A 55,610-nucleotide genomic window follows, 5' to 3' on the forward strand; every position below is an offset into this window, starting at 1 on the left:
GGTGGCTGATCGTGCCGGCGTCGTGTGCCCTTGCCATCGCGGTCTGCGCATCAAGCACGCCACGCAGGGTGCTCTGCACGGCCTGCATCGCCTGTGCCAGGCGACCGATCTCGTCGCGGCTGCGCACCTGCACCACGTGGTCGAGGTCACCGGCGGCAACCGCACGCGCGGCCGCTTCCACCGCCAGCACCGGCTGCACCACGGCGCGCCGCAGCCACCAGCCAAGGGCGATCAGCAGCAGCACGGCGGCGCCGATGGTCAGCGCGGCGCACACCACCAGCACCTGTCGGGAATCCTGCGAACGCGCGGTCACTGCAGCCTCGGCTACCTCGGTGGCACGCATGCTCAGGGCATCCAGCGCACTGGCCACCGGACGGTCCTTGCCGCGCACCAGGGAATCGCCGACCGCCGGGTCGTAGCTGGCGTCAGCGAAGGCCTGCAGTGCGGCGTGGTAGTCCTGCTGCAACTGTGCGTGCAGGCCGGAAAACGCCTGCGCCAGTTCGCGCGTGCGCGCATCGGGGCTGGCGGCCAGGCCCGTGGCCAGTTCGGCAACGACGCGGCCTTCGTTGTCGAAGGCCTGCAGGTGATGCTGGCGCAGCGCGTCATCGTGGCCGCGCAGCAGCAGGTTCTTCCACTCCTGTACCTGTCCGCGGAATTCGCGTTGCAGGCGCTCGGCATCGCGGCTGTGTGCAACCTCCGGCGGTACGTCGGTGGACAGCTTCAACCAGGCCGACGCCAGGCCCGCCAAGGCGCATACCAGGACAACAGCCAGACCAACAGAAACGGCACCGAGCAGCTTCGACTGCAGCCGCGGCGCATGGGAAGAGGCTTTCATGGGACGAGATCTCGGAAGGGGTGCGATGCGGTATCGACCGTCCTTGAGCGCTCTGAAGTGCGATGTCTGTCACATTACCGTTCTGTTTAGTGATGTGAAGGTTATGTTTACTTGGACAAATGTGTCCATTTGGAACAAAAGCAGACCCTCGACAGGTGGTTTAAATGTAACTATTGTTGTTACATGAAATCCGCGAATCCGCTTTCCGACGCGCTGCACGTGATGGCCCATCTGGTCGGCCAGCACGGGCCGCGAACCTCCGAACAGCTGGCGACCTGCCTGCCGACCCATCCGGTGGTGATCCGCCGCCTGCTGGCGCAGATGCACAAGGCCGGCCTGGTACGCAGCACGCGCGGCCACGGTGGCGGCAGCCAGCTCGCCCGCGATGCGGCGACGATCACCCTGTACGACGTCTACCAGGCCATCGGCGCGCCGCCGATGGTCCAGGTCGGTACCCGCGAAGGCAGGGGCGGCTGCCCGATCCAGCAGCTGGTCAACCAGGCCCTGCTGGAGAGTGCCCGCGAAGCGCAGCGCCTGCTCGAGCAGCGGCTGCAGGCAACCACCCTCGACCAGCTTGGCGCCGACTTCGCCCGCCATCTTGCCCATCACCGTTCCCTGGAAGGTCACCATGAATCCTGATGTCCTCATCGTCGGCGGCAGCTACGCCGGCATCGCCGCCGCACTGATCCTGGCGCGTGCGCGCCGGCCGGTCACGATCATCGATGCGGGTTCGCCGCGAAACCGTTTCGCCAGCCATTCGCACGGCGTGCTGGGCCTGGACGGCATCAGTGGCGCCGAGTTGTTGAAGAACGCGCGCCAGCAACTGCTGGACTACCCGAGCGTGCGTTGGCTGAATGCCGAAGCGGTGCAGGCCACGCTCCGCACCGAAGGTGTGGAGGTGCGTACGGCCGACGGCCAGGTACTGACCGCGCGCAAGCTGCTGCTGGCCACCGGTATCGCCGACCAGCTGCCCGATCTGCCCGGCCTGGCCGAGCGCTGGGGCAGCACCGTGCTGCACTGCCCGTACTGCCATGGTTATGAAGTGGGTGGCGGTTCGATCGGCCTGCTCGGCGGCCATCCGATGTCGGCCGGCAAGGCGCCGCTGTTCGCCGACTGGGGCAACGTCACCTTCTTCAGCCAGGGCCTGCCGATCAGCGAGGAGGAGCTGGCCGCCATGCAGCAGCGCGGCGTGCAGGTGGAAACCACGCCGGTGGTAGGTGTGCACGGCGAGCAGCCGACGTGGCTGGAAGTGGAACTTGCCGACGGTCGCCGAGTCGCCCAGCGTGCGCTGTTCGTGCCGGCCATGCAGCAGATGGCCACGCCGCTGGTACAGCAGCTGGGCTGCGCGCTGGTGGAGAGTCCGCTGGGCGTGCTGGCCGAGGTGGACATGATGAAACAGACCTCGGTGCCGAACGTGTACGCCGCCGGTGATGCGACCACGGTCGGCAACATCACGTTGGCCATGGCCGAAGGCGTGCGCGCGGGCATCGGCATGCACCATGCGCTGGTGGCCGAGGACAGCCTGCCGCGCTGAGGCAAAGCATCCACGCATGGCGCGGATCCGTTGAAGGGTGCCGACGTTGGCCGGCACCCTCCGCCTTCAACCTTCCACGCTGGCCGCGTCCAGCTGCGCCACATCCTGCACGCTCAACGCCACGTTCGCCGCCGCCAGCAGGTCGTGCAGCTGCTCCACGCTGGTGGCACTGACGATTGGTGCGGTGATCGACGGCCGTGCGATCTGCCACGCCAGCGCGATCTGCGCGGCAGTGGCGTTGTGCTTGCTGGCCACGTCATCCAGTGCTTGCAGAATGCGCAGGCCGCGCGGGTTCAGGTAACGCTTGACCACGGTGGCGCCGCGCGCGGAACTCTTGCCGGCATCGTCCGGCGTGCGGTACTTGCCACTGAGGAAGCCGCTGGCCAGTGCGTAGTAGTTGATCACGCCGATCTGCTCGCGCTGCACCAGCGGTTCCAGTTCCTTCTCGTAGCCGGCGCGGTCGTACAGGTTGTACTCCGGCTGCAGGGTTTCATAGCGCGGCAGCCCGTAGTCGGTGGAGACCTTCAAGGCATCGGCAAGACGCGTGGCGCTGTAGTTGGACGCGCCAATCGCGCGCACCTTGCCCGCCTCGATCAGGCGACCGAACGCGGCCAGGGTCGCTTCCAGCGGCGTGGATTCATCGTCCTCGTGAGCCTGGTACAGATCGATCACCTCGGTCTGCAGGCGACGCAGCGAATCCTCCACCGCCGCATTGATGTTGTCCGGGGTGAGGCCGGGGCGCTCGGCCCATTTGGCTACCTTGGTCGCCAGCACCACCTTGTCGCGCTTGCCGCTGCGCGCGAACCACTTGCCCAGCAGTGTCTCCGACTCGCCACCCTGGTTGCCCGGCACCCACGCCGAGTACACGTCGGCGGTGTCGACCAGGTTGAAGCCGGCATCGACGAAGGCATCCAGCAGGGCGAAGCTGGCCTTCTCATCGGCGCTCCAGCCGAACACGTTGCCACCGAAGGCGAGCGGAGCTACATGCAGGCCTGAACGGCCCAGTTCGCGGTTTGCCGTCATGGGCACGGACTCCTTGGGGGAAGTCCTTCAGGATAGAACGCGATGTGTGACCGCGCTGCGGCGCTGACCACAAAACTGTGTTCCGCACCGCGCACGCGGCTAACGTTTTGTGAACACCTGCGGCGCGGCGGCTGCTAGTCTCGCCGCATCTTCCGCTGGAGTCGCCCCGATGATTGCTGCCTCATCCCTGCGTGGTTGCCGCCTGCTGCTTGCTTCGGCCCTGCTGGTTGCCGTTCCCGCATTCGCCGCGCCGGCCACGGTCGCACCGGCAAAGATCCAGGTGTCGCCCGCGATCGATGCCGCGGTGAAGGCCTCGACCCGCGACCCCGCCAACGTCAAGCGCGACGGTTTCCGTCATCCTGCGCAGACCTTGGGCTTCTTTGGCGTCGCGCCGGAAAAGACCGTCATCGAGATCACCCCGGGCAATGGCTGGTACTCGGAGATCCTGGCGCCGCTGCTGCGCGACAAGGGTCATTACATCGCTGCGGTGGTCGATCCGCAGGCCGTGGCTGAAGGTCGTGGCCGCGACTATCAGCAGCGCAGCCGCCACAGCCTGGAAAAGAAGTACGCCGCCGCACCGGCACAGTTCGACAAAACCACCGTGGTTGCCTACGACCCGGCCAAGCCGGTGTTCGGTGCAGCCAACTCGGCCGATGTGGTGCTGACCTTCCGCAACGTGCACAACTGGCGGAAAGCCGGCCAGGCGCAGGGCATGTTCCAGGGCTTCTTCAACGTGCTCAAGCCGGGCGGCGTGCTCGGCGTGGTCGAGCACCGCGCCAAGGCCGACGTGGCCGACGCTGACGACACCGGTTATGTGGGCCAGCAGCAGGTGATCGCGATGGCCGAGGCCGCCGGTTTCAAGCTGGACGCGCGCACCGAGGTCAATGCCAACCCGCGCGATACCAAGGACCATCCGAATGGCGTGTGGACCCTGCCGCCGACCAACCAGCATGACAAGGCGGATGACGCCAAGTACCAGGCCATCGGTGAAAGCGACCGCATGACCCTGCGTTTCGTGAAGCCGTGACCCGGTAGCGCCGGGCCATGCCCGGCGAGCACGCGGCGTGGCATGGGACAATGCCCTGCCCGCCGCCTGCCGTCCCCGCGATGCTGATTGCCTTCAACAAGCCGTTCAACGTGCTCTGCCAGTTCACCGACCGCAGCGTGCCGCCGCGGCCGACATTGGCAGGCTTCGGTTTGCCGCCGCGCGTCTACGCTGCCGGCCGCCTCGACCATGACAGTGAAGGCCTGCTGCTGCTGACCGACAACGGAACGCTGGCGCACAAGTTGACCGACCCGAAGCACAAGGCGGACAAGCTCTACTGGGTGCAGGTGGAAGGCACGCCCAGCGATGGGCAGCTGCAGCAGCTGCGCGATGGCGTGGTGCTCAATGACGGGCCGACGCTGCCGGCGAAAATCGAGCGCCTCGATCCTGCGCCTGGACTGTGGCCGCGCGATCCCCCGGTGCGCTTCCGCAAGACGGTGCCCGACAGCTGGCTGGCGATCACGATCCGCGAGGGGCGTAACCGCCAGGTGCGGCGGATGACCGCTGCGGTGAACCTGCCGACGCTGCGGCTGGTACGCGCTGCAATGGGGCCATACCGGCTGGATGACCTGCAGCCCGGGCAGTGGCGGCAGATCGGCTGAAAAAAAGGCCGGAGGCCTTGCGGCGTCCGACCCTCGTGCAGCGTCATGGGGTCAGAGCCCTTCCTGCGGAAGGGATCCGACCCCGGTCAATCAGGCGTCGCTGCCGATATCGCTGTGCTCGTCGACCACGGTGTCGTTGCGGCGATCGCGCGCATTGATGCGCTGGGCCTGGCCGTTGACCACATGGCCATTGGCGGCCTTCTTCTTCTGCTGCTTGCGGTACAGCGCATAGCCCAGCAGGCCTACGCCCACGGCAGCTGCCGCGATGGTCACCGCCGGATTGCGGCGGGCGAACTTGGTGGCGACCTTGCCGCCAGTCTTCACCGCGCCAAGGGCGGCACCGGTCTTGATCCAGTCGCTGGCCTGCGGGCCGAGGTGACGCAGGCTGCCGCCCGCGCTCTTCAGGCCATCGCCTGCGGTATGGGCCAGGTCGAGGGCGCGCTCCAGGGCGCGGTCGGTGATTACGGTCAGCTTGCTCATGCGGGGGTGTCCTTGCCTCGGGTCGAAGTCCAGTGTCGCCTGTTGCCCGTAAACGGTATGTCAGTCAGGCGGGCGCGTGGTGTGACTCTACCGCAGCCATTCAGGAACGGGCGGGGTGTCGGCGCGCATCACGTCCCGCGCGGCTTGGCCCGGTGGGTCGCCGTAGCCGTCCAAGGGTCGTCCGGCCACGGGTGGCGCGGGTAACGGCCCTTCATCTCCTTCTTCACCTCGGCGTAGGTGTTCTCCCAGAAATTGCGCAGATCCTGGGTGACCTGCAACGGCCGGCCACCCGGCGACAGCAGGTGCAGGGTCAGCGGCACCCGGCCATCGGCGATGCGTGGCGTATCGGCCAGGCCGAACAACTCCTGCAGCTTCACCGCCAGCACCGGCGGCAGCGGCTCGCCGCTTTCGCCGTCCAGCGCGTAGCTGATCGGCCGCTCCAGCCCCGACGGCACGGTGATCCGGGTGGGCGCGTGGCGCTCGACCAGCTGCCGTTGCGACCATTCCAGTGGCGACTTCAGCGCTTCGCCGAAACTGGCCTCGTCCAGTGCATCCAGCCGTGTCCTGCCCGCGAACGCCGGCTGCAGCCACTGCGCACGGTTGGCCAGCAATGCGGCGTCACTGCAGTCGGGCAGGCCCAGCTCGGGCATCCAGCGCCGCAGCGATTCCACCCGTGCCTGCCACTGGCGCAGACCGTCGGTCCATGGCAATGCCTGCAGGCCGAGCTCGGCAACGGCGTCGGTGAGTGCCTGCGCCGCCAGCTGCGGATCAACCCGGCCAGCCGAACGGCTGTCCATCACGATGCGGTCGAAGCGTGTTTCGCGCAGCGCGACCAGGGCGCGGCGGGTGTCATCCCAGCGCACCGCGTCTTCGGTCACGAAGCGCTCGGGCCAGTGCCTGCGCAGAAAGCCTTCATCCACCGGTGCGGCGCGCAGCAGCAGCGCGTCGCGCGCCTCGAAGCGCAGTTCGCTGGCCACCAGCCACGGTTCGCCCCGCAGGTCGCTCAGTTCATGCAGGCGGGCGCTGCGACCGTTGGCCAGCAGGTAACGCAGCGGGTCGTTCGGATGCTGGAAGGCAATGCGGTCGGGGAAGGCATAGGCCAGCAGGTCGCCCAGTTCGTGGGCCTCGATGCTGGCGGGCGGTGTAGCGTCACAACGCAGGCGACGGCGCCACTGTTTGGCAGCGGCATCGATGGCGGCCAGGCCACTGCGATTGGCATCGGCCGGCGCACGGCCGTTGCGGAAGGCCGCCAGTGCGCGCCAGCGTGCGGCCAGTGCATCACCGCCCTGGCGCAATGGGTCACGAGCTTCCAGCAATGCCGCCAGATCGGCGGCCAACGCCTGCGCGCGGGCATCAGCTGCGGCCAGCAGCATCGCGGCCATCCGCGGATGGGTGCCCAGCGCCAGCACGCGACGGCCAAGTGCAGTGATCGCGCCGCTGCTCGACAACGCGCCCAGGCGCTGCAGCAGTTCGCGTGCGGCGGCCATCGGCCCGGTCGGTGGCGGGTCGAGGAAGCGCAGGTCGCTGCTGCCCCAGGCGGCCAGTTCCAGCGCAAGGCCGGCCAGTTCAACCTGGTCGATCTCGGCGCGACGCTGCGGTTCCAGCCGCTGCGACTGCGGCCACAGCCGCCAGGCCACGCCCTCGGCCACGCGCCCGGCACGGCCGGCACGCTGGTCGGCCGAGGCCTGCGCAATGGCGACCACGTCCAAGCGGGTGAATCCACTGTTGGGGTCGTAGCGGGGCTCGCGCGCCTGGCCGCTGTCGATCACCACGCGCACGCCGGGCAGGGTCACCGAGGATTCGGCGACGTTGGTGGCCAGCACCACGCGGCGGCGGCCGTCGCTGGCGGCCTGCAGCACGCGTGCCTGCTGTTCCACCGGCAGTTCACCGTGCAGGGCCAGGACGTCCACCGCAGCGCCAGCAAGGCTGTCCTGCAGGCCTGCCTGCACGCGTGCTATCTCACGTTGGCCGGGCAGGAATACCAGCAGGTCACCGGGGTGCTCGGCCAGCGCCTGCTGCGCCGCGCGTCGCACCTGCAGTTCCAGCGCCTCGTCACGCCGGGCAGGGAAGTGGCTGATCGCCACCGGATAGCTGCGGCCTTCGCTGCTCAGTCGTGGTGCATCGAGGAAGCGCGCCAGGCGTTCGCCATCGAGCGTCGCCGACATCACCAGCAACCGCAGGTCATCGCGCAGCTGCGACTGCACGTCCAGCGCCAGCGCCAGGCCCAGGTCGCCACTGAGGTGGCGCTCGTGGAATTCATCGAACAGGATCGCACCCACGGTTTCCAGCATTGGATCGTCCTGCAGCATCCGGGTCAGGATGCCCTCGGTGACGACCTCGATGCGCGTGCGCGCCGATACCTTGTTCTCGAAGCGGATGCGGTAGCCGACGATGCCGCCGACCTCCTCACCGAGCTGGCGCGCCATGAACATCGCGGCACTGCGCGCGGCCACCCGGCGTGGTTCCAGCAGGATGATCCTGCGACCCTCCAGCCACGGCGCATCGAGCAGCGCCAACGGCACCTGGGTGGTCTTGCCCGCGCCAGGCGGGGCTTCCAGCACCAGCCGCGGGTGCACGGCCAGGTGCTGCTGGATCTGCGGCAGCAGCGGAGAGATGGGGAATTGCGGGGCGTTCATCTGCAAAGGATAAGGGGCCATGGAGGGCACGGGTACAATGCGCGGGTTTTCCTGCCTCTGCTGCCCCCATGCATCTGATCGATATCGGCGCCAACCTGACCCACGACTCCTTCGACCGCGACCGCGACGCCGTGCTGGACCGCGCACGCCAGGCCGGTGTGGTGCAGATGATCATCACCGGTGCCAGCCGCGAGCATTCGCCGCTGGCCCTGCAGCTGGCGCAGCAGCACCCGGGCTTCCTGTACGCCACCGCCGGCGTGCACCCGCACCACGCGGTGGAGTACACCGACGAGTGCGATGCGGAGATGCGCGCGCTGCACGCCCATGCCGAAGTGGTGGCGGTGGGTGAGTGCGGGCTGGATTATTTCCGCGATTTCTCGCCGCGCCCGGCGCAGCATCGCGCGTTCGAGCGCCAGCTGCAGCTGGCTGCAGACAATGGCAAGCCGCTGTTCCTGCACCAGCGCGACGCGCATGCCGATTTCATGGCGCAGATGAAGAATTTCGAAGGCCGCATCGGTCCGGCCGTGGTGCACTGCTTCACCGGCGAGCGCCAGGAGCTGTTCGATTATCTCGACCAGGACTGGTACATCGGCATCACCGGCTGGCTGTGCGACGAGCGCCGTGGCGGTCACCTGCGCGAGCTGGTGAAGAACATTCCGGCCAGCCGGTTGATGATCGAGACCGACGCACCGTACCTGCTGCCGCGCACCTTGAAGCCGATGCCGAAGGACCGCCGCAACGAACCGGTGTTCCTGTCGCACATCGTGGAAGAGCTGGCGCGGGACCGTGGCGAGGATGTGCAGACCACGGCCGCAAACGCCACGGCTGCCACGCGTGCGTTCTTCCGGTTGCCGGACGCCGCCTGATCGGCAAACGGTAGTGCCGGCCGCTGGCCGGCAACCTCACGATCTTCGCAGGGATGCCGCAGTTGCCGGCCAGCGGCCGGCACTACCCGTCAGCCGGGAGCGCCCGGATCCGGTAGCGCCGGCCATGCCCGGCGAGCGAGGCGGCAATATCCGTCAGCGGGGAGCGTCCGGATCCGGTAGCGCCGGGCCATGCCCGGCGAGCGAAGCGGCAAGATCCGTCAGTCCTTCGCGATAGGTCGGAAAGCGCGGCGTCCAGTCCAGCGCTTGGCGCGTGCCCCGGCTGTCGATGCGCTTGCTGCTCTGGTAGAAGCGCCGCAATGTCGCGCTCACTGATGGATCGTCCCAGGCCACCGCGGGCGGCAAGGTAAATCCCCCCAGCTGCGCGGCGAAGGCCAGTACATCCTGCGGCGGTGCCGGTTGGTCATCGCTCGGCAGATACAGCGCACTGGCCGTGGGGCGTTGCATCGCGGCGATCACCACCGCAGCCAGGTCGTCCACGTGCAGGCGATTGAACACCAGCCCTGGCCGCACCACGTGCCGCGCGCGGCCCTGCGCCAGCTGCAGCAGCGCGTTGCGCCCGGGTCCGTAGAGGCCCGGCAGGCGGAACATCGCCGAGGCGATACCGCGCGCATCCGCCAGCGCACGCCATTGCGTTTCGGCGAGGCGACGCTGCATGCCTGCCGGCCCGGTGGCATCGGCCACGCTGTGCTCATTGATCCAGCCACCGTCGCGGTCGCCGTAGACCGAGGTCGACGACAGGTAACCGAGCCAACGCAGTGAACTGCTGTCGCGCAACGCGGCATGCAGCAGGCGCAGCGCCGGGTCGCCCTCGGCATCGGGAGGGACGCTGCACAGCACCGCGTCGGCATGGGCAATCGCAGCGAGCAGGCTCGGGGCAAGCGCGGCGTCAGCACGCAGCTGATGACGCAGCGGGCCATCGTCAGGTGCCGACGCCGGATCGCGCACCGTGCCTTCCACGTGTACGCCCTGGGCCTGAAGGCGCGCGGCCAACACGCGGCCACTCCAGCCCATGCCGAGGATCAGTACGCGCTTCGGCAATGGGCCAGGCATGTTCATCGGATCACACCGCGCGCTGGGCCTGGTAGGCCTGCAGGCTGCTGTAGGCGACCTGCAGCAGCAACGCTTCCTGGCCCGCGGCGCGCGCACGCGCCAGCATGTCGCCGACGATCTGGGCCGCTTCCACCTGCTGGCCTGCCTCCAGGTCGCGCAGCATCGACGCCTTCAACGCCGAACCGGCCTGGGTCAGGGTGCCACGCGCGGTGTCCTGCGCCGCCTGCGGCACCGGCTCACCCGCTGCTTCGGCCACCGCCAGGCATTCGTCATAGAGCCCACGCACGATGGCGTCGCCGTCATCGGTGGCCACGATCGTGCCGATGTCCGCACGCAGCAGGCAGGTGGCCGCCGCCAGCGCGGTCAGGAACGTGTACTTGATCCACTGTTCCTGGCCGATGTGCTCACTGGCCAGATGATCGAGATTGGCCTGCGCACACGCTGCTGCGAACGCCTGCACGCGCGCGGAGATCGCACCGCCATCGCGTTCGCCGAAGGTCAGCTTGGCCGGCTTGCCCAGGTGCAGCACGGCGCCATCAGGCGCCTTGGTCGCACTGATGAAGCACAGACCGCCGAGCACGGCGTCGCGGCCGAAGCGCGCGTCGAGCGCGTTGTAGTGATGCAGGCCGTTGAGGATCGGCAGCACGGTGGTACCCGCGCCCACCGCCGGGGCGATGGCATCGATCGAGCTGTCCAGATCGTAGGCCTTGCAGCTGAGGATCACCAGATCGAACGGCTTGTCCGCAGCCAGCGCAGGCAGGGCATCTGCGGTGACGTGCTGCACCGGGAACGTGGCATCGCCCACCGGGCTGCGCAGCACCAGGCCATCACGATCCAGCTGCGCGGCGCGCGCGGGGCGCACTAGGAAGGTCACGTCCACGCCAGCCTGGGCCAGGCGACCACCGAAGTAACCGCCGGTACCGCCGGCGCCGAGGATCAGGATACGCATTGCACGCTCACTGCAGTTGGGGGATTCACTGCAGCGATTGTGCCGGAGTTTGCGGCCAACGGCTGAGCCCCTCGTGGTGGTTTGAAGCGCAAGCTGTGTTTGGGTCGGGCGGGGTGGGCTCACGGGGGGCGCCGCAAGTACGTCCGTGTAGGCTTGGCCGCGCCATCCATGGCGCGGACACCCCCGCGAGCCCACCCCGCCCGACCCCTGACGGTTTCCGTGTGCGTCCACCACGGAAAACAAAGAAGAAAATCAAAAGCAACAGCGGGTCGCTTCGCTCGTTCCTCGCGATCATCTTTCCGATGGATCCATATCCATCAGCTCACAAACGAAAAGAGCCGAGCAGATGCTCGGCTCCATCGCGAATGTTTCATCCACGCATGGCGTGGATCTACTGTGTCGACCAGGGTCGACACCCACCAACAGCGGCACGGACGCCGTTCCGACAGCAGCGGAAAACTGTCGAAGGCGGGGTGGTGTCGGGTTGCGGGGTGTCCGCGCCATGGATGGCGCGGCCAAGCCTACAAGGACGTACTTGCGGCGTCCCCGCAACCCGACACCATCCCGCCATCCCACGGATATCTCGCTTTTGACGTTGACGTTGACGTTGCTGTTGCTGTTGCTGTTGCTGTTGCTGTTGCCGGCCAGCGGCCGGCACTACCACTGCGGGTGCAGGGCCGCAGGCCCTGCAGAACAGCCTCAGCTGCGCATGCCCACGCCACGGCGCAACAACCACAGCGCCAGCGCCGTCAGCACCACCACGAAACCGATCATCAGCGCATACGCCACCACCACCGGCACATCGCTGCTGCCCAGCAGGCCATAGCGGAACGCGTTGACCATGTAGAAGATCGGGTTCGCGTGCGTGGCCGCCTCCGCCCATGGCGGCAGCAGCTCCACCGAATAGAACACGCCGCCCAGGTAGGTCAGCGGAGTCAGGATGAAGGTCGGCACGATCGCCACGTCATCGAACTTCTTCGCATACACCGCGTTGATGAAGCCGGCCAGCGAGAAGATCGTCGCGCCCAGGATCACCGTGGTCAGCGTCACCAGCGGATGCGGGATGCGCACCGGAGTGAAGAACATCGCGATGATCAGCACGATCACGCCCACCATCAGGCCACGCAGCACCGCACCGGCCACGTAGCCCCACAGGATCACCCAGTTCGGCATCGGGCTGACCAGCAGCTCTTCCACGTGGCGGCCGAACTTGGCGCCGAAGAACGAGGAGCTGATGTTGCCGTAGCTGTTCTGGATCACGCTCATCATCACCAGGCCCGGCACGATGAACTGCATGTAGGTGTAGCCGCCCATGTCGCCCACGCGCGAACCGATCAGGCCGCCGAAGATCAGGAAGTACAGGGTCATGGTGATCGCCGGCGGTACCAGGGTCTGGCCCCAGATGCGCATGATGCGGGCGACTTCGCGGCGCACGATGGTCATCAGTGCGATGCGGTTGCGCTGGCCGTCGGTCAGGACCGGGGTCGGGGTGCTGCTCATGCGGACGTCTCCTGGTTGCCGGTGAGGCGCACGAACAGTTCCTCCAGGCGGTTGCTCTTGGTACGCATCGAGCGCACGCGGATGCCCGCCGCGTTCAGTGCCTCGAACACGCGGTTGAGGTCCATCGCACGTGGCATGTCGATGTCCAGCGTATGGCCGTCGGTGGCGGTCAGGGTTGCCCCCTCGATCACCGGCAACTGGGCGGGCAGGGTGCCGTCGATGTCCAGCAGGAAGCCTTCCACGTCAAGCTTGGCCAGCAGTTCGCGCATCGGGCCCTGGGTGACGATCTGGCCGTGGTCGATGATGGCCAGGTTGCGGCACAGGTGCTCGGCCTCTTCCAGGTAGTGGGTGGTGAGGATGATCGTGGTGCCGGCGGCGTTGATCTCCTTCAGCACCCGCCACATGTCGCGGCGGATCTCGATGTCCACGCCAGCGGTCGGTTCGTCCAGGATCAGCAGGCGCGGCCGGGTCATCATCGCGCGGGCGATCATCAGCCGGCGCTTCATGCCGCCGGACAGGGTGCGGCTCATCACCTGCGCCTTCTCCCACAGGTGGGCGCGCTTCAGCTCGACTTCGGCCATCTGCTCGGCTTCGGCGCGCGGCACGCCGTAGAAGCCGGCGTAGTTCACCAGGATGTCGAAGGGCTTTTCAAACAGGTTGAAGTTGATCTCCTGCGGCACCAGCCCGATCAGGCGCATGGTGGCGCTGCGGTTGCGCACCAGGTCGCTGCCGAACACTTCCACCTGGCCCTCGCTGAGGTTGACCAGGGAACTGATGATGCCGATCAGGGTGGACTTGCCGGCACCGTTCGGGCCCAGCAGGGCGAAGAAGTCGCCCGGGGCCACTTCCAGCGAGACCCCTTTCAGGGCCTGGGTGCCGTTGTCATAGGTTTTACGCAGGTCGCGCACGCGCAGGGCGGGCGCCGTATCGTTCAGGGAAGCCAAGCTCGAAGCCTTCGCGCCCATGGGCTGGCGCTGGAGAGGGGCGGGGAAGGTCTATTATAGAAGACCCCGAGGGCTTGCCCCGGCTACACACTGTCCCGAAAAGTCGTGCCTGTCCAATTCCCCATCAAACTGGTCGACCGCCGCATGCTGGCGCCCTCCATCGGCCATTACCAGTTCGTGCGTGACGACGGCCAGCCGCTGGATTTCCAGCCCGGCCAGTTCATCCAGGTCCATTTCAGCTACGCCGATGGCACCGAAACCAAGCGCAGCTATTCGCTGGCGACCATCCACGACCACGCGCTGGGGCCAGGCGAGGCGGTGGATATCGCGGTCAGCTTCGTACCCGGTGGCGCCGCCACGGCGCTGTTCGAGGCGCTGGACATCGGCGGCCAGGTCAGCGCGTCCGGTCCCTACGGTCGGTTCTGCCTGAACCCCGGCGACCACAACGGCCGCTACCTGCTGATCGCCACCGGTACCGGCGTCACCCCGTACCGCTCGATGCTGCCGTTGCTGGCAACGGCGATGGCCGAGCGTGGCGTGCAGGTGGTCCTGCTGCAGGGCGCCCGCAGCCCGGGGGAACTGCTGTACAGCGAAGACTTCTACAGCTTCGCCGAAAAGTACCCGAACTTCCGTTATGTGCCTTGCCTGTCACGGGAACTGCCGGCCGAGCCGCACCCGGACGTACACCATGGCTATGTGCAGCAGGCGCTGGCGGCGTTCACGCCGGACCCGGCCACCGACATCGCCTACCTGTGCGGCAACCCGGACATGGTCGACGCCTGCGCCGAAGCGCTGAAGGCGGCGGGCCTGGGTAATCCGCAGATCCGCCGCGAGAAATACGTCAGCAGCAAGTAGTGCCGGCCGCTGGCCGGCAACCCCGCACACCGGAGGCGGCATCACGCCGCCCCCGGGACCATGCCTTAGTACGGCACCCACGCATCGCGCCAGGCCGAACCCACGCCCGGCCGGTAGGCCTCGGCGTTGACGTTGCACCACGCGCCTTCCGGGAACGGGCGGCAGGCGTACAGCTTGCCGTCGGTGCCCTTCACCACGGTCTCGCCGGGCTTGTAGCTGCCAAGTCCGGCCGGGTACACGAAGTCGTAGTCGCCACCCGGCGGTGGATCCACAGGATCGACCGGATCCGGAACGCGCGTGTCGAGCTGGAACCGATGACCCGGCTTCAGATAGACGCGGTTCTCGGTGGCCGAGGCGATCGGCCTGATCACACCATTGTCCATCACACCAACGCGCGCCTGCTGTGCACTGGCGTTGACCGCATGGGCCAGAGCCAGCGGCCACTGGTTCGCCGCAGTCTGGCCGGCGGCCAGGGTGATCTCCGGGCGCTCCAGATCGTTGCCTTGGGCGTTGAACACGCGCAGGGTCAGGGTGGTGCCCACTTCCAGCGCGCCGCGGGCGGTGACCGGACCGGCATCCTGCCATTGCGCTGGCGGCTCGACGCCGCCGCCTCCCTCGAAACGCACGTCCATGCAGGTATAGAAGGCCTCGGCCGAATCCGAGCGCTGCCAGGTGTTGTAGATCAGGTGCTGGCCGCTGCGCTGGGGCAGTGGGCAGTCCAGCTTGTAGACACCGCCCGCGGACAACGGGACGTCGCCCAGCGTGCAGAACTCCTGCAGGTCGGCCCAGCGCAGCGGGCTGCCCGGCTGCCAGCCATCGCGGGTGACGTAGAACTTCCATTCGCGGGTGGCATGCGGGGCAGAAGCAAGAAATTCAAAGGTGTAACGGCCGTTGCCATCGGCGCGGATCGGCGTGGTCGACCAATCGGACCGGTCCAGATCCAGGCCGCGGTACTTGCTGTTGCCACCGCTGCACAGCTCGCCGTCGGGAACGACTGCCTGGTGGTTGCCATTGGCATTGGCCTGGTTGATGCCGGCCCAGTCGTAGAAGGGCTGTGCGCCGCCGATGTCCTTGGCCGCAGCACAGGCGGGGTTGGTCGGCTGCTCTGGATTGCCCTGGTAGCAGGCGTACACCCGGCTGGTGGGTTTGGACATGGTGCCGTGTGCCAGCGCGCTGGCAGAGGCGCCCAGGCTGGCGATGGCAGCCACCGCGAGAGCAAGTCGATTGAGCGGTTGCATGATGGGGTCCTGTGGACGGTGGAAGGTCCAGCGAGTCTCCACACGATGCACAGCGCCAACCATTCAACGATTCCGAAAAGCTGCAGGCTGCGACGGGATGTGCAGTGCCTGCGCGAACGGGTTAACACTTCAAGCCGGACCCGCAGGCCTGCCTCTGCCCCATTGCAGAAGCGGGGCGGCACACGCGCGCCGCCCCCGCTCAGTCACTCAGTCACTCAGTACGGCACCCAGGCATCGCGCCAGGCCGAACCCACACCCGGCCGGTACGCCTCGGCATTGACGTTGCACCACGCGCCTTCCGGGAACGGGCGGCAGGCGTACAGCTTGCCGTCGCTGCTCTTCACCACGGTCTGCCCGGGCACGTAGCTGCCGATACCGGCCGGATACACATGGTCGAAATCACCGCCGGGTGACGGTGTACCCGGATCTGGCACCTTGGTGTCCAGCTGGAAGCGATTGCCATCCTTCAGGTACACGCGGTTGTCGGTGGCCGAGGCGGTGGGCGTGATCGCGCCGTTGCTGAGTACGCCGACGCGCGCATGCTGGGCACTGGCGTTGACCTTGCGCGCAAGCGCCAACGGCCACTGCGCCGGCGTGTTCTGGCCTGCGGCCAAGGTGGCTTCCACGCGTTCCACGTCGTTGCCGTTGGCATTGAACACACGCAGCGCCAGGGTGGTGCCCACCGGCAGCTCGGTACGTGCAGTCACCGGCCCGGCATCCTGCCACTGCGGCACCGGCGTGGTACCGCCGCCGCCTTCAAAGCGCACGTCCATGCAGGTATAGAACGCTTCGGTGGAATCGGCGCGCTGCCAGGTGTTGTAGATCACATGCTGGCCGCTGCGCTGCGGCAGCGTGCACTGCAGCTTGTAGGTGCCATCGGCCGACAGCGGCGTGTTGCCCAGCGAGCAGAATTCCTGCAGGTCGGCCCAGCGCAGCGGGCTGCCCGGTTGCCAGCCGGCGCGGGTGACGAAGAACTTCCAGTCGCGCGTAGCGTGCGGGGCGGTCGCCTTGAACACGAAGGTGAACCTGCCGTTCGCATCGGGCTGGATCGGTGTGGTCTGCCAGTCGCTGCGCTCCAGGTCCAGGCCGCGGAAGGTCGGGTTGTTGCCGCTGCACAGCTTGCCGTCGGGCACCACGGCCTGGTGGTTGCCGTTGGCGTTGGCCTGGTTGATGCCGTTCCAGTCGTAGAACGCCTGCGAGCCGGCCACTGCCTTGGCGGCCGCGCAGGCCGGGTTGGTGGGGTTCTCCGGGTTGCCCTGGAAGCAGGCATAGACGCGGCTGACCGGGGTGATCATCGTGCCGTGTGCAGCGGCGTTGCCGGCAACGCCAACACCGGCGCCAACGAAGACGGTGGCCAACAGCAATGGGGTGTATCGCAGAGACATGGCGCATCCTTGTGGTCGTCGAAGGGAGCGGTGACCGCAGCACCCACGCCGTATCGCGCGACGGACGATGAGCGGTACCGCCGCGAGTATCGAGCTGCAACACGCAGTGGGAAACCACGTCAATGCCGATCCGTGACTACGTGTGTGAAGCCCTTCCCGCAGGCTTCACGCCACACTGAACGAACACGCTGGCGGTCACGCCTGCGGCGCGGCGACGATCACGTTCCCGTGCAACGTCATTGCCGCGGGGGGGCCGACCCGATCCACCTGGCACGAAAAGCATCCATGTCCTGCGTTGTGCAGCTGCACGAAGGCCACCGTTGTATCGGCGAACAGCCGGTCCAGGTGCGTGGCAACCTCGGTGCCCTGGCAGACCAGGCCGCTCAGCATGAAGTCCGCGCTGTCATAGGCGCGCACCGAGATCAGCCGCCGCTGCACGTAGGCAGGTACCACGCCCGCTGGCAGCACGCAGCGGGTTGCACCGCGCTGCACGAAGATCGGGCCCGAGGCGCGGTATGGCGAATGCGTGGCCAGGTGTGTGTAGGGCAGCAGAAGCAGTTCTGCACCGGCAGGCGCGTCGGTCAGGCTGACCCTGCAGGGGTAGCCGCCGCTGTCGCCGGCGCGCCGGCGCACGATTCCCCGCGCGGCCAGCGCATCGTCGCTGGATTCGAAAAGCGCCTCGAACGGCTGGTGGTCGATGCCACTGAGTTGCCACGGATGCATGGAGTGTCTCCGGGTTCTGCGCGCATTCTGCCGGCGCCACGGGCCGCCTGCTCGCCATTTTCCGCCACCTGATCGCGCTGGCCGATACCGCCCTGTACCGGGCAAAGGCCGAGGGTCGCAATCGCCTGGTGGCCGTGCCGACGCCGGCCCAGGACATCCGCCTGTCGCCGCCAGCGTCCGGCGCGTGTAAGTTGGGTCACATTCGATTGGTCACATCTGCCGCGGCACACCGTCGTGGTGGACAGGAACATCCCCAGGGGAATTACGCACGATGCAAAGACACCATTTCGCGCGGGCCGGGTTGCTGGCCAGCATGCTGATTGCCGGCTGCAGTGCACCGCCGCAGGCAGGGTCCGACGGCGCGGGCGATACACCCAGCCGCCGCTACGGCCAGATCGATTTCCGCCCCTGCACGCTGGCCACCGAAGGCGCCAATGCCAACGTCGAGGCGCAGTGCGCGACGTTCCAGGTGCCCGAAGACCGGAGCAGGCCGGATGGCCGCAGGATCGATCTGCGCGTGGCCTGGCTGGAGTCGGGCAACAGCGGTTCGGGCCTGCCGGACCCGGTGTTCTTCCTGGCCGGCGGGCCTGGCCAGGCGGCCAGCGAGGTGGCCGTCATCGTCGATACGGCACTGCGCCAGGTGCGCAAGCAGCGCGACATTTTCCTGATCGACCAGCGCGGTACCGGCGGCTCCAATCCGCTCAGCTGCCTGGGCGCGGACGGCAAGGAGCTGCCGATGGATGAAGACGCTGCGCCCAGCGAGGCGCTGCTGCGCGAGTACGCGGAGCGCTGCGCTGCGTCGCTGAAGGGCCGTGCCGATCCGCGCTTCTATACCACCGCCGAAGCCATCGCCGATCTGGACGCGGTACGCCAGGCGCTGGGCGCCAACACGCTGAACCTGGTCGGTGGCTCGTACGGCACCCGCGTTGCCCAGCGCTACGCGGCCGCGTACCCGCAGCACACCCGCAGCATCGTGATCGATGGCGTGGTACCGAACGAGCTGGTGGTCGGCGGCGATTTCGCCACGACCTTCGACAACGCGATCACCCTGCAGTCCGAGCAGTGCCGCAAGGATGCTGTCTGCAGCAAGCGCTTCCCGGTCGACACCCGTGCGCAGCTGCGCAGCGTGGTGGAAACCCTGCGCCGCGCGCCGGTCACGGTCGACTACCGCGACCCCGGCACCAACGCACCGCGGCAGGACGTGCTGACCCCGGACAGCGTGGTCGGCCTGGCGTTCGCCTTCTCCTACGTACCGCAGTACTCCTCGCTGTTGCCGCTGGTGCTGGATGAAGCGGCACAGGGTCGCTATGCACCACTGGCGTCGCTGGCGCGCGGTGCGACCCGCAGCATGGATTTCCAGATCAACCGCGGCATGCAGTGGTCGGTGATCTGCAGCGAAGACGCTCCGCGCTACCAGGCGCCGGTCGAAAGCAGCGACAGCCTGGTCGGCCCGGAAGTGGCGCGCGCGTTCTTCGCCGCCTGCCCGGTGTGGCCGCACCAACCGGCTGCGGCGGCTGCGGCAGTGCCGCTGCACAGCGACCTGCCAGTGCTGCTGCTATCCGGCGAACTGGACCCGGTGACGCCGCCGCGTTACGCCGAGCAGGTGCTCAAGGGCCTGCCGAAGGGACGCGCGCTGGTTGCCCGCGGCCAAGGCCACGGCACCCTCACCGCCGGCTGCATGCCACGCCTGCTCGGCCAGTTCATCGACACCACCGATGCCAAGGCGCTGGATGCCAGCTGCCTGGACACGCTGAGCTACGTGCCGGCGTTCACCTCGTTCAACGGATGGGCCCCATGATCGTCGCCGACAACCTGCACAAGGCCTTCAATACCCGCACCGGTCGCATCCAGGCGGTGGCCGATGTCGGCTTCCGCGCCGAGGATGGCCGCATCACCGGCCTGCTCGGGCCGAACGGCGCCGGCAAGACCACCACCATGCGCATGCTGTACACGCTGATGACGCCCGATGAAGGCAGCATCACCGTCGATGGCATCGACGCGGCCCGCGATCCGGTGGAAGTGCGTCGCCACCTCGGCGTGCTGCCGGATGCACGTGGCGTCTACAAGCGGCTGACCGCACGCGAGAACATCGCCTACTTCGGCGAGCTGCATGGCCTGTCGGCGTCGCGCATCCGCGAACGCATCGAGGTGCTGTCGCATGCGCTGGACATGGCCGACATCCTCGATCGGCAGACCGATGGCTTCTCGCAGGGCCAGCGCACCAAGACCGCCATTGCCCGCGCATTGGTGCACGACCCGCGCAACGTGATCCTTGATGAACCCACCAACGGCCTGGACGTGATGACCACCCGCGCGCTGCGCCGCTTCCTGCTGGGCCTGCGCGAGGAAGGGCGCTGCGTGATCCTGTCCAGCCACATCATGCAGGAGGTCGGCGCGCTGTGTGACCACATCGTGATCATCGCCAAGGGTACGGTGATGGCCGCCGGCAGTGCCGATGAACTGCGCGCGCAGTCCGGCGAGCCCAACCTGGAGGATGCGTTCGTGAAACTGATCGGCAGCGAAGAGGGCCTGCACGCATGAGCATGATGTCGACCCTGATGACGGTGATGCGCAAGGAACTGCGCGACCTCTCGCGTGACCGCCGCACACTGCTGCTGACCCTGCTGTTCGGCCCCGTGCTGTACCCGCTGCTGATCCTGGGCATGGGCAAGCTGGCTGAAAGCCGCGTGCGCATCCAGATCGAACAGCCGCTGCAGATCCCGACCATCGGTGCGGAGAATGCGCCGAACCTGGTGCGCTTCCTGGCGGCGCAGGGATTGAACGCCGCGCCGGCACCGAAGGATCTGGCCGAAGCGATCCGCTCGCAGGAGATCGACGTCGCCCTGCGCATCAGCCCTGAGTTCGGCAAGGACTGGGCCGATGGCAAGCCCGCGCTGGTGGAAGTGATCCGTGACAGCACCCGTCGTGCCGCCGAAGTGCCCAGTGCGCGGCTGCAGGCGGCCCTGGCAACCTACAACGGCCAGGTTGGTGCGCTGCGACTGATGGCGCGTGGCGTCGACGCCCAGGTTGCACGACCGCTGGATGTGGCCACCCAGGACATGGCCAGTGCCGAGGCCAAGCGCGGCATGATGCTGTCGATGCTGCTGCCGGTGCTGCTGACGCTGACCTCGTTCATCGGTGGCGCCTACCTGGTGATGGATGCCACCGCCGGCGAGCGCGAACGGCAATCGCTGGAGCCGTTGCTGGCGACCCCGGGGTCGCGCAGTGCCATCGTCAGCGGCAAGATCGCCGCCGCCTGCGTGGTCGGCTTCGCCTCGTTGCTGCTGACCTTGATCGCGTTCAAGGCCAGCGCACAGATCGCGCCCGGCAACGTCGGCCGGCAGCTCAACATGAACATCGGCTCGATGCTGCAGATGCTGCTGGTGATGGTGCCGATGCTGCTGATCGGCACCTCGTTGCTGACCTTCCTCTCGGCCGCGGCCAAGAGCATGAAGGAAGCGCAGAGCCACATGACCTGGCTGGTGCTGCTGCCGATGCTGCCCGGCTACGCGCTGATGGCTTACCCGGTGAAGAGCGAGCTGTGGCAGTACGCGGTGCCGTTCCTGTCGCAGAACCAGATGCTGCTGAAGGTGATCCGCCACGAGGACATCAGCCCGACCATCTGGGCGATCTACCTCGGCGCCAGCCTGGCGCTGGCCGCCGTGCTGTGGTTCGCCGCCGTGCGCCGCTACCACAACGAGCGGCTGGCGATTTCCGGCTGAGTGGAGCCGGTAGCGCCGGGCCATGCCCGGCGGATGTGAAACGAGGCCCGGTCATGCCGGGCCTCGTGCATTTCAGCGCTGTGAAGCGTTTCCGTCTGCATACCGCGCCGGCGTCACTCCCATCTCGCGCTTGAATACCGCGATGAAAGCGCTGGGCGTGTCGTAGCCCAATGACAGCGCCACGGTAGTGACGGATTCACCGGCCAGCAATCGCGGCAGGGCCAGCAGCACGCGCAGGCGCTGCCGCCAGCGGGTCAGGGTCATGTTCGTTTCGGCCTGCCAGCGGCGGGCGAGGCTGCGACTGGACAGGCCGCTGGCGGCTGCCCAGTCCTCGACGGTGCGGGTGTCATGTGGCACACGTGCCAGGGCGGCGGCGATGCGGCGCAGGCGGCGGTCGCTGGGTTGCTGCAGCGCAAGTGGCAACGGCGTGCCTGCAGCGATCTCATCGGCGATCACCCCGGCCAAGCGCTGTTGCCGCGCATCCAACGCCTGCCCGCACCACTGCAGTGCCCGCGGCACCGCCACCTGCAGCAGGTCGCTGGGCTGGAAGATGCGCGGTGCGGGGGGCAGGTCCGCGCAGGCCTCCTTGCTGAAGTACAGGCTCCAGCCATCGAAGCTGCCGATGCTGGAAAGTGCATGCGGGTGCTGCGGCGGAAGCCACGCCACGTGCCCGGCCGGAAGCAGCCAGTGGGTGTCGCCCACCTCGATCCGCAACAGGCCGGTGTGGGCCCCCAGCAGTTGCCCGCGCGCGTGCTGGTGGCGGGCGGTGCGCCGTGAACCCGGCATCGCCAGCTGCGTGCCGAGCAGGGCCGGCCCGCCGCTGGCCTCAGCCAACGCAGGGTCGATCAGTGGTGTCTGGAATGTCTGTTCTGCCATATCCATTGGCAGTTATACGGCAGAACCGCCGGTGGCGAGCGTCGACACTGGGCGTCCACCTCCCAGGAGCACGCCATGCAGCCGCACGACATCCTTCCCGACCACCAGAACGAGGTGCAGGTGAGCGGCCTCACCGTACGCAAGGGCAGCGTCGGCGCCTTTCTCGCCACCGTGCGGGAGTGGCAGGACCCGGCCCGTGATGCCGACCTCCGTGCCGCCGCCGAAGCTGATCTGCGCGGCCTGCTGCCCGGGCTGCACGCGCTGGGCCTGTTCCAGGTGCTGACCGCGCGTGATCCTGCGCTGCAACGGTTGATCGACAGCGCAGCCTGAAACGCACAAGGCCCGGACATGCCGGGCCTTGCTCCAGAACCGCCGGGCGCGGCCCGGCGCTACCGCCTTGGGCATCAGCCGCCCGGTGCGAACACCAGCGTGCGGCGGGTGGTGACCGGGGCCGTGACCGGCTCGAAGCGCCAGCGCTTGACCGCGTTGAGGGCTTCGCGATCAAAGACACGCGATGGCGTGGCGCGCAGTACGCGCGCATTGGTCACCGAGCCGTCGGTGCCGACGGTGATCTCCACCAGGACTTCGCCGGAGGTACCCGAACGCAGTGCTTCGGCCGGGTAACGCGGGGCTGGCGTGCTGACCGGGCGCAGGCTTGGCGCAGCGGCGGTCGCGGCCTGGCGGGCGGCGTTGGCCTGCTGCGCAGCGGCCTGCTGCTGCTTCTGCTCGGCATCGCGACGCGCGGCAGCCTGGCGCTCGGCTTCCTGGCGCTCGCTGTCACGGCGGGCAACGTCCTGCTGCGCAGCAATCTGCTTGGCCGCTTCGGCTTCCTTGGCACGCTGTTCGGTCAGGCGCTGCTGCTCGGCCAGCTGCTTGGTGCGGTCTTCAGCGTCCTTCTTGACCTTCTCGGTCTCGTCTTCGGTGCGCTTGGCGGCAACCTGCACGCCCTTGGTCAGGCCTTCCTTCAGGCGCGGCAGGGCCGGGGCCGAGGCATCGACCTTTTCGATCAGGGCGACCAGCCGCTGCGCTTCAGTGAAATCCTCGCGGCCCAGATGCTGCTCGGCGGCGATCAGGGTGTAGGGCAGAAGATCGGTCAGCGCGCTCTTCACCGAGGCATCGTCCGGCGTCTTGTCGCGCAGTGCCAGGTAGTACTCGATGGCGTTGTCGCCGGCCGGGGCGTACATGCGGTTCTCGCGCAGTGCCTGGCTGGCCGATTCGCGCAGCTGCTCGGTACCCATCGACTGCACCTTGGCGGCCACTGCCGGTGCGGCTGGTGCTGCAGCGGCAGGGGCGGCGGCGCCCTGCGCGGCCGGAGCCGGTGTTTCATCCTTGCCCGAGCAGGCAGCCAGGGCCAAAGCCAGAGCGACCGGCAACCACCGGCGCGCGGCAGCGATCATTGCGACGTGCGACATCCTGCTCCCCTCTAAGAAGACGACGTTACGAAAAACGTAGATACGCATGGCCGGGACGCAAGGTCCGGGCGTGGCGGGGGACGTTTCCCAGCGTCACCGTCGCCTGTAGCGAGGGTGCAATCTAGCATCCCGGCCTCACCTGCGCACAAGGGCAGGCATAGCGGGCCGGTGGCGGCACAGGTACCGCCACCGGGATTGGGATCAATGGACGGCAGACTTGCCGTGGCTCTCAGCCTTGTCGTGGCTGCCGGACATCAGCTTGTCGGTCCACGCGATGCCGATGGCCGACAGGATGAACACGCAGTGGATGATGGTCTGCCAGAGGACGCCGTCGGCCGTCAGCATCGAGCAGCGCGCCACGCCGATGTTGGCGGCAGCCACGCTCATCTGCTCCGGGGTGCACAGAGGGATACCGCCCAGCGCGCCGGTGGCGATGAACGTCTTCAACAGATGGATCGAGGAGATGCCGATGATCGCCATCGCCAGCTTCACCTTCAGCACGCTGGCGTTGACGTGGCTCAGCCATTCCGGCTGGTCCGGGTGGCCTTCCAGGCGCAGGCGCGAGACGAAGGTTTCATAGCCGCCGACGATCACCATCACCAGCAGGTTGGAGATCATCACCACGTCGATCAGGCCCAGCACGATCAGCATGATCTGCTGCTCGCCCATCGACACCGAGTGCGAGATCAGGTGCCACAGTTCCTTGCCGAACAGGAACACATAGACGCACTGGGCAACGATCAAACCCAGGTACAGCGGCAGCTGCAGCCAGCGCGAGGCGAAGATCAGGGTGGACAGCGGGGAGAGCGGCGGACGGTTTGCACTCATGCGGAGGATGCTGCGTTTCGGGGGAGAGGCGAGGTTACCGGCCCGCCATGACGGTGCCAAGCCAACGCACGCACTAGACTTCAGGTTCCTTTCCGTACCCCAGAGCCGCCGCCATGATCGACCTGTATTACTGGCCTACCCCGAACGGCCACAAAGTGACCCTGCTGCTGGAAGAAGCCGGCCTGGAGTACCGCATCCATCCGGTCAACATCGGTTCGGGCGACCAGTTCAAGCCGGAATTCCTGGCCATTTCCCCCAACAACAAGATGCCGGCCATCGTCGACAACGCCCCGGCCGACGGCGGTGCCCCGCAGAGCGTGTTCGAGTCCGGTGCGATCCTGCTGTACCTGGCCGAGAAGACCGGCCGCTTCCTGCCAGCCGACCCACGTGGCCGCGTCACCACCCTGGAATGGCTGTTCTGGCAGATGGCCGGGCTGGGCCCGATGAGCGGGCAGATGGGCCACTTCAATGTATACGCGCCGGAGAAGATCCCGTACGCGATCGAGCGCTACGACAATGAAGTGCGCCGCCTGCACGGGGTGATGGACAAGCGCCTGGCCGAGCACGCCTTCCTGGCCGGCGAGGAGTACACCATCGCCGACATGGCCAGCTACCCGTGGGTTGGCGCCTACGACAAGCTGCCGGCGGACTTCGACGCGTTCCCGAACCTCAAGCGCTGGCACCAGGCCATCGCCGCCCGCCCGGCGACCCAGCGCGCCTATGCGCTGCGCCAGCAGGTCAACCCGGACGCGGGCAAGCCGCTCAGCGACGAAGAGCGCAGGCACCTGTTCGGCAAGCGCTGAGGATTCAGCGCAGGCCGCTGCGCTCGCCGGGCATGGCCCGGCGCTACCCAGCCCGCCAACGGTAGCGCCGGGCCATGCCCGGCGGATGTGCTTTGCTCGGTCCCTGCCATGGGCAGAAGGTCATGCTGTCTTCCAGCACCGGCTTGGTTAGGATGGAGGCTGACCGTCCCGCGCCTGTCGCGGTGGCGGACCTGCCGTTTGCCGGGACCCTCCATGCGCCATCTGTTCGCCTCGCTCGCCCTCATGCTTGCCACCAGTACAGTCGCCCACGCTGAAAAACTCACCCTGGAAGCCATCACCGGTCCGCTGCCGTTGTCCGGCCCGACCCTGATGAAGCCGAAGGTGGCGCCGGATGGTTCGCGCGTGACCTTCCTGCGCGGCAAGGACAGCGACCGCAACCAGCTGGACCTGTGGAGCTATGACATCGGCAGCGGCCAGACCCGCCTGCTGGTGGATTCGAAGGTGGTGCTGCCCGGCACCGAAACCCTCAGCGACGAGGAAAAGGCCCGCCGCGAGCGCCAGCGCATCGCCGCCATGACCGGCATCGTCGACTACCAGTGGTCGCCGGACGCGCAGCGCCTGCTGTTCCCGCTGGGCGGCGAGCTGTACCTGTACGACCTCAAGCAGGAAGGCAAGGCTGCGGTGCGCCAGCTGACCCACGGCGAAGGCTTTGCCACCGACGCCAAGCTGTCGCCCAAGGGCGGCTTCGTCAGCTTCATCCGCGGCCGCAACCTGTGGGTGATCGACCTGGCCAGCGGAAAGCAGATGCAGCTGACCGGTGATGGCAGCACGACCATCGGCAACGGTATCGCCGAATTCGTCGCCGACGAAGAGATGGATCGCCATACCGGTTACTGGTGGGCACCCGACGATTCGGCCATCGCCTACGCCCGCATCGATGAAAGCCCGGTGCCGGTGCAGAAGCGTTACGAGGTCTATGCCGACCGCACCGATGTGATCGAACAGCGCTACCCGGCCGCCGGCGATGCCAACGTGCAGGTGAAGCTGGGCGTGATCTCGCCGGCCGAACATGCGCAGACGCAGTGGATCGACCTTGGCAAGGAACAGGACATCTACCTGGCCCGCGTCGATTGGCGCGATCCGCAGCACCTGAGCTTCCAGCGCCAGTCGCGCGACCAGAAGAAGCTCGACCTGGTGGAAGTCACCCTGGCCTCGAACCAGCAGCGCGTGCTGGCCCACGAGACCAGCCCGACCTGGGTGCCGCTGCACAACAGCCTGCGTTTCCTCGATGACGGCAGCGTGCTGTGGTCGTCCGAGCGCACTGGCTTCCAGCATCTGTACCGCATCGACAGCAAGGGCAAGGCCACCGCGCTGACCCACGGCAACTGGTCGGTGGATGAACTGCTGGCGGTCGATGAAAAGGCCGGCCTGGCGTACTTCCGTGCCGGCATCGAATCGGCGCGCGAAAGCCAGATCTACGCCGTCCCGCTGCAGGGTGGCCAGCCGCAGCGCCTGTCGAAGGCGCCAGGCATGCACAGCGCCAGCTTCGCGCGCAACGCCAGCGTGTACGTGGACAGCTGGTCCAACAACAGCACGCCGCCGCAGATCGAACTGTTCCGCGCCAATGGCGAGAAGATCGCCACCCTGGTCGAGAACGATCTGGCCGATCCCAAGCATCCGTATGCACGCTACCGCGACGCGCAGCGCCCGGTCGAATTCGGCACGCTCACCGCGGCCGACGGCAGGACGCCGCTGAACTACAGCGTGATCAAGCCGGCAGGCTTTGATCCGGCCAAGCGCTATCCGGTGGCGGTGTACGTGTATGGCGGCCCGGCCAGCCAGACCGTCACCGACAGCTGGCCTGGCCGTGGCGACCATCTGTTCAACCAGTACCTGGCCCAGCAGGGCTATGTGGTGTTTTCGCTGGACAACCGCGGTACCCCGCGCCGCGGCCGTGACTTCGGTGGCGCGCTGTATGGCAAGCAGGGCACGGTGGAAGTGGCCGACCAGCTGCGCGGCGTGGCCTGGCTGAAGCAGCAGCCGTGGGTGGACCCGGCGCGCATCGGCGTGCAGGGCTGGTCCAACGGCGGCTACATGACCCTGATGCTGCTGGCCAAGGCGTCGGACAGCTACGCCTGTGGCGTGGCCGGCGCACCGGTCACCGATTGGGGCCTGTACGACAGCCACTACACCGAGCGCTACATGGACCTGCCGTCGCGCAACGACGCCGGTTACCGCGAAGCACGCGTGCTGACCCACATCGAGGGCCTGCGCTCGCCGCTGCTGCTGATCCACGGCATGGCCGACGACAACGTGCTGTTCACCAATTCGACCAGCCTGATGAGCGCGCTGCAGAAGCGCGGCCAGCCGTTTGAACTGATGACCTACCCCGGTGCCAAGCACGGCCTGTCCGGTGCCGACGCACTGCATCGCTACCGCGTTGCCGAAGCTTTCCTGGGGCGTTGCCTGAAACCTTGATCATCATCCGGGAAGGAGCCCGCCCATGACCCTGCCGCCGCCGATTCCTGCGCCCTCCACCCTGGCTTCCGGCTGGTGGTGCCGGCATTGGCGTTGGGCGATGCCGTTGGCGGTGCTGCTGTTCCTGGCCGCACTGGGCGGCGCCATCGCCTGGAGCCTGCTGCGCTGGACCGAGGCCGCGCACGACAGTGCGCCGATGCGCGAGGCCATGCGCCGCGCCGGCTGCAGCGTCGAACTGGTGCAGGTGTTCGGGGAACCGCTGCAGGCCGGCACGCTGCCGCTGGGCAGCATGCAGACCGCCATCAACGGCGAGCGCGACGTTGGCCTGACCGTGGCGCTGGAAGGACCGCATGCGCACGGCCGCCTGTTCGTGAAGGGCACCCGCAGCGACGACGTGTGGGATTACCCGGTGATGTACGTGCTGGCCGAAGACAAGCAGACCTTCGACCTGAGCGCGCTGGATGATGCCGAGGCGGCCGGCGAATGCGAACTGCAGGCCTGTCGCGATCGTGGCGAATGCGCGCTGACGGCAGCGTTGTAGATGGCGTGACCTCCGGCCGATTGTCGCCACCGCCGTGAGCGCGTAGGGTGCGGGCAACCCTGTCCTGGAGTGCTCCATGAAGCCGATCGCGCTTGCCGTCGCCCTGGCCCTGACCGCCGCCCCGCTGCTGTCGGCCCCACCGGCCCTGGCCGCACCGGCCGCCAAGGCCTCCACGCCGGCCAGCCCGGCCTGGGTCGCGCGCAGCAACGCGCTGGCGCAGATCCTGTTGGACGCCCAAGGCCCGTTCCAGCCCGAGGAGACCGGCTTCTTCGGCGTGCCCGGCTATGACGACAAGGTCGCCGACCTCGGCCCGGACAACGACCAGCGCTACCGCGCCGCGATGGCCAAGGCCCGCGACGAACTGAAGGCCAAGCTGGCCAGCGAGAAGGATCCCAACGTCCGCCAGGACCTGGAGATCATGATCGCCGCCGCCAACCAGAGCATCGAAGGCAGCGAGCTCAACCAGAAGTACCTGCTGCCGTGGCGTGATGCGCCGCAGAGCGTGTTCAGCGGCCTCAACCTGCTGCTGTCCGACCAGGTGCCGGCCGAGCGCCGGGCCAAGGCGGTCGATCGCCTCAAGGCGTATGCGGGCCTGCAGCCGGGCGGCACCGCGTTCACCACGCTGGCCCGCCAGCGTTACGAAGAGCGGTTGAAGGACAGCACGCTGCTGCAGCCGACGAAGATCGAAGTGCAGCAGTCGCTGGACAACGTCGAGACCTACATCACCGGCATCGAGTCGTTGCTGAAGAAGTACCAGGTCGCTGGTGCCGACGAGGCGATGAAGGCGCTTGCCGCACAGATGAAGGACTACGCTGCATGGACCCGCAAGGAGGTGCTGCCGAAGGCACGTGCCGATGCGCGCCTGCCGGCTCCGTTGTACGCCTATCAGCTCAAGCAGGTCGGCATTGATATCGACCCGAAGCTGCTGATGCAGCGCGCGCAGCTGGAGTTCATGGAAACCCGCTCGGCGATGCGCCAGCTGGCGCCGCTGGTGGTGAAAGAGAAGGGCCTGAAGGTCAGTGATCCGAGCGACCCGGTGGCGGTGATCCGCGCGCTGAAGGGCGAGAAGATTGCCGATGACCAGCTTGAAGGCCACTACCGCAAGGTGATCGATGCCATCGATCCGTTGATCCGCGAACACCGCATCGTCGACGTGCCGCAGCGCGCGATGCAGATGCGCCTGGGCTCGGCCGCCGAAAGCGCTGCCAGCCCGGCACCGCACTTCCTGCCTGCGCCGCTGGTCAACAACACCGGGCAGCAGGGCACCTTCGTGCTGCCGCTGGGCAACCCGGCTGCCGGTGCGGGTGCGCAGTACGACGACTTCAACTTCGGTTCGGCGGCCTGGACGCTGAGCGCGCATGAAGGCCGCCCGGGCCACGAGCTGCAGTTCACCGCGATGGTCGAGCGTGGCGTGTCGCTGGCGCGCACGATGTTCGCGTTCAATTCGGTGAACGTGGAAGGCTGGGCGCTGTATGCCGAGGCGGAGATGGTGCCGTACGAGCCGCTGCACGGGCAGATGATCGCGCTGCAGTTCCGCCTGCTGCGTGCCGCCCGCGCGATGCTGGACCCGATGCTCAATCTCGGCCTGACCGACCGTGCCAACGGCGAGCGCGTGCTGATCGAGCAGGTGGGTCTGTCCAAGGCGATGGCCACCCAGGAACTGGACCGTTACATGGTGCGCATGCCGGGCCAGGCGGGCAGCTACTTCTACGGCTACACCCGCATCCTCGAACTGCGCATGCAGACCGAGCTGGCACTGGGCGCGAAGTTCGACCGCCTGGCGTTCAACAACTTCCTGCTCGACCAGGGCCTGTTGCCGCCGGACCAGCTGGCCGAAGCCGTGCAGCAGCAGTTCGTCCCGAAATACAGGAAGAACTGACCGGTAGTGCCGGCCGCTGGCCGGCATTGCCTTTGCCTGCGGTTGCCGGCCAGCGGCCGGCACTACCGCCACGTCAGCGCTGCGGGGTGATCGTCTGCGTCGGCAGGCGTGCCGGCGGCGCCGGATCCGGTACCCAGATCGCCACGCCGGCGGCGCGCTTCTGCGTCGTCGGTATGCCGATGCCCACGCCGCCGCCCACGTGCGAACCGTAACTGCCGGCACCCACCGACATGCCGACCGGCGAGCCACTGCTGCCCACGCCCATCAGGATCACGCCGTTGGCACCCAGTGCCGCCGCTTCGCGCTTGAGGCGAGCCACGGCGGCATCGGTCTGGCCCTGCGTGCCGAAGCCCACCGCCGAAGACGATTCCAGCTGGGCGATTTCCTGCGAACCGGCGGGCGGCGTCGAATAGATCTGCACCTGGGACGGATCGATCGGCGCGCGGGCGCGGCCCAGCATGACCTTGGAGGTACTGGCGCAACCGGCAACGGTCAGCAGCATGGCCGCCAAGGCGACCCAACGGATGTTCATGGCGTATACCCCTGTAGGACTGGTTCGGATCATCAGCCGGGCACTCTGAATCGGCGCCAACATCGGGGCTCGACCCATGGCCGCACGCTAGCACGGGGCCGGTGAGGCTGACGGCAACGGCGGTAGGCGGCGCTGCCGGGAACGGCTATGGTTGGCGCATGAACAACCACGGGAGGGCGCTATGGGTGTGATCAGTCTGTTGTGGGGCGTGCTGGCGCTGCTGTGGATGATCCTGGCGTTGATACCGCTGCTGGGCTGGGGCAACTGGTTCCTGATCCCGTTCGCCGCGGTCGGCGCGATCATCGCCGCGCTCGGCATCCTGTTCACCCACCCCAGCAAGCGCGGCCGGGCGTGGACCGGGCTGATCCTGAACGGCATCGTGGTGGTGGTCGGCATCCTCCGCCTGGGGCTGGGCGGCGGCGTGATCTGAGCCGGCCGGGCCGGTGCGACCGGGCGTCGCAGGGACACGGCCGCCGGCCGGGCAGGGAGTAGAATGGGCGGCTGCGCGAGCCCCCCGCGTGCCTGTCGAACCGCGCCCTGCGCGGCTGCTCCCATGATCATTCGTTCCCGTCCCCACGGCTGGCAACTGCTGTACATCCTGCGTGGCTCGATCGTTCCGGCCATCGCGCCGAAGGTGCTGGCCATCCTCGTCCTGTCCATCGCGGTCGCCGCGGTGGTGGAAATGGCGCCGCCGATCGGCATCGAGCGCGTCTCGGTCACCCCGTTCACCCTGCTCGGCCTGGTCCTGTCGATCTTCCTCAGCTTCCGCAACAGCGCCTGCTACGACCGCTGGTGGGAGGGCCGCAAGCTGTGGGGCCAACTGGTGTTTGAATCGCGCTCGCTGGCGCGGCAGGTACAGGTGCTGCTGGCCGATGACGCACCGCGCCGCCAGCGCATCGGCTACCTGACCACCGCCTTCGCCCATGCACTGGCCGCGCGCCTGCGCGCCCGCGACGTCGCGCTGGCGGCGGTGCCATGGCTGGACGAGGAACAGCGCGGGCAGCTCGCCCAGCGCGGGAACGTGCCCGATGCGTTGCTGGCGATGATCGCCGCCGAACTGGCCCAGGCCCGTCGCGCCGGCACGCTCGATTCCATTCTTTATGTCCAGCTGGAAGAGCGCCTGCACGCGATGTCCTCGATCCAGGCTGGCTGCGAACGCATCCTGACCACCCCGCTGCCGTTCGCCTACACCCTGCTGCTGCACCGCTGCGCGTGGATGTTCTGCGTGCTGCTGCCGTTCGGCCTGGCCAGCTCGCTGGGCTGGGCCACGCCGGTGCTGTCGGCGGTGCTGGCCTACGCCTTCTTCGGCCTGGACCAGCTGGGTGAAGAAATGGAAGACCCGTTCGGCCTGGAGCCGAACGACCTGCCGCTGGACGCGCTGGTGCGCACCATCGAGATCGACCAGCTCGACGCCCTCGGCGAACGCCCGTTGCCCGCACCCCTGCTGCCGCAGGGCTACCTGTTGCAATAGCCACTCCCCGGAGCCTGCCATGCCTCATCCCCATTACCGCCCGCGGCGCATGCGCCATGACGAATTCTCGCGCCGCCTGATGCGCGAGAACACGCTGACCACCAACGACCTGATCTATCCGGTGTTCGTGCACGAACCGGCCGGTCGCGTGGCGGTGCCGTCGATGCCGGGCGTGGAGCGGCTGTCGATCGAAGAGCTGCTGAAGGTGGCCGAGGAAGCGCTGGAACTGGGCATCCCGGTGATCGACCTGTTCCCGGTGCTGGATGCCTCGCAGAAGTCGCTGGACGCCTCGGCGGCGTGGGCCGAGGACGGCCTGGCGCAGCGTGCGATCCGCGCGCTGAAGTCGCGCTTCCCGGAGCTGGGGGTGATGACCGACGTGGCCCTGGATCCGTACACCACGCACGGCCAGGACGGCATCATCGATGACAAGGGCTACGTGCTCAACGACATCACCGTCGAAGCGCTGGTCAAGCAGTCGTTGTCGCATGCCGAGGCAGGCGCGGACATCATTTCGCCGTCAGACATGATGGATGGCCGCATCGGTGCGATCCGTCGTGCGTTGGACGCCGACCACCACCTCAACGTGCGCATCATGGCCTACTCGGCCAAGTACGCGTCGGCGTTCTACGGTCCGTTCCGCGATGCGGTGGGCAGTGCGGCAAGCCTCGGCAAGGCCGACAAGAAGACCTACCAGATGGACCCGGCCAATGGTGACGAGGCGATGCGCGAGATCGCCCTGGACCTGGAGGAGGGCGCGGACATGGTGATGGTCAAGCCGGGCATGCCGTACTTGGACCTGGTGCGGCGGGTGAAGGAAACCTTCGGGGTTCCGACCTTCGCTTACCAGGTCAGTGGCGAGTACGCGATGATGAAGGCGGCGTTCGCCAACGGCTGGCTGGACGAGCGCGCCTGCGTGCTGGAATCGCTGCTGGGCTTCAAGCGTGCCGGCGCCGATGGCGTGCTGACCTATTTCGCGCCGCAGGTGGCGCGTTGGCTGCGCGAGCGCTGACAATAGCGCCCACGACGGACGGAGGAACACGCGATGGGACCTGAAATGGGTTGGATGCAATGGTTGATCTGGGGCACCGGTACGCTGGTGTTCGGGGCCATCATCGTCGGCGTGTTCGTTGCTGCCTGGCGCGCCGCGCGGCGCCCGCCGGAGCAGCTCTCCGCTGCGGCCCGGGTTGCCCGCGAGCAGGCCGTGCCGGAAAGCGTGCAGGCCGAACTGGCCGCACTGAACCGGCGCAAGGACAACGGCCAGCTCAGCGAAGCGGAGTACGAACAGCAGCGCGCGAAGGTGCTGTCGCGCTGAGCGCCGTGGCCCGGGACCCGGGCCATCCACGCATGGCGTGGATCTACTGGTAGCCGCCAACCTTGGTTGGCGGTTTTGTTTCTGTGCCGACCAAGGTCGGCACCTACCGGAGCGGGGGGGGGGGCGGTCGGTATCCACCGAACCATCATCCACGCATGGCGTGGATCTACTGCATGCACGCGGGCACTGCCGCCACCTTCGGCACGGCCAGCCGGTATACATCCACGCCACCGGCGCGGGGCGACTTCGCCGCACTGCTGGCCACCATCATTTCGCCCGGCTTGGCGTTGTCGACCATCGGCGCACCGGTCCAGCCGCCGGCCTGGTTGAACGACAGTCCGATCGGCTGCAGCGCAGCGCCCGTCCATGCACAACCGCTGGTCCAGACCTGCGCGGTGTCACCCCTGCCCCGGCTGAAGGCCACCGCGCCAGCGCTGCCCAGCCAGTCGCCATCGGTTTCATCGGCGGGGCTGTTCAATGCCTGCAATGCCGTCGCCGGGCCTCGCACGCCCTGCGCGTCCAACGAGGCCACGAACAGGTCCCAGCCGGCACCACGGCCCTGCTGGCGGGAAAACAGCAGCTGTCGCCCGTCCGCGCTCAATGCCGGCCCGCGCTCTTCATGGCGGCCACCATCGCCTGCCAGCGCTTGCGGCGCCCCCACGCTGCCATCGGCGGCGATCGCCGCCCGGTACAGCCCCGACCGGCCCTCGCGGCCTGCGGCGAACAGCAGCCAGCGGCCATCGCGGCTGAAATACGGATCGCGCACCTCGCCGGACACCGCCAGCGGCAACGCCTGCGCCTGCTGCCAGCGGCCGTCGACCACGCGCGCCTGCCACAGCCCCCAGCCGGCCTCGCCACGGCGGGCGAAGACGATGCGCTGGCCATCGGCGCTGATCGTGGCCCGGCCTTCATCGGCACGGGTGGAGACCACGCCCATGCCTTCGATGCCGTACTCGTTCAACGCCATCGCCACCGGGGCAGAGAGTAGACTGGCGGCGAGCACCAGCAGGGTCGGGGCGATACGCATCATCCAGGTCCATGCACGAAAGAGCACCAGTCTAGCCAGCTTGAGGATTCCATGACCGATCGTTACGCCGTCTTCGGACACCCCGTCGCCCACTCGAAGTCGCCGCAGATCCATGCGGCGTTCGGTCGCCAGGAAGGCATCTCCCTCGACTACCGCAGCATCGATCTCGCCCCGGACGCATTCCTGGTCGGGCTGGAGGCGTTCGCCTCCGAAGGCGGTGTCGGTGCCAACGTCACTTCACCGCACAAGGAAGCGGCGTTCTCGGTGTGCACTACGCTGACCGCACGCGCGCGCCGCGCCGGCTCGGTCAATACCCTGCTGCGCAAGGGCGACCGCTGGCACGGTGACACCACCGATGGCATCGGCCTGGTGCGCGACCTCACCGACCGCCACAGCCTGGACCTGCGCGGCCGCCGCGTGCTGCTGCTGGGTGCCGGTGGTTCGGCGCGCAGCGTCGCTCCGGCGCTGCTGGATGCCGGCATCACCGAACTGGTGGTGGTCAACCGCACGCCGGAACGTGCCGATGAACTGATCGATGCCATGGGCGAGCCGGGCCGCGCGCTCAGCCGCTACTGGGACGATCTGCGCGACCTCGGTGATTTCGAACTGATCCTCAACGCCACCTCGGCCGGCCGCGATCGCGACGCCGAGTTCAAGCTGCCGCTGTCGCTGGTCAATTCGATGACCACGGCCGTCGACCTGAACTACGGCGAGGCCGCCATCGCCTTCCTGGCCTGGGCGCGCGCCGCGCAGTGCCGCAACACGGTCGATGGCCTGGGCATGCTGGTCGAGCAGGCGGCGGAGAGCTTCCTGCAGTGGCATGCCGTACGCCCGCAGACCGACGAGGTCTACCAGCAGCTGCGCGCCGGTGCCGGCGCCTTCGCCGGGCAGGACTGATCGATGGATACCCAGGCTCTGATGGTCTCCCTGCTGACCATGGTCGGCGTGCGCCTGCCGGTGCTGATTGCCCTGTGCGTCGGCCTGGTCTGGGTGATGGGCGCGCCGCGCGATCCGGCACGTACCGGCGCGCTGACCGGCCTGCTGCTGTTGCTGGCGTCCAGCATGGGCAGCCTGCTGGCCAACCTGGTGCCGATGTGGATGGTCAGCAACGGTGACTTCGGCGCGATCTCGCAGCTGAGCACCGTGCTGGGCGTGGTGCACTTCGGCCTGGCGATGCTGGATGCCGTCGGCACGGTCCTGCTGGTCTGGGCACTGGTACGGTTGCTGCGGCAGCGCACCGCTACACCCTGACTCCGATGGCGGCCTTGGCCGCGTCGGTAGCGTTGCGGGGCGCGCATCCAGCCATCGCGCGACGCGGCTGACCCTGTTCAGCGCCTGCGCCTCGGAGCCCGTGGCCGGCCATGCGACAATGGCCGGCCTGACCCCGCTACGGTAGTTCTGGCGTGACCGAAACCGTCGCCGCTCCACGCAAGCTCGATGACACCTTGAAGGACGCGATCCGCAAGGCGTACACGACGCTGCAGGCCAACACCCCCGGCTTCTCCACCCGCCGCTCGCAGAGCCAGATGATCGGCGTGGTGTCGCGTGCGCTGTCCACCAGCGGTGGCGTGGGCGTGGTCGAAGCGCCGACCGGCGTTGGCAAGAGCCTGGGCTACCTGACCGCCGGGGTGCCGATTGCCCTGGCCAGCAAGAAGAAGCTGGTGATCAGCACCGGTACCGTGGCGCTGCAGTCGCAGCTGGTCGAGCGCGATATTCCGAACTTCCTCAAGGCCACCGGCCTGGAGGCGACCGTTGCCCTGGCCAAGGGCCGCACCCGCTACCTGTGCACGCGCAACGCCGCCGAGGCGCACGGCGAGGGCGCGCAGAACGGCATGTTCGAGGACGAGCAGCCGCTGTTCGACCGCCCGCTGGCGCCGATCGAGATGGACATCGCCAAGCGCCTCACCGTGGCCTTCACCAGCGGCAGCTGGGACGGCGACATCGACAACGCACCGGAAACCATCAGTCCTGGCCTGCGCAGCCGCATCACCACCCCGGCCTCAGGCTGCGCGGGGCGACGCTGCGCGTACTCGGCGCAGTGCGCGGTGCTGCGCTCGCGCAACACCGTGCGCGATGCGCAGATCGTGGTCACCAACCACGCGCTGCTGCTGTCGGCGCTGTCCATTGGTGACAGCGACAACGGCCAGCCGATGATCGCCGCGCCGTCGGACATGCTGCTGGTGCTCGACGAAGGCCACCACGTGGGCAACGTGGCCATCGACCAGGGCGCGGCCAGCCTGGCATTGGATGAAATGGCCAAGCGCACCGGCCGCCTGCAGATCCTGATCGCCGGTGCCTACCGCGCGGTCGACAAGGATCGCCTCGGCAACCTTCTGCCGAACGAAGCCATCGACGCGGCCAGCAACGTGGCCAAGGGTCTGCGTGCGTTCCGCGACCACGTCGAGGCGGTATGGATGCCGGCGCCGGCCGACGAGGAGCCGATGTGGCGCGCGGCCAACGGACGCCTGCCCGAGGCCTGGCGCGAGCCGATCGAGGCGCTGGCCGACGATACCCGCAGCCTCTACAACTGGGCGCACGCCGCCACCGCGCAGGTCGCCAAGGGCAAGCCGGACGATCCGGTGCGCGAGCGCCTGCAGCGCAACCTCGGCATGGCGCTGGAGATGATCGAGCAGCAGTACAACCTGTGGCAGGTCTGGCGCCGCGAGGACAAGGAAGGCGCGCCCCCGATGGCACGCTGGGTGACCGCCACCCGCGATGGCGACCTGGTGCTGCATGGCTCGCCGGTGTCGGCCGCGCACGTGCTGCGCAAGCTGTTGTGGGATGAAGTGGATTCGGTGGTGATGACCTCGGCGACGCTGACCGGTGGCGGCGACTTCCAGGCGCTGGCGATCGACAACGGCATCCCCGAAACCGCCGAGATGGTCTCGCTGTCCTCGCCGTTCGACCTGCCCAACCAGGCCGAGCTGATCGTGCCGCCGTTCCCGGTCACGCCCGATGACCGCGAAGGCCATCCGCGCGAAGTGGCGCGCTACATCGGCAAGGAACTGGACTGGACGAAGGGCTCGATGGTGCTGTTCACCTCGCGCTGGAAGATGGAGAAGGTGGCGGGCCTGATGCCGGCCGCCAAGCGCAAGCAGGTGCTGGTGCAGGGCGAGATGTCGAAGACGCGCATGATCGATGAACACCTGCGCCGTGTCGCCGCCGGCGAGGGTTCGGTGCTGTTCGGGCTGAACTCGTTCGGCGAAGGCCTGGATCTTCCCGGTGAGGCCTGCACCACGGTGGTGATCACCCAGGTGCCGTTCGCGGTGCCGACCGATCCGCAGACCGCCACCCTGAGCGAATGGGTGGAAGCGCGTGGGCTCAATGCGTTCAACCTGATCGCGATCCCGCATGCGCTGCGCACGCTGACCCAGTTCGCCGGCCGCCTGATCCGCACCTCCACCGACACCGGGCGGGTGATCATCCTCGACTCGCGCCTGCTGACCCGCCGTTACGGCAAGCGCATCATCGACGCGCTGCCGCCGTTCAAGCGCACCATCGGCTGAGCCCGCACTGGTAGCGCCGGGCCATGCCCGGCGGAGAGCCTCAACCGCCTTCCGGCTTCCGGCAGGCCGGGTTGCCCATCGCATTGTGGTAATCGCGGTCGAAGCAGCGCAGGAAGGCATCGAGCACATCGAGATTCGGCGGCCAAGGGGCATCCACCTGCTGCCCGCCTTTGGTAGTGAAGTGGAAACGACCGCTCTTGATGTTCTCCGCCATCGTGGGTGGCGTCGGTATCGCGACCAGCGCGGCACGTGCCTTTTCCAGTCCGCTGCGATCACGCCGCAGGAACGCGATCGTGCCGTCCACGTAGGCGTTCCAGTAGCCGGGGTCGGTGTCCTTCGGCTTGTAGGTGCGCTGCATCAGCGCAATCGCCTGCGCGGTTTGCCCAAGCTCCGCGCGCAGCTGCCCTTCGTGCCAGACGAGGGTGGTGTTGCCCGTCGCCTTGGGCAATGCCGCATAGGCGGCCAGCAGGTCCGCGGCTTCCTGGGTGCAGCCGCGATCGGCCAGCGGGCGCCAGCCCCCGTCCATGTCCTGGTCGAACATGCCCGGTTCCATCGCCAGCATCGCCGCGCGGTCGTAGCTGCAGTCAGGGGCCTGCGGTGGTTCGGCGCTCGCGCCCATGGCCACGGCCAGTGCGAGGAAAAGTGACGTCATCACAACCTCCGTGTCGGTGATGTTGGGATACCTTAGCGCACTACGAGGGAGGTTGCCGGCCAGCGGCCGGCACTACCGATCTTCAGTCGCCCAGCAGGGCGGTGTTGCGCACGGCGCCCTTGTCGGCGCTGGTGGCCAGCAGGGCATAGGCCTTCAGCGCGCTGGTGACCTTGCGTGGGCGCGGTGCGCGCGGCTTCCAGCCCCGTGCATCGGCGTCGGCGCGGCGCTGGACCAGCGTCGCCTCCTCCACCAGCAGGTCGATGCGCCGCGCCGGGATGTCGATGCGGATGCGGTCACCATCCTCCACCAGTCCGATCACACCGCCGCTGGCCGCTTCCGGCGAAACGTGGCCGATCGACAGGCCCGAGGTGCCACCGGAGAATCGGCCGTCGGTCAGTAGTGCGCACTGCTTGCCCAGGCCTTTCGACTTCAGGTAGCTGGTCGGGTACAGCATCTCCTGCATGCCCGGGCCGCCCTTCGGGCCTTCGTAGCGGATCACCACCACGTCGCCGGGCTTCACTTCATCGGCAAGAATGCCGGCCACGGCGGCGTCCTGGCTTTCGAACACGCGCGCATTGCCTTCGAACACGTGGATCGATTCGTCCACGCCTGCCGTCTTCACCACGCAGCCGTCGACGGCAAGGTTGCCGCGCAGCACGGCCAGCCCGCCTTCCTGCGAATAGGCATGTTCCAGCGCACGGATGCAGCCTTCGGCGCGATCCTGGTCCAGCGACGGCCAGCGCGTGGCCTGGCTGAAGGCCTCCTGGGTGGGAATGCCGGCGGGACCCGCCTTGAAGAAGGTGTGCAGGGTGTCGTTGTCGCTGCGCATCACGTCCCAGCGATCCAGTGCTTCACCGAGCGTGGCGCTGTGCACGGTCGGCACCGAGGTATCCAGCAGGCCGGCGCGATCCAGTTCACCGAGGATGCCGAACACACCACCGGCGCGGTGCACGTCCTCGATGTGGTACTTCGGCGTGTTCGGTGCCACCTTGCACAGCTGCGGCACGCGCCGCGACAGTGCATCGATGTGGGTCAGGTCGAAGTCGACCTCGCCTTCCTGCGCGGCGGCCAGCAGGTGCAGGATGGTATTGGTCGAGCCGCCCATGGCGATGTCCAGGGTCATGGCGTTGGCGAACGCGGCCTGGGTGGCGATGCCGCGCGGCAGCGCACGCGGGTCTTCGCCGCCATACCAGCGGTGGCAGAGTTCGACGATCAAGCGGCCGGCGCGACGGAACAACGCTTCACGGTCGGCATGCGTGGCCAGGGTGGTGCCGTTGCCCGGCAGCGACAGGCCCAGTGCTTCGGTCAGGCAGTTCATCGAGTTGGCGGTGAACATGCCCGAGCAAGAGCCACAGGTGGGGCAGGCGCTGCGCTCGTAGTCGGCGACCTTCTCGTCCGAAGCGCTGTCATCGGCAGCGACGACCATCGCGTCGACCAGGTCCAGCTTGTGCTCGGACAGCTTGGTCTTGCCGGCTTCCATTGGTCCGCCGGAGACGAACACCACCGGGATGTCCAGGCGCAGCGCCGCCATCAGCATGCCGGGGGTGATCTTGTCGCAGTTGCTGATGCACACCAGCGCATCGGCGCAGTGGGCATTGACCATGTATTCGACGGCGTCGGCGATGATCTCGCGGCTGGGCAGCGAGTACAGCATGCCGTCGTGGCCCATGGCGATGCCGTCGTCCACGGCGATGGTGTTGAATTCCTTGGCGACGCCGCCGACCTGTTCGATCTCGCGCGCGACCAGCTGGCCAAGGTCCTTCAGGTGCACGTGGCCGGGCACGAACTGGGTGAAGGAGTTGGCGATGGCGATGATCGGCTTGTGGAAGTCGCCATCCTTCATGCCGGTGGCACGCCACAGGGCGCGGGCACCGGCCATGTTGCGGCCGGCGGTGGAGGTGCGGGAGCGGTATTCGGGCATGGCTGGCGGAACGGGCGGGCCGTACGACGTGGGGGTCGGTTGATCATGGCGGAGTTTTTCGGTTGCTGCTGCAACCACCGGAGGTGGTCCGGCAGGGCTGCGCCCTGCACCTGGCGAATCAACGTCAACGTCAAAATCAAAAGCGGGCTATCCGCGGGATGGCGGGGTGGGTCCGGTGGCGGGGGACGCCGTAAATACGTCCATGTAGGCTCGGTCGCGCCTTGCTCGTGTGCGCTGTCCTGCGCACACGGCAAGACCGGGGTTGGGCGTCCTGCCCAACCCGCTCGAGGCATGCCTCGGGCCCATGGCGCTCACGCCCCCGCCACCGGACCCACCCCGCCTCCGACAGGTGGCCGTGGGCCAGTAGATCCACGCCATGCGTGGATGGATCGAGGGAGAGGACGACGAAAATGAAATTCCGTTCATCTTTCCTACTTTGCCGATTCCGGTTGTTGGCCCGGATTTGGCATGATGGGGCATTGTTCCGACTTGAAGGCATGAGGCCATGAAACGTTCCCGCACCACCGCGCTGCTGCTGATGAGCGCTGCGCCGCTGCTGTTCACTGCCTGCCAGAAGGAAGAGCAGGTGCAGGTGCAGGAAGGCCTGTATACCTCGGTGGAGGCCTGCACCACGGCTACCGCTGATCCTTCGGCGTGCCGCAATGCGTTTGCCGAGGCGCAGAAGAAGTCTGCCGACGCAGCGCCGAAGTACGCGACCAAGGAAGCCTGCGAACAGGATTACAAGCCTGAGCAGTGCGTGCAGCAGCACACCTCGGCCGGCACCTCGTTCATCGGTCCGATGATGATGGGCTTTTTCATGTCGCAGATGCTGAGCAACCGCGGTGGCCTGGCCCCGCAGGCGCCGGCTTCGGCACCGGCCTACCAGGACAAGAGCGCCGGTTGGGCGCGTCCTGCCCCGGGCGGCAGCGGCGGCCTGAACACCGCCAGCGGCATCGGCGCGGGCAAGGCCGGGCTGGCCCCGGTCAGCAGCGAACCGAACCGTGCGGTGACCGCCAGCCGCAGCGGCTTCGGCAGCACCAGTGCGCGCCGCAGCGGCAGCAGCGTCGGCGGCTGATCGACCCATGCAACGTATCCGTATTGCCGAGCGCGCCCAGTGGCGGGCGCGCGCGGAGGAAGCCGGTTTCCGCTTCCACACCATCGACGGCCAGCCGTACTGGGATGAAAGCGCGTATTACGCGTTCACCCTGCGCCAGATCGAGCAGGACATCGAAGACCCCAGCGCCGAACTGCACCAGATGGCGATGGACCTGGTCGGCGATGTCATCGCCAGCGAGCGCCTGATGGACCAGCTGGCGATCCCCGCGCATTACCGCGACTGGATCGCCGACAGCTGGCGCCAGCGCCAGCCGCACCTGTACGGGCGCCTGGACCTGGCCTACGACGGCACCGGCCCGGCCAAGCTGTACGAACTGAACTACGACACGCCGACCTCGCTGTTCGAAGCCAGCTTCTTCCAGTGGCAGTGGCTGGAGGACCAGCGCAACGCCGGCCGCCTGCCGCAGCACGCCGACCAGTTCAACGCGATCCATGAAGCCCTGGTCGAACGCTTCGGTGAACTGGCCACGCAGCTGCCGCCGCCGCTGTATTTCAGTGCGGTGGGCAGCTCGGACGAAGACCGCGGTACGGTCGAGTATCTGCGCGACTGCGCTTCGCAGACGGGCCTGCACGGGCAGGCGATCGCCATCGAGGACATCGGCCTGTCCGAAGACGGGCGCTTCACCGCGCTGGACGATACGGTCATCGGCACGCTGTTCAAGCTGTACCCGCTGGAAGACCTGATGGCCGAGGAATTCGGTCGCGCGCTGCCGGGCTCGGGCGTGCAGCTGCTGGAACCGGCATGGAAGGCGGTGCTGAGCAACAAGGGCATCCTGCCGCTGCTGTGGCAGCGCAATGTCGGCCATCCGAACCTGCTGGAAGCACACTTCGATGACGGCAGCGCGCTGGCCTCGGGCTGGGTGCGCAAGCCGCTGTTCTCGCGCGAAGGTGCCAACATCGAGATGCACCTGGCCGACGGCAGCACGCAGCGCAGCGACGGTCCGTACGACGGTCCGGCGATCCTCCAGCGTGCGCATCCGCTCACCCGCTTCGAAGGCGGTTACCCGCTGATCGGCAGCTGGGTGATCGGCGACCACGCCTGCGGCATCGGCATCCGCGAGGACGACAGCGCGATCACCCGCGACAGTGCGCGCTTCGTGCCGCACGCGATCATCGACGAAGCGCCGACGCGGATCTACGTCTGATGGCGGTGCAACGCCCGCCCGGTCGGCGCGGGCGTCCTGCTCCCGTGCCGGGCCGTCATTTCGACGATGGTCGCGGCCTGAATGCGTTCGCCGATCGCATCGCGGTGCGCTGCCACCGCTGCGACACGCCGGGCTGGGTGCTGGCGAGCTGGCAGCCCTACCGTTGGACGGTGCGTTTCCGCTGCACCGGCTGCAGCGTTGCGCTGGACAGTGGCGACTGGGTGGGCGCGGTGTGCATGCAGGGGCGTCGGCCGTGCGGGTACTGCGGGCACCAATGGCTGTACGTGCATCGCCGGATCGCGTCGGGCGTTCGTTCGCCGGCCACCTTTCCCGCACGATGTGGGCAATGTGGGCGCAGCAGCGATGTCGACGTGTCGGCCACCCCGCTGCGCGATGCCGAGCCGGCTGATCCGCACTTCGGCCTGCCGCTGCATCTGGTCGAGCCGACCCGCGCAGGTCTGCTTTGGGCCTACAACGCCGAGCATCTGCAGGCGCTTCATGAGTACGCTGTCGCGACACTGCGTGAAACCAAAGGGCACCATCGCTCGATGTTCTCGCGGCTGCCGCAGTGGATGAAACTGGCGCGGCATCGCGTGCTGCTGCAGCGCGCGGTGGAGCGGTTGCAGAAGCGCTTGCTGCAGGGGTAGTGCCGGCCGCTGGCCGGCAACCGCTGTGGGTAGAGGCCGACCTTGGTCGGCGCCGTTGATGGTGTGCCAACCAAGGTTGGCATCTACCAAGGCGGAGCGTCGGTAGCGCCGGGCCATGCCCGGCGGTTGTGGTGATCCGCCGGCCAGCGGCCGGCACTACCGGTTACAGCAGCCCTTCGCGCTTCACCGCCAGATAGCGCTCCACCAGCGCGGCGGGCAGGGCATCGGCCGTGACGTCCAGCACCATCACCCGTTCGGCACGCAGCGCGTCATGCGCCTGCGCGCGCTGTTGCAGGTACAGCGCGGCGGCACCGGCCTGCGCGGCATCTTCCACCGTGTGCACCTCACCTTCCAACGCAGCATCCAGCTCGCGCTCGCGCAGGCTGGCTACGCACACCAGATGACGGCGCTGCAGCAGGCGCACCGCCGCAAGCAGGTCTTCGATGTCCTCGTCGCGCACGTTGCTGACCAGCATCACCAGCGCGCGCCGGGGCTGGCGCAGTGAGACTTCGGTGGCGGCAGCCAGGTAATCGGTGGCCACGGCCTGCGGCTGCAGGTCGTAGCTGGCGCGCAACAGATGCTGCACCGTGTCCATGCCGCGTTGCGGCGCCACCCAGCGACGCTCGCCGCCTACCGCGAACAGGCCGGCAGCATCGCCCTGGCGCAATGCCAGGTAGGCCACCACCAGCGAGGCGTTCAAGGCATGGTCGAAATGCGAGAGTCCGCCTTCACTGGCCAGCATGCGCCGGCCGCTGTCGAGCATCAGCAGCAGCTGCTGGTTCTTCTCGTCCTGGTACTCGCGCGAGATCAGCTTGCGCGCGCGGGCGGTGGCCTTCCAGTCGAGCTGGCGCAGGCTGTCGCCGATGCGGTACTCGCGCATCTGGTGGAAGTCGGTGCCTTCGCCACGGCGGCGCTTCACATGTGCACCGACCAGTCGCGAGGCCTGGTCGGCACTGAACAGCGCAAATCGGGTGAGTGGCACGAAGTTGGGATAGACCCGCACCTCCAGCGCCGGTGGCAGCGTGCGTTGCTGCCACCACAACCGCCATGGCGAGCGGATGCGCAGCTGCACGCCTTCGAAGGCAAAGCGGCCGCGCTGCTGCGGCTGCACGTGGTAATGCAGCGAACTGGCATGGCCCGCCCGCAACTGCACGCGTTGCGGCAGTGATTCCAGTGGCCAACCGCCTGGCACCAGATCGAATACCTGTACCTGCATGGCCTGCCCGGACTGCAGGCGCAGGCCGATCTCGCGGCGCACGCCCAGTGCCAGGGCTTCGGGCACGTCGCGCTCGACGCTGGGCGATGGTCGTCGCCGCTGCCGCCACAGATCAACCAGTGCCACCACCGCAACCAGTGCGCCGGCCAGCGCCCAGCTCCAGCGTGGCAGCAGCCCGGCCAGTACCACGCCGCCCAGCGCAGCCCATGCCAACAACAACGCCAGCAGCAGCGGCGCAGGCCTCATCGGCGCGGCGCTTCCACCTTGGCCAGCAGCGCACCCAGCACGTCGTCGGCACCCTGGCCTTCGATCTGCAGCTCCGGTGCCAATGCAATGCGGTGGCGCAGGGCGGGTCGGGCGATGTCCCGCACATCGTCGGGGGTGACGAAGTCACGACCGGCCAGCACCGCCTGCGCGCGCGAGGCACGCACCAGGGCAATGCTGCCGCGCGGGCCGGCACCGACGGCGATGCCCGGCCACTGTCGGGTGGCGGCGACGATGCGCACCGCGTAGTCGATCACTTCGTCATCCACGGTGATTGCCGCGGTGGCCTGCTGCAACGCCAACAGTTCGCCGGCACCGAGCACGCGCGGCACCTGGCTCAGGTCGAAATCACTGGCGGCACGGCCGCTGGTGATCGCCGCGACCATGCGCTTCTCGTCCTCCAGCTGCGGATAGTCGATCAGCACCTTCAGCAGGAAACGGTCCAGCTGCGCTTCCGGCAGCGGATAGGTGCCTTCCTGTTCCAGCGGGTTCTGCGTGGCCAGCGCCATGAACGGCGGTGCCAGGGTGAAGGCCTTGCCTTCGATGGTGACCTGGCCTTCCTGCATCACTTCAAGCAGCGCGGACTGGGTCTTGGCCGGGGCCCGGTTGATCTCGTCGGCCAGCAGCAGGTTGGTGAACACCGGGCCGCGACGGATCTTGAAGCTCTCGCTCTTCGGGTCGTACACCGCATGGCCGCTGACGTCGCTGGGCATCAGGTCGGGGGTGAACTGCACGCGGCCATAGTCCAGTTCCAGTGCCTGCGCCAGCGCACGCACCAGCAGGGTCTTGCCGAGGCCGGGCACGCCTTCGATCAGCACGTGGCCACCGGCCAGCAGGGCGACCAGGATCTGGTCGAGCACATCGGCCTGGCCAATGAAGGCGTGGCCGACGGCCTGGCGGATGGCGTCGACGCGTTCGATCAGGCGGGCGGTGGCGGCCGCCGGAAGTTCAGGGGCATCGGTCATAGCAGGGATCTCATCTGGAGCAGCAAGCGGATGCGCTCGCGCAGGGCGGAGGAATCATGCGGCGAAGGCGGAGTGAGGGCACTGGCGACTCGACTGACGGGCCATTGCAACACCGCGGCGATGGCCTGGTCGCGCGCAGCACCGTCGAGTGCCGCAGCGACGGGCGCGCGCAGGCGCAGGCGGTGCAGGAACAGCGCCTGCACGGCCAGGTACAGGCGCGTGCCATGGCCGAAGCGCAGCAGCAGTTCGCCACTGGCGCGGACGTGTTCCAGCAACGAACGGCGTTCGACCACGGGCGCGGGCAGGGCACTGCCGAAGCGTTGCGCGCGTGACCACAGCCAGCCGAGGATCGCCAGCAGCAGCGGCACCCACAGCGGCCAGCCCTGGTAGAAGATGCGCGCGCCCAGCGAGGGCGGGCGGCTGCCGAACACCAGCCACATCGTGCCGCGCCCATAGTTGGGATCGAGCAAGTAGCGCGTCAGGTCGCGGTGCGAGAGGTCATGCAGGCCATCGCGGGCAACGGCATCGGCGTCGACCGTGCGGCGGCGTGTTGATGCGGACGGGCCTTCACCGCGCATGACGTCCATGTCCGCCAGCACGTCGATGCGGCCCTTGCCATGCGGCAGGCGCGCGAACACCAGTCCTTCCTGGCCACCCCAGCGGCGCTCGGCCGTGGCGTTGGCCTGGAAGCCCAGGCTGAAGCGCCGGCCGCCGCAGAACTCGACGTGGCTGGGATCATCGACTACGTGAAAGGGTTGGCAGTCGCTGCCATGGAACAGGCTGTCCACGCCGATCCTGTCCAGCAGGGGGCCCTGCGTGCTGCTGGCATCGTCCTCGGCCGGTGGCTGCGTGCGCAGCAGCAGATGGCCACCCGTGCCGACCCAGTCCAGCAGGGCCTGCGCAGTGCGCGGCGGCATGTCGGCGGTATCCTGCAGCAATACCACCGTATCGGTGGCGGCCAGTGGCATCTGTGCCAGGTCCAGCCGCTGCCGGGACTGCACCTCGATGCCGTCGGCGCGCAGCGCCTGGCCCAGCACATACAGCGGGTTGTAGCTGGCTTCGCCCTGCGGCGGCAGCACGACGGTCTCGGCCACCTTTTCATGCGTGCGCAGGAACAGGATGGTCAGCGGCACCCCGAGCAGGACCAGCGCACCAAGCAGCAACGACCAGAACAGGCGCGGGCTCATGCCTGCCACCCGTACTGCTGGCGCAGCGTGCTGGCCAACGCGTCGAAATCGCTGCGGGTGGGCAGGCGCCCGCCGTAGGCGGCGTACTGCCACATGCGCACGATGCGCGCGAACAGTTCACGGTCGGTGCTGTCGGACATGCGCCGCGAGGCACGCAGGCACTGTGCTTCGGTGGCACCGGGCGGCAACGCGATGCCGGTGCGCTCCACCAGCGTGCGCACGCTGGCGCGATACAGCAGCGCCAGCGCCTGCCGTGGCCGTCCCTGGTCCCACAGCAACCCGGCCTGGGTCGCCACATCCGGCGGCAGCACCACCGGCATTTCCACCTGCTCTTCGGTGATCTGCGGTGCCTGCTTTTCCTTGCGGCGGCCGGAACCGCGCAACCACGGCAGCCACAGCCGCGCGGTCAACAGCAGCACCAGCAGCAGGACCCCCAGCAGCCCCCACAGGCCCCATTCGGCGAGCCGGGCCAGCCACAACTGGCCGCTCTTGCGCGACGTACGGTCCGCGTTGCTGGTGCTGTCCTTCTGCAGCTCTTTCTTGTCTTTCTGCTTCTCGGCGGCGTCTTCGATCGGCTTCCATCGGCTGACCTGCCGCGTCGGCCGCTGCAACGGATCTTCGTAGGCGCGGTTCACGGCCTGGCGGAAGCCAGCGGTATCCACCGGCGTGTCGCCGAAGATCAGCGCCGGTGTATTGGCCGGATCATTTTCCGCAGTGGCCGCTTCCTCGGCTTCTTCAGCGTCTTCCGCTTCTGCGTCTTCATCGGCGTTGGCCGTGGTGGTCTGCGCGGCGTCCGGCGTGTCGGCGTCCTGTGCGTGCACGGGCGCCAACGGCAGCGCTAGGCACAACAGCAGCACCAACGAAGAGGCGGCCGGCAGCAGGCGTTCGCGCAGGCGGCGCAGGGCGATTTCCACGTCCCAGGCTTCCATCTGCGTGCGTCGGTTCAAGTACAGGCCGAAGCCGGCGCCCACGTAGAACGGCCCGATCAGCGCCGCCGCCAGCCAGCACAACAGGTTGAGGCCAAGCTTGGCCCACGCAGGCGCCTCTACGCTGACCATCGCCCACGCTGCGCGCCAGGATTCGGGCAGCAGTTCCAGCGGGATGAAGATGAAGATAGTGGCGATCGCGCCCACCACCAGCACCAGCTCGAATGCCAGGCAGATCACCGCCAGTACCAGCGCAGGGCCCGCAGCGCCGGCGGCGACTGCACGCCTGCGTGGGCCACGCTGGGCGGGCGCATTGCCCTCCAGCAGATTGACCGGCAGGCACAGGCTGCGCAGGCCGCTGAAACGGCGCCAGCCCAGATAGCCCCAGAAGCCGCTGCCGCCCCACTGCCGCTGTGCGCGCAGCGCATCGCGCGGGCCGACCCGTTCGCCGAAGATGCCGCGCGAGAGCACGTACAGCGGTGCGCGTTCGAACAACGGTTTGCACCACCACATCGCCAGCCACGCCCAGCCGAAGGCATCCAGCCACCAGGCCAGTGCATTGAACAGCACGAACAACGGCGCACTGGCCAGCAGCCAGCTGCCCCACACACCGCGTGCGTGGCGGCGGGCCAGCGCGCTACCCAACTCCATCGCTTCCCAGCTGCTGCGCGCGCGCAGCACCACGTCCAGATGGTCAATCCGCATGGCCACCTCCGCGTCCACCGCGCCACAGCCACAGCAGCACGCCGGCCCACAGCACACCGGCCACGCTGAACTTCACTGCGGCCGGAATGTCGGCGATGGAAGACCAGAACGCTTCCACGAACGCGGCCAGCAGCAGCATGAAGGCCACGCCCAGGCACAGCCGCGCGCCGATGCGCCCGCCTTCGACCAGCGCATCCAGGCGGCGCCGCCGCCCGGGAGCCAGCAGTTTCATGCCCAGCTGCAGGCCGGCGCCGCCGGCAATCACGATCGCGGTCAGCTCGAATGCACCGTGGCCGGCCACAAAGCGCCAGAACGGGCCGCCATGGCCGATGTGCTGCAGGTGGCCGGCGACCGCGCCGATGGTGATGCCATTGAAGAGCAGCACCAGCAGCGTGCCCAACCCCGCCAGCAGGCCGCTGGCGAAGGTGCGCAGGGCGATGCTGATGTTGTTCATGATGTAGTAGCCGAACATCATCCAGTCGGTGCCGCTGTCGCGGCCTAGGCGCTCGGCGGATGGATCGTACATGCGCTCCATCTCGGCGATCTGGCCGTTGTCCATCAGCAGGTGGATGCTGTCCGGGTACACCTGCACCAGCACGAAGCAGGCCAGCGCCGGCACTGCGAACATCGCCAGCGCTGCCCACATGCTGCGCGCCTGGCTGCGCACCAGCAGCGGAAAATCAGCAACCAGGAATTCCAGCGCGCGCCGCCAGCGGGTCGGCGGCGTGCGGTACAGCACGCCATGGCCGTGCTGCATCAACTGCTGCAGGCGTTGCACCAGCTGCGGGCTGTAGCCGCGTTCGCGGGCCAGCGCCAGCTGCTGGCACAGCCGTCGGTAACGCTGCGGGAAGCTGACATCGCCGGCTTCTTCCGCGCCCGGCCTGCGCCGACGCCGACGCGAGGCACCGGCGCGATGCTGCAGCCACTGCTCCAGGTCATGCCATTCCTGTTGATGGCGGGCGACGAACTGCTCCTGCTTCATCGTCGTCCCAGCAACCAGTTGGCCATTGCATACAGGCGCAGCACGCCGACCTGGCCGGACGCGCTGGTCAACGGCTCGGCGATGCCGGCCAGTTCCTGCTGGCGTGCGGGTGACAGGCGTGGCGCGCGCTCGGCGAAGGCCATCACCGCCGCCTGTTCCTCCGGCCGCAGCGGTTGCGGCGGCGCCAGCGCGCTGTCGATGGTGGCCGGCGGCGGCAGGTAATGCGGCGGTGCATGTACCACCATCGTGCCGGCAACCAGATCGCCCAGGCGGCGGCCATGCGGATCGAACAGGCTGCTGATCAGGCCCAGTGCGTAGCCGAAAGGCAGCATGTCCACGGTGCGCAGCAGGTTGCGGGTGATCGAGGCCATCCAGCCCACCGGCGCGCCATCCTGCGCGAGCACCCGCAGCCCCAGCACGCGCTTGCCGAGGGTACGGCCCCACAGCGCTTCGCAGACGATGGGGTAGGCCCACATCAGCAGGAACATCAGCGCCATGTACAGGCCGCGGCCGAACTCATCGAGCAGGGCCAGCGGAATGGACAGCGCGGTGAGCGCGCCGAAGCGGACGGCCAGGTCGATCAGCCAGGCCAGCGCACGCGGCATCGGGCCGGCCGCAGGCAACTGCAGCGGCACGCCTTCCGGCGTTACCACCTCGCGGTAGGTATCGAGCATCGGCGCGGCCATCAGCGCGATGGCCGCCGAAGTGGGCGCTGGAGTCCTCTCCGGCGTGCAGCCACGGGCATGGGGGTCTCGACGGTTCCTGGTCGGGCCCAGACTTTAGCAGAGCCCGGCCATCGGCGAGGCGGCCTCAGCCCAGGTATTCTTCCTTCAGCCGCACGTAGTGGTCGGCCGAATAGTGCAACGACTCGATCTCCTTGTCGCTGAGCGTGCGCGCCGGACGGGCAGGATTGCCCACCCACAGTTCGCCTTCGCCCACCACCTTGCCCGGGCCGACCACTGCACCGGCACCGACGAAGCCATGGCGCTCGACCCGGGCACCGTCGAGGATGCACGCGCCCATGCCGATCAGGCTGTAATCGCCGATGCTGCAGGCGTGGATGATGCAGCCATGGCCGACGGTGACGCCTTCGCCGATCAGAGTCGGGTAGCCGGCCTTGTTGTACGGGCTGTGGTGGCTGACGTGGATGATGGTGCCGTCCTGCACGTTGGTGCGTGCACCGATGCGCACGAAATTGACGTCGCCACGGATGACCGTGCCCGGCCAGATCGATACGTCATCGGCCAGTTCGACATCGCCGATGATCGTGCAGGCCGGATCGACATACACGCGCTGGCCGAGCACCGGCATCTTGTCGCGGAAGGGGCGCAGCGGGGTCATCGGCATCTCCGGAAGAGCAGGGCAATCGCGATGATGATACCGCGTGCAGCACGCAGCCCTGCCGGTAGTGCCGGCCGCTGGCCGGCAACTGCAGAGGTTCTGCCGAAGGTGTATCGGGTTGCCGGCCAGCGGCCGGCACTACCCCTTAGTGCTGCGCGTGTTCGGCCAGCATCTGCCGGAACAGGGCATCCAGCCATGGACCATCGCCATGCCCGGCGGGCAGCTGCGGACCCTCGGCGCGTGTGGCCATTTCCTGGTCGATGTAGTCGCTGATGGCGATGATGCGGGGACCGGCCGTCACTTCGGCGCTGGCACGCTTAACCACCAGCAGCGCTTCGATCGCCCCGCGTACCGGGCCATCCGGCAGCAAACGCTCCAGCAGATGCTCGAATGCCATGGGCGGCGGGCTGGACTCGCTTTCGATCCACTGGCAGGCCAGCAGCGCGCGCAGCACGTACAGATACTTCTTGGTGCTGATGGCCCCGCCGCCGAGATGTCGGCTGTACGTGGTGCGCGCCATGCTCATGTAGTGCCACCAGCTGCCCAGCGGCGAGTAGAAGCGCTGGGCAGCCTCCCAGAGCTGCGCCACGGCGGCATCGTTCTGCTGGTAGATGATCGGCGAACGCAGCCATTCGATCAGCGTCGGGTTCGACTTGGATACCAGCCGCAGTGCCTTGCGCAAATCCCAGCCGCTTACATCCAGCTCGTCGTCGATCGGCAGTTCGATCACATCGCGCTGCGCCTCGCCCAGCCCGGTGCTCTCGTTGACACTCAGGTACCAGGGCTGGCGGTGCACGTAGATGAAGCGTGCATCGTAGTCGCTGTCCGGCGACGAGAAACCCCAGCCGCGGCTGCCCGATTCGCAGGCCAGCAGCACGCGCACGTCGTGCGTGCGTTCGATGTCGGTCAGGGTGGCCAGGATGGCGGCGCGCTTGTCCGCCGCGATCGGATGGATGCCGTCCATGCAAGGAAGCTCCTGCTGTTGTTGCGTCGAGCCGATCGACTCTACAGGCAGCAGGCGGATACGTGTAGCGCCAGGCCATGCCCGGCGCACGCGATCATCGGGGCTATGCCACGCGTCCGCGCCGTGCGCGCTCCAGGTGCACCAGCAGCAGCGAGATCGCCGCCGGGGTCATGCCCGGAATGCGCTGGGCCTGGCCGATGGTCTGCGGACGCACGCGCTCGAGCTTCTGCAGCGCTTCGGCCGACAGCCCGCGCACGATGGCGTAGTCGAAATCGCCGGCAATCGGCATTGCTTCATGGCGCTGCTGGCGCTCGATCTCCTCGCGCTGGCGATCCAGGTAACCGGCGTACTTCACCCCGATTTCCACCTGTTCGGCCACCTTGCCATCGGCCACGGCCGGGCCGAGCGAGGGCACCCGCATCAGCTGCGCGTAATCCAGTTCCGGGCGCTTGATCAGGTCCAGCACGTTGGTTTCGCGGCTGACCGCCACGCCCAGCGTTTCCTGCACTTCGCGGCCCAGCGCATTGGCCGGCGTGGCCCACAGCGCGCCCAGGCGCGTGCGCTCGGCGGCCACGGCAGCCTGCTTGGTTTCGAAGGCACGCCAGCGACGATCATCGACCAGTCCCATGTCGCGGCCGGCCGGGGTCAGGCGCTGGTCGGCGTTGTCTTCGCGCAGCTGCAGGCGGTACTCGGCGCGGCTGGTGAACATGCGGTACGGCTCGTTGGTGCCGTGGGTGATCAGGTCATCCACCAGCACGCCGAGGTAGGCTTCGTCGCGACGCGGGCACCAGCCCTCGAGGCCACGCACCTGGCGAGCGGCGTTGAGGCCGGCCAGCAGGCCCTGTGCGGCAGCTTCTTCATAACCGGTGGTGCCGTTGATCTGGCCGGCGAAGAACAGGCCGTTGACCAGCTTGGTTTCCAGCGAAGCCTTCAGCCCGCGTGGATCGAAGAAGTCGTACTCGATGGCATAGCCGGGGCGGGTGATGTGCGCGTTCTGGAAACCACGGATGCTGCGCACCATCTCCAGCTGCACGTCGAACGGCAGCGAGGTGGAAATGCCGTTGGGATAGATCTCGACGATGCCCAGGCCTTCGGGCTCGACGAAGATCTGGTGGCTGGCCTTCTCGGCAAAGCGCACCACCTTGTCCTCGATGGAGGGGCAGTAGCGCGGGCCGATGCCTTCGATCTGGCCGCTGTACAGCGGCGAACGGTGCAGGGCGTCGCGGATGATCTGGTGGGTCTGCTCGCTGGTGTGGGTGATCCAGCAGCTGACCTGCTGCGGATGCTCATCCACCGAGCCGAGGAAGGACATCACCGGGCGCGGCGTGTCGCCGGGCTGCTCGTCCATCACGCTGTAGTCCAGCGAACGGCCGTCGATGCGCGGTGGCGTGCCGGTCTTCAGGCGGTCCACCTGGAACGGCCGCTCGCGCAGGCGTGCAGCCAGCGTGGTGGCGGGCGGATCGCCCATGCGGCCGGCTGCGTACTGGGTCGGGCCGACGTGGATCTTGCCGGCCAGGAAGGTGCCGGCGGTCAGCACCACGGCCTCGGCATCGAAACGCAGGCCGGTCTGGGTGATGACCCCGCGCACGTGGTCGCCCTCGATGACCAGGTCATCCACCGCCGCCTGGAACACGGTCAGGTTGGCCTGGCCCTCGACGATGGCGCGGATCGCCATGCGGTACAGGTTGCGGTCGGCCTGGCAGCGGGTGGCGCGCACGGCCGGGCCCTTGGAGGCGTTGAGGGTGCGCCACTGGATGCCGGCGCGGTCGGCGGCATGCGCCATCGCACCGCCGAGGGCGTCGATTTCCTTGACCAGATGGCCCTTGCCGATACCACCGATGGCCGGGTTGCAGCTCATCGCTCCCACCGTTTCGATGTTGTGGGTCAGCAACAGGGTGCGCACGCCGGTACGGGCCGCAGCCAGCGCGGCCTCGGTGCCGGCGTGGCCACCGCCGATGACGATGACGTCGTAACGATGGAAGGAATCGATCATGGGGGCTGTTCAGCAAGGGGCAGGCGCAGCCGGAGACGGCGCCGGGGTGGCGATTTTAGCGCCAATCGGGGCAGGGACGTTGGCGCCGGCCGGCCGGCGTCGAAATCAACCCTAAAGTTGGCAGGATTTTTGCAGATAACCCAATAGCACCCACCGTGGCTGGCGCCGCAGGCGCTGGTGACCGGAATTGGAACAGGGGCCGGTACAGGCGCACGGTGGGGAAGCAGAGGGGCCGGCAGTCGGGGGACTGTCCGGCCCTGTTTTTTGGGGCGGCTGGGAACGCGGCATCCACGCATGGCGTGGATCTACTGCCCGCGCGCCCTGGTGTCCCAAACAACAAACGGCCCCGCAGTGCGGGGCCGTTCGTCTTTAAAGGTGCCGACATCCGACAGGGCCGGAACAGGGGGGATCCAGATGTTCCTGTCGGATATCGACGTAGAGCTGTTTGGGACGGGCCCTTAACGCTTTTGTCACTTTGTGACGCTGGCCGTCACCACCTGCGTAGATTGAGGCTTGGACCGTGTGAAATGCAAGATGGAACAAGCGTCAACTGTGCGCTATCTCTCACGATCCATGGCACGCCAGGGGGAACTGTTCATCCTCGGCGCACGCGGAGCCGGAGCCGGACGCGCCTGCGGCGGCGGCGAGGGGCGCTCGACCCGCTGTGCAGGCTGCGGCGGTCGACGCATCGAATCCATGTTGCGCCAGGGCGAGCCGCCATTGTTCTGGCGCGGCGGCGGTGGCGGGCGGTTTTCGCCGCCGTTGCCGGGACGCGGTGGCGGGCGGTGGTTGTGGTGCGGCGGGCGGTAGATCGGCCGCTGGTAATACGGGCCACCATAGCCGTAATAGCCACCGCCGCCGTAATACGGATAGCCGTAGTCGGCCGGGTAGCCATAGGGGTAGCGGTACTCCACCGACGGCGCACCGTGGTAGTAGCCACCGCCGCGGCCACCGACATAGTCATAGGTGGTGCAACCGGTCAGGGCCAGCAGCAGGCCACCGGCAAGCATCAGGCGCGTTTTCATGATGGGTCCCCCCAGAGGACGGGTATGCAGGCAGCTTCAGCCGCCGGCGTTGAATCAGCCCTTAATTCCGCCGGCCAGGATGAATGGCGGTGTAGGCATGCATGCTGGCATGACCGATGGCGCCCTCGCCAGCGCGGGGCCATACGTTAATCTTGCGTCATGAGCGATTCACTGTTGCCCCGCGCTGATGACGTCCTCGCCGCCGCCGCGCGGATCGCGCCCCATGCCAGCGTGACCCCGGTGCTGCGCTCGCGCACGCTGGATGCGTTGGCCGGTGCGCAACTGGCGTTCAAGGCCGAGCACCTGCAGCGCGGCGGCGCGTTCAAGTTCCGCGGTGCGTGCAATGCGGTGTGGTCGCTGGATGCCGATCACGCCGGTGCCGGTGTGGTGACCCATTCCTCCGGCAATCACGGTGCCGCTTTGGCGCTGGCTGCCCGCACACGGGGCATTCCCTGCCATGTGGTGGTGCCGGAAGGGGCCGTGGCCGCCAAGCTGGCCAATATCGCCCGGCATGGCGCCACCCTCTG

Annotated in this window: 53 protein-coding genes (2 of these 53 cut by a window edge); 25 read left to right on the forward strand and 28 right to left on the reverse strand. The window is 67.9% G+C overall.

From position 1 onward, the window contains the following. On the reverse strand, positions 1-835 hold the beginning of the coding sequence (locus BW38_RS07260) for a methyl-accepting chemotaxis protein (protein ID WP_032976823.1). It extends 1,286 nt beyond the left edge of the window; the window shows 835 of its 2,121 coding nt (coding positions 1-835); its start codon is at positions 833-835; its stop codon lies beyond the left edge, outside the window. A 183-nt stretch (positions 836-1,018) separates the two neighbouring features. Here BW38_RS07260 and BW38_RS07255 point away from each other — a divergent pair, with 183 nt between their 5' ends. Together BW38_RS07255 and BW38_RS07250 are read left to right on the forward strand one after the other, a co-directional pair. Further along, positions 1,019-1,474 (forward strand): Rrf2 family transcriptional regulator, encoded by a 456-nt coding sequence (locus tag BW38_RS07255; protein WP_032976824.1) that lies wholly within the window; start codon positions 1,019-1,021, stop codon positions 1,472-1,474. Further along, positions 1,464-2,369 (forward strand): NAD(P)/FAD-dependent oxidoreductase, encoded by a 906-nt coding sequence (locus BW38_RS07250; RefSeq protein WP_032976825.1) that lies wholly within the window; start codon positions 1,464-1,466, stop codon positions 2,367-2,369. Before BW38_RS07255 ends, BW38_RS07250 begins: the two co-directional genes overlap by 11 nt. 66 nt (positions 2,370-2,435) lie before the next feature. Here BW38_RS07250 and BW38_RS07245 read toward each other — a convergent pair whose 3' ends face one another. Then, positions 2,436-3,392, reverse strand: coding sequence for an aldo/keto reductase (locus tag BW38_RS07245; RefSeq protein ID WP_032976826.1), 957 nt, complete (start codon positions 3,390-3,392; stop codon positions 2,436-2,438). A 169-nt stretch (positions 3,393-3,561) separates the two neighbouring features. Here BW38_RS07245 and BW38_RS07240 point away from each other — a divergent pair, with 169 nt between their 5' ends. Further along, entirely contained in the window at positions 3,562-4,419 is an 858-nt protein-coding gene (locus BW38_RS07240; RefSeq protein ID WP_032976827.1) for a class I SAM-dependent methyltransferase, read from the forward strand. An 80-nt stretch (positions 4,420-4,499) separates the two neighbouring features. Next, positions 4,500-5,039, forward strand: a complete 540-nt coding sequence (locus tag BW38_RS07235) for a pseudouridine synthase (RefSeq protein WP_032976828.1) — start codon at positions 4,500-4,502, stop codon at positions 5,037-5,039. A gap of 90 nt (positions 5,040-5,129) precedes the next feature. On the opposite strand, the gene BW38_RS07230 is transcribed toward BW38_RS07235, so the two are convergent. Together BW38_RS07230 and hrpB are read right to left on the reverse strand one after the other, a co-directional pair. After that, positions 5,130-5,519, reverse strand: a complete 390-nt coding sequence (locus tag BW38_RS07230; protein WP_025877588.1) for a hypothetical protein — start codon at positions 5,517-5,519, stop codon at positions 5,130-5,132. A 128-nt stretch (positions 5,520-5,647) separates the two neighbouring features. After that, positions 5,648-8,155: an ATP-dependent helicase HrpB gene (hrpB, locus tag BW38_RS07225; RefSeq protein WP_032976937.1), complete on the reverse strand. Its 2,508-nt coding sequence runs from the start codon at positions 8,153-8,155 to the stop codon at positions 5,648-5,650. A gap of 68 nt (positions 8,156-8,223) precedes the next feature. Here hrpB and BW38_RS07220 point away from each other — a divergent pair, with 68 nt between their 5' ends. Next, complete coding sequence (locus BW38_RS07220) at positions 8,224-9,021, forward strand: TatD family hydrolase (RefSeq protein ID WP_032976829.1); 798 nt, start codon at positions 8,224-8,226, stop codon at positions 9,019-9,021. 153 nt (positions 9,022-9,174) lie between these two features. On the opposite strand, the gene BW38_RS07215 is transcribed toward BW38_RS07220, so the two are convergent. The 4 genes from BW38_RS07215 to BW38_RS07200 all read right to left on the reverse strand — a co-directional run bounded on the left by BW38_RS07215 (position 9,175) and on the right by BW38_RS07200 (position 13,506). Beyond that, the gene (locus BW38_RS07215) at positions 9,175-10,098 is read right to left on the reverse strand and encodes an NAD-dependent epimerase/dehydratase family protein (protein ID WP_032976830.1); all 924 of its coding nucleotides are present in this window, start codon (positions 10,096-10,098) and stop codon (positions 9,175-9,177) included. 4 nt (positions 10,099-10,102) lie between these two features. Next, positions 10,103-11,041 carry a 2-dehydropantoate 2-reductase gene (gene panE / locus BW38_RS07210; protein ID WP_032976831.1) on the reverse strand — a complete coding sequence of 313 codons (939 nt, stop codon included), beginning with the start codon at positions 11,039-11,041 and terminating at the stop codon, positions 10,103-10,105. A 699-nt stretch (positions 11,042-11,740) separates the two neighbouring features. Further along, entirely contained in the window at positions 11,741-12,541 is an 801-nt protein-coding gene (locus BW38_RS07205) for an ABC transporter permease (protein WP_025877578.1), read from the reverse strand. Next, the gene (locus tag BW38_RS07200) at positions 12,538-13,506 is read right to left on the reverse strand and encodes an ABC transporter ATP-binding protein (RefSeq protein WP_051501690.1); all 969 of its coding nucleotides are present in this window, start codon (positions 13,504-13,506) and stop codon (positions 12,538-12,540) included. The genes BW38_RS07205 and BW38_RS07200 overlap by 4 nt, the downstream gene beginning before the upstream one ends. 84 nt (positions 13,507-13,590) lie before the next feature. On the opposite strand from BW38_RS07200, the gene BW38_RS07195 reads away from it, so the two are divergent. Beyond that, on the forward strand, positions 13,591-14,340 hold the full coding sequence (locus BW38_RS07195; RefSeq protein ID WP_081794578.1) for a ferredoxin--NADP reductase: 750 nt from the start codon (positions 13,591-13,593) through the stop codon (positions 14,338-14,340). Positions 14,341-14,405: 65 nt separating this feature from the next. Here the strand turns inward: BW38_RS07195 and BW38_RS07190 are convergent, their stop codons facing one another. The 3 genes from BW38_RS07190 to BW38_RS07180 form a co-directional block, all read right to left on the reverse strand. Beyond that, positions 14,406-15,578, reverse strand: a complete 1,173-nt coding sequence (locus BW38_RS07190) for a lytic polysaccharide monooxygenase (RefSeq protein ID WP_032976834.1) — start codon at positions 15,576-15,578, stop codon at positions 14,406-14,408. Positions 15,579-15,793: 215 nt separating this feature from the next. Further along, positions 15,794-16,963: a lytic polysaccharide monooxygenase gene (locus BW38_RS07185; RefSeq protein WP_032976835.1), complete on the reverse strand. Its 1,170-nt coding sequence runs from the start codon at positions 16,961-16,963 to the stop codon at positions 15,794-15,796. 195 nt (positions 16,964-17,158) lie between these two features. Next, positions 17,159-17,686: a DUF1203 domain-containing protein gene (locus BW38_RS07180; protein ID WP_032976836.1), complete on the reverse strand. Its 528-nt coding sequence runs from the start codon at positions 17,684-17,686 to the stop codon at positions 17,159-17,161. Between the two features lie 271 nt (positions 17,687-17,957). Here BW38_RS07180 and BW38_RS07175 point away from each other — a divergent pair, with 271 nt between their 5' ends. Genes BW38_RS07175 through BW38_RS07165 form a run of 3 tightly spaced genes read left to right on the forward strand, consistent with a single transcriptional unit; the run spans position 17,958 to position 21,408 of the window. Next, positions 17,958-19,484: an alpha/beta hydrolase gene (locus BW38_RS07175; protein ID WP_032976837.1), complete on the forward strand. Its 1,527-nt coding sequence runs from the start codon at positions 17,958-17,960 to the stop codon at positions 19,482-19,484. Further along, a complete protein-coding gene (locus tag BW38_RS07170) occupies positions 19,481-20,227 on the forward strand; it encodes an ATP-binding cassette domain-containing protein (RefSeq protein WP_025877565.1) in 747 nt (248 codons plus the stop codon). Before BW38_RS07175 ends, BW38_RS07170 begins: the two co-directional genes overlap by 4 nt. Next, positions 20,224-21,408: an ABC transporter permease gene (locus BW38_RS07165; protein ID WP_025877563.1), complete on the forward strand. Its 1,185-nt coding sequence runs from the start codon at positions 20,224-20,226 to the stop codon at positions 21,406-21,408. The genes BW38_RS07170 and BW38_RS07165 overlap by 4 nt, the downstream gene beginning before the upstream one ends. Before the next feature lie 72 nt (positions 21,409-21,480). On the opposite strand, the gene BW38_RS07160 is transcribed toward BW38_RS07165, so the two are convergent. Next, positions 21,481-22,284 (reverse strand): helix-turn-helix transcriptional regulator, encoded by an 804-nt coding sequence (locus BW38_RS07160; RefSeq protein WP_032976838.1) that lies wholly within the window; start codon positions 22,282-22,284, stop codon positions 21,481-21,483. A gap of 75 nt (positions 22,285-22,359) precedes the next feature. Here BW38_RS07160 and BW38_RS07155 point away from each other — a divergent pair, with 75 nt between their 5' ends. Further along, entirely contained in the window at positions 22,360-22,614 is a 255-nt protein-coding gene (locus BW38_RS07155; protein WP_032976839.1) for a hypothetical protein, read from the forward strand. 74 nt (positions 22,615-22,688) lie between these two features. On the opposite strand, the gene BW38_RS07150 is transcribed toward BW38_RS07155, so the two are convergent. Then, a complete protein-coding gene (locus BW38_RS07150) occupies positions 22,689-23,696 on the reverse strand; it encodes an energy transducer TonB (RefSeq protein ID WP_025877557.1) in 1,008 nt (335 codons plus the stop codon). 201 nt (positions 23,697-23,897) lie between these two features. Beyond that, positions 23,898-24,524, reverse strand: coding sequence for a TIGR00645 family protein (locus tag BW38_RS07145; RefSeq protein ID WP_032976840.1), 627 nt, complete (start codon positions 24,522-24,524; stop codon positions 23,898-23,900). 113 nt (positions 24,525-24,637) lie between these two features. Here BW38_RS07145 and BW38_RS07140 point away from each other — a divergent pair, with 113 nt between their 5' ends. The 4 genes from BW38_RS07140 to BW38_RS07130 all read left to right on the forward strand — a co-directional run bounded on the left by BW38_RS07140 (position 24,638) and on the right by BW38_RS07130 (position 30,186). After that, the gene (locus tag BW38_RS07140) at positions 24,638-25,327 is read left to right on the forward strand and encodes a glutathione binding-like protein (protein WP_032976841.1); all 690 of its coding nucleotides are present in this window, start codon (positions 24,638-24,640) and stop codon (positions 25,325-25,327) included. Between the two features lie 213 nt (positions 25,328-25,540). After that, complete coding sequence (locus BW38_RS0120780) at positions 25,541-27,766, forward strand: DPP IV N-terminal domain-containing protein (RefSeq protein WP_032976842.1); 2,226 nt, start codon at positions 25,541-25,543, stop codon at positions 27,764-27,766. 25 nt (positions 27,767-27,791) lie between these two features. Then, the gene (locus BW38_RS07135; RefSeq protein ID WP_032976843.1) at positions 27,792-28,307 is read left to right on the forward strand and encodes a cytochrome c oxidase assembly factor Coa1 family protein; all 516 of its coding nucleotides are present in this window, start codon (positions 27,792-27,794) and stop codon (positions 28,305-28,307) included. A 76-nt stretch (positions 28,308-28,383) separates the two neighbouring features. Continuing rightward, a complete protein-coding gene (locus BW38_RS07130; protein ID WP_032976844.1) occupies positions 28,384-30,186 on the forward strand; it encodes a DUF885 domain-containing protein in 1,803 nt (600 codons plus the stop codon). Between the two features lie 73 nt (positions 30,187-30,259). Here the strand turns inward: BW38_RS07130 and BW38_RS07125 are convergent, their stop codons facing one another. Further along, positions 30,260-30,718 (reverse strand): hypothetical protein, encoded by a 459-nt coding sequence (locus BW38_RS07125; RefSeq protein WP_025877548.1) that lies wholly within the window; start codon positions 30,716-30,718, stop codon positions 30,260-30,262. Positions 30,719-30,899: 181 nt separating this feature from the next. Between BW38_RS07125 and BW38_RS07120 the strand changes: the two genes are divergently transcribed. The 4 genes from BW38_RS07120 (at position 30,900) to BW38_RS07105 (ending at position 33,501) form a co-directional block, all read left to right on the forward strand. Beyond that, positions 30,900-31,148 carry a hypothetical protein gene (locus BW38_RS07120; RefSeq protein ID WP_032952021.1) on the forward strand — a complete coding sequence of 83 codons (249 nt, stop codon included), beginning with the start codon at positions 30,900-30,902 and terminating at the stop codon, positions 31,146-31,148. Positions 31,149-31,271: 123 nt separating this feature from the next. Next, on the forward strand, positions 31,272-32,189 hold the full coding sequence (locus BW38_RS07115) for a bestrophin family ion channel (RefSeq protein WP_032976845.1): 918 nt from the start codon (positions 31,272-31,274) through the stop codon (positions 32,187-32,189). A gap of 19 nt (positions 32,190-32,208) precedes the next feature. Next, complete coding sequence (gene hemB, locus BW38_RS07110) at positions 32,209-33,198, forward strand: porphobilinogen synthase (protein ID WP_032976846.1); 990 nt, start codon at positions 32,209-32,211, stop codon at positions 33,196-33,198. 33 nt (positions 33,199-33,231) lie between these two features. Then, positions 33,232-33,501 carry an SHOCT domain-containing protein gene (locus BW38_RS07105; protein ID WP_025877541.1) on the forward strand — a complete coding sequence of 90 codons (270 nt, stop codon included), beginning with the start codon at positions 33,232-33,234 and terminating at the stop codon, positions 33,499-33,501. 166 nt (positions 33,502-33,667) lie between these two features. Here BW38_RS07105 and BW38_RS07100 read toward each other — a convergent pair whose 3' ends face one another. Continuing rightward, complete coding sequence (locus BW38_RS07100) at positions 33,668-34,531, reverse strand: PD40 domain-containing protein (RefSeq protein WP_032976847.1); 864 nt, start codon at positions 34,529-34,531, stop codon at positions 33,668-33,670. 48 nt (positions 34,532-34,579) lie between these two features. On the opposite strand from BW38_RS07100, the gene aroE reads away from it, so the two are divergent. The 3 genes from aroE to dinG all read left to right on the forward strand — a co-directional run bounded on the left by aroE (position 34,580) and on the right by dinG (position 38,034). Further along, positions 34,580-35,425, forward strand: coding sequence for a shikimate dehydrogenase (gene aroE / locus BW38_RS07095; RefSeq protein WP_032976848.1), 846 nt, complete (start codon positions 34,580-34,582; stop codon positions 35,423-35,425). Between the two features lie 3 nt (positions 35,426-35,428). Continuing rightward, the gene (locus BW38_RS07090) at positions 35,429-35,779 is read left to right on the forward strand and encodes a hypothetical protein (RefSeq protein ID WP_032976849.1); all 351 of its coding nucleotides are present in this window, start codon (positions 35,429-35,431) and stop codon (positions 35,777-35,779) included. 152 nt (positions 35,780-35,931) lie between these two features. Then, entirely contained in the window at positions 35,932-38,034 is a 2,103-nt protein-coding gene (gene dinG, locus BW38_RS07085; protein ID WP_032976850.1) for an ATP-dependent DNA helicase DinG, read from the forward strand. Between the two features lie 40 nt (positions 38,035-38,074). Here dinG and BW38_RS07080 read toward each other — a convergent pair whose 3' ends face one another. Next, a complete protein-coding gene (locus BW38_RS07080; protein WP_032976851.1) occupies positions 38,075-38,686 on the reverse strand; it encodes a hypothetical protein in 612 nt (203 codons plus the stop codon). Between the two features lie 82 nt (positions 38,687-38,768). Continuing rightward, positions 38,769-40,607 (reverse strand): dihydroxy-acid dehydratase, encoded by a 1,839-nt coding sequence (ilvD, locus tag BW38_RS07075; protein ID WP_025877530.1) that lies wholly within the window; start codon positions 40,605-40,607, stop codon positions 38,769-38,771. A gap of 505 nt (positions 40,608-41,112) precedes the next feature. On the opposite strand from ilvD, the gene BW38_RS07070 reads away from it, so the two are divergent. Genes BW38_RS07070 through BW38_RS07060 form a run of 3 tightly spaced genes read left to right on the forward strand, consistent with a single transcriptional unit; the run spans position 41,113 to position 43,515 of the window. After that, complete coding sequence (locus BW38_RS07070; RefSeq protein WP_032976852.1) at positions 41,113-41,682, forward strand: DUF1190 domain-containing protein; 570 nt, start codon at positions 41,113-41,115, stop codon at positions 41,680-41,682. Between the two features lie 7 nt (positions 41,683-41,689). Next, positions 41,690-42,868, forward strand: coding sequence for a glutathionylspermidine synthase family protein (locus tag BW38_RS07065; protein WP_025877526.1), 1,179 nt, complete (start codon positions 41,690-41,692; stop codon positions 42,866-42,868). Beyond that, positions 42,868-43,515, forward strand: a complete 648-nt coding sequence (locus BW38_RS07060) for a hypothetical protein (RefSeq protein ID WP_025877524.1) — start codon at positions 42,868-42,870, stop codon at positions 43,513-43,515. The genes BW38_RS07065 and BW38_RS07060 overlap by 1 nt, the downstream gene beginning before the upstream one ends. A gap of 163 nt (positions 43,516-43,678) precedes the next feature. On the opposite strand, the gene BW38_RS07055 is transcribed toward BW38_RS07060, so the two are convergent. The 10 genes from BW38_RS07055 to BW38_RS07010 form a co-directional block, all read right to left on the reverse strand. After that, the gene (locus BW38_RS07055) at positions 43,679-44,977 is read right to left on the reverse strand and encodes a DUF58 domain-containing protein (RefSeq protein ID WP_025877522.1); all 1,299 of its coding nucleotides are present in this window, start codon (positions 44,975-44,977) and stop codon (positions 43,679-43,681) included. After that, positions 44,974-45,960 carry a MoxR family ATPase gene (locus tag BW38_RS07050; protein WP_025877520.1) on the reverse strand — a complete coding sequence of 329 codons (987 nt, stop codon included), beginning with the start codon at positions 45,958-45,960 and terminating at the stop codon, positions 44,974-44,976. Before BW38_RS07050 ends, BW38_RS07055 begins: the two co-directional genes overlap by 4 nt. Next, entirely contained in the window at positions 45,957-47,147 is a 1,191-nt protein-coding gene (locus BW38_RS07045) for a DUF4350 domain-containing protein (protein ID WP_032976853.1), read from the reverse strand. Before BW38_RS07045 ends, BW38_RS07050 begins: the two co-directional genes overlap by 4 nt. Continuing rightward, positions 47,144-48,778: a DUF4129 domain-containing protein gene (locus BW38_RS07040; RefSeq protein ID WP_032976939.1), complete on the reverse strand. Its 1,635-nt coding sequence runs from the start codon at positions 48,776-48,778 to the stop codon at positions 47,144-47,146. The genes BW38_RS07045 and BW38_RS07040 overlap by 4 nt, the downstream gene beginning before the upstream one ends. Beyond that, positions 48,768-49,760, reverse strand: coding sequence for a stage II sporulation protein M (locus BW38_RS07035; protein WP_032976855.1), 993 nt, complete (start codon positions 49,758-49,760; stop codon positions 48,768-48,770). The genes BW38_RS07040 and BW38_RS07035 overlap by 11 nt, the downstream gene beginning before the upstream one ends. Beyond that, positions 49,757-50,446, reverse strand: a complete 690-nt coding sequence (locus BW38_RS07030) for an RDD family protein (RefSeq protein ID WP_032976856.1) — start codon at positions 50,444-50,446, stop codon at positions 49,757-49,759. The genes BW38_RS07035 and BW38_RS07030 overlap by 4 nt, the downstream gene beginning before the upstream one ends. Before the next feature lie 124 nt (positions 50,447-50,570). After that, positions 50,571-51,101, reverse strand: coding sequence for a gamma carbonic anhydrase family protein (locus BW38_RS07025; protein ID WP_032976857.1), 531 nt, complete (start codon positions 51,099-51,101; stop codon positions 50,571-50,573). A 145-nt stretch (positions 51,102-51,246) separates the two neighbouring features. Next, positions 51,247-52,065 carry a nucleotidyltransferase domain-containing protein gene (locus tag BW38_RS07020; RefSeq protein ID WP_032976858.1) on the reverse strand — a complete coding sequence of 273 codons (819 nt, stop codon included), beginning with the start codon at positions 52,063-52,065 and terminating at the stop codon, positions 51,247-51,249. 103 nt (positions 52,066-52,168) lie between these two features. Beyond that, positions 52,169-54,058 (reverse strand): tRNA uridine-5-carboxymethylaminomethyl(34) synthesis enzyme MnmG, encoded by a 1,890-nt coding sequence (gene mnmG, locus BW38_RS07015; RefSeq protein ID WP_032976860.1) that lies wholly within the window; start codon positions 54,056-54,058, stop codon positions 52,169-52,171. A gap of 557 nt (positions 54,059-54,615) precedes the next feature. Continuing rightward, positions 54,616-55,083, reverse strand: a complete 468-nt coding sequence (locus tag BW38_RS07010) for a hypothetical protein (protein WP_032952020.1) — start codon at positions 55,081-55,083, stop codon at positions 54,616-54,618. A 159-nt stretch (positions 55,084-55,242) separates the two neighbouring features. Between BW38_RS07010 and BW38_RS07005 the strand changes: the two genes are divergently transcribed. Next, a protein-coding gene (locus BW38_RS07005) for a pyridoxal-phosphate dependent enzyme (RefSeq protein WP_025877505.1) crosses the window boundary here: on the forward strand, positions 55,243-55,610 show its start. Its footprint extends 595 nt past the window's final position; 368 of the gene's 963 nt are visible here — the first part of the coding sequence; it begins with the start codon at positions 55,243-55,245; its stop codon lies off the right edge, out of view.

Source organism: Stenotrophomonas sp. RIT309 (genome assembly GCF_000632045.1).
Taxonomy (GTDB): domain Bacteria; phylum Pseudomonadota; class Gammaproteobacteria; order Xanthomonadales; family Xanthomonadaceae; genus Stenotrophomonas; species Stenotrophomonas indicatrix.

Coding starts and splice junctions, on each gene's coding strand:
- BW38_RS07255 (WP_032976824.1), top strand. CDS start 1,019: ATGAAATCCGCGAATCCGCTTTCCGACGCGCTGCACGTGATGGCCCAT.
- BW38_RS07250 (WP_032976825.1), top strand. CDS start 1,464: ATGAATCCTGATGTCCTCATCGTCGGCGGCAGCTACGCCGGCATCGCC.
- BW38_RS07245 (WP_032976826.1), bottom strand. CDS start 3,392: ATGACGGCAAACCGCGAACTGGGCCGTTCAGGCCTGCATGTAGCTCCG.
- BW38_RS07240 (WP_032976827.1), top strand. CDS start 3,562: ATGATTGCTGCCTCATCCCTGCGTGGTTGCCGCCTGCTGCTTGCTTCG.
- BW38_RS07235 (WP_032976828.1), top strand. CDS start 4,500: ATGCTGATTGCCTTCAACAAGCCGTTCAACGTGCTCTGCCAGTTCACC.
- BW38_RS07230 (WP_025877588.1), bottom strand. CDS start 5,519: ATGAGCAAGCTGACCGTAATCACCGACCGCGCCCTGGAGCGCGCCCTC.
- hrpB (WP_032976937.1), bottom strand. CDS start 8,155: ATGAACGCCCCGCAATTCCCCATCTCTCCGCTGCTGCCGCAGATCCAG.
- BW38_RS07220 (WP_032976829.1), top strand. CDS start 8,224: ATGCATCTGATCGATATCGGCGCCAACCTGACCCACGACTCCTTCGAC.
- BW38_RS07215 (WP_032976830.1), bottom strand. CDS start 10,098: ATGAACATGCCTGGCCCATTGCCGAAGCGCGTACTGATCCTCGGCATG.
- panE (WP_032976831.1), bottom strand. CDS start 11,041: ATGCGTATCCTGATCCTCGGCGCCGGCGGTACCGGCGGTTACTTCGGT.
- BW38_RS07205 (WP_025877578.1), bottom strand. CDS start 12,541: ATGAGCAGCACCCCGACCCCGGTCCTGACCGACGGCCAGCGCAACCGC.
- BW38_RS07200 (WP_051501690.1), bottom strand. CDS start 13,506: ATGGGCGCGAAGGCTTCGAGCTTGGCTTCCCTGAACGATACGGCGCCC.
- BW38_RS07190 (WP_032976834.1), bottom strand. CDS start 15,578: ATGCAACCGCTCAATCGACTTGCTCTCGCGGTGGCTGCCATCGCCAGC.
- BW38_RS07185 (WP_032976835.1), bottom strand. CDS start 16,963: ATGTCTCTGCGATACACCCCATTGCTGTTGGCCACCGTCTTCGTTGGC.
- BW38_RS07180 (WP_032976836.1), bottom strand. CDS start 17,686: ATGCATCCGTGGCAACTCAGTGGCATCGACCACCAGCCGTTCGAGGCG.
- BW38_RS07175 (WP_032976837.1), top strand. CDS start 17,958: ATGCAAAGACACCATTTCGCGCGGGCCGGGTTGCTGGCCAGCATGCTG.
- BW38_RS07170 (WP_025877565.1), top strand. CDS start 19,481: ATGATCGTCGCCGACAACCTGCACAAGGCCTTCAATACCCGCACCGGT.
- BW38_RS07165 (WP_025877563.1), top strand. CDS start 20,224: ATGAGCATGATGTCGACCCTGATGACGGTGATGCGCAAGGAACTGCGC.
- BW38_RS07160 (WP_032976838.1), bottom strand. CDS start 22,284: ATGGCAGAACAGACATTCCAGACACCACTGATCGACCCTGCGTTGGCT.
- BW38_RS07155 (WP_032976839.1), top strand. CDS start 22,360: ATGCAGCCGCACGACATCCTTCCCGACCACCAGAACGAGGTGCAGGTG.
- BW38_RS07150 (WP_025877557.1), bottom strand. CDS start 23,696: ATGTCGCACGTCGCAATGATCGCTGCCGCGCGCCGGTGGTTGCCGGTC.
- BW38_RS07145 (WP_032976840.1), bottom strand. CDS start 24,524: ATGAGTGCAAACCGTCCGCCGCTCTCCCCGCTGTCCACCCTGATCTTC.
- BW38_RS07140 (WP_032976841.1), top strand. CDS start 24,638: ATGATCGACCTGTATTACTGGCCTACCCCGAACGGCCACAAAGTGACC.
- BW38_RS0120780 (WP_032976842.1), top strand. CDS start 25,541: ATGCGCCATCTGTTCGCCTCGCTCGCCCTCATGCTTGCCACCAGTACA.
- BW38_RS07135 (WP_032976843.1), top strand. CDS start 27,792: ATGACCCTGCCGCCGCCGATTCCTGCGCCCTCCACCCTGGCTTCCGGC.
- BW38_RS07130 (WP_032976844.1), top strand. CDS start 28,384: ATGAAGCCGATCGCGCTTGCCGTCGCCCTGGCCCTGACCGCCGCCCCG.
- BW38_RS07125 (WP_025877548.1), bottom strand. CDS start 30,718: ATGAACATCCGTTGGGTCGCCTTGGCGGCCATGCTGCTGACCGTTGCC.
- BW38_RS07120 (WP_032952021.1), top strand. CDS start 30,900: ATGGGTGTGATCAGTCTGTTGTGGGGCGTGCTGGCGCTGCTGTGGATG.
- BW38_RS07115 (WP_032976845.1), top strand. CDS start 31,272: ATGATCATTCGTTCCCGTCCCCACGGCTGGCAACTGCTGTACATCCTG.
- hemB (WP_032976846.1), top strand. CDS start 32,209: ATGCCTCATCCCCATTACCGCCCGCGGCGCATGCGCCATGACGAATTC.
- BW38_RS07105 (WP_025877541.1), top strand. CDS start 33,232: ATGGGACCTGAAATGGGTTGGATGCAATGGTTGATCTGGGGCACCGGT.
- BW38_RS07100 (WP_032976847.1), bottom strand. CDS start 34,531: ATGATGCGTATCGCCCCGACCCTGCTGGTGCTCGCCGCCAGTCTACTC.
- aroE (WP_032976848.1), top strand. CDS start 34,580: ATGACCGATCGTTACGCCGTCTTCGGACACCCCGTCGCCCACTCGAAG.
- BW38_RS07090 (WP_032976849.1), top strand. CDS start 35,429: ATGGATACCCAGGCTCTGATGGTCTCCCTGCTGACCATGGTCGGCGTG.
- BW38_RS07080 (WP_032976851.1), bottom strand. CDS start 38,686: ATGACGTCACTTTTCCTCGCACTGGCCGTGGCCATGGGCGCGAGCGCC.
- ilvD (WP_025877530.1), bottom strand. CDS start 40,607: ATGCCCGAATACCGCTCCCGCACCTCCACCGCCGGCCGCAACATGGCC.
- BW38_RS07070 (WP_032976852.1), top strand. CDS start 41,113: ATGAAACGTTCCCGCACCACCGCGCTGCTGCTGATGAGCGCTGCGCCG.
- BW38_RS07065 (WP_025877526.1), top strand. CDS start 41,690: ATGCAACGTATCCGTATTGCCGAGCGCGCCCAGTGGCGGGCGCGCGCG.
- BW38_RS07060 (WP_025877524.1), top strand. CDS start 42,868: ATGGCGGTGCAACGCCCGCCCGGTCGGCGCGGGCGTCCTGCTCCCGTG.
- BW38_RS07055 (WP_025877522.1), bottom strand. CDS start 44,977: ATGAGGCCTGCGCCGCTGCTGCTGGCGTTGTTGTTGGCATGGGCTGCG.
- BW38_RS07050 (WP_025877520.1), bottom strand. CDS start 45,960: ATGACCGATGCCCCTGAACTTCCGGCGGCCGCCACCGCCCGCCTGATC.
- BW38_RS07045 (WP_032976853.1), bottom strand. CDS start 47,147: ATGAGCCCGCGCCTGTTCTGGTCGTTGCTGCTTGGTGCGCTGGTCCTG.
- BW38_RS07040 (WP_032976939.1), bottom strand. CDS start 48,778: ATGCGGATTGACCATCTGGACGTGGTGCTGCGCGCGCGCAGCAGCTGG.
- BW38_RS07035 (WP_032976855.1), bottom strand. CDS start 49,760: ATGAAGCAGGAGCAGTTCGTCGCCCGCCATCAACAGGAATGGCATGAC.
- BW38_RS07030 (WP_032976856.1), bottom strand. CDS start 50,446: ATGGCCGCGCCGATGCTCGATACCTACCGCGAGGTGGTAACGCCGGAA.
- BW38_RS07025 (WP_032976857.1), bottom strand. CDS start 51,101: ATGACCCCGCTGCGCCCCTTCCGCGACAAGATGCCGGTGCTCGGCCAG.
- BW38_RS07020 (WP_032976858.1), bottom strand. CDS start 52,065: ATGGACGGCATCCATCCGATCGCGGCGGACAAGCGCGCCGCCATCCTG.
- mnmG (WP_032976860.1), bottom strand. CDS start 54,058: ATGATCGATTCCTTCCATCGTTACGACGTCATCGTCATCGGCGGTGGC.
- BW38_RS07010 (WP_032952020.1), bottom strand. CDS start 55,083: ATGAAAACGCGCCTGATGCTTGCCGGTGGCCTGCTGCTGGCCCTGACC.